General features: G+C 44.9%; 50 protein-coding genes and 3 pseudogenes (1 of these 53 running past the window's edge). 30 read left to right on the top strand and 23 right to left on the bottom strand.

Annotated elements, in window-relative coordinates:
• From ABV001_RS11600 to ABV001_RS11585, 4 genes are all read left to right on the top strand, one after another.
• A protein-coding gene (locus tag ABV001_RS11600) for a glycosyltransferase (protein ID WP_352422955.1) crosses the window boundary here: on the top strand, positions 1-423 show its 3' end. Its footprint begins 738 nt before the window's first position; the window shows 423 of its 1,161 coding nt (coding positions 739-1,161); the start codon falls outside the window, past its left edge; its stop codon occupies positions 421-423.
• Positions 424-738: 315 nt separating this feature from the next.
• Positions 739-2,271: a Do family serine endopeptidase gene (locus ABV001_RS11595; protein ID WP_352422954.1), complete on the top strand. Its 1,533-nt coding sequence runs from the start codon at positions 739-741 to the stop codon at positions 2,269-2,271.
• A 204-nt stretch (positions 2,272-2,475) separates the two neighbouring features.
• Positions 2,476-3,336, top strand: a complete 861-nt coding sequence (locus ABV001_RS11590; RefSeq protein ID WP_019538504.1) for a sigma-70 family RNA polymerase sigma factor — start codon at positions 2,476-2,478, stop codon at positions 3,334-3,336.
• A gap of 432 nt (positions 3,337-3,768) precedes the next feature.
• Positions 3,769-4,764 carry an OmpA family protein gene (locus ABV001_RS11585; RefSeq protein ID WP_352422953.1) on the top strand — a complete coding sequence of 332 codons (996 nt, stop codon included), beginning with the start codon at positions 3,769-3,771 and terminating at the stop codon, positions 4,762-4,764.
• A gap of 284 nt (positions 4,765-5,048) precedes the next feature.
• Here the strand turns inward: ABV001_RS11585 and ABV001_RS11580 are convergent, their stop codons facing one another.
• The 5 genes from ABV001_RS11580 to ABV001_RS11560 form a co-directional block, all read right to left on the bottom strand.
• Positions 5,049-7,517, bottom strand: coding sequence for a bifunctional UDP-N-acetylmuramoyl-tripeptide:D-alanyl-D-alanine ligase/alanine racemase (locus ABV001_RS11580; RefSeq protein WP_352422952.1), 2,469 nt, complete (start codon positions 7,515-7,517; stop codon positions 5,049-5,051).
• A 72-nt stretch (positions 7,518-7,589) separates the two neighbouring features.
• A complete protein-coding gene (locus tag ABV001_RS11575; RefSeq protein ID WP_352422951.1) occupies positions 7,590-8,552 on the bottom strand; it encodes a GSCFA domain-containing protein in 963 nt (320 codons plus the stop codon).
• A 586-nt stretch (positions 8,553-9,138) separates the two neighbouring features.
• Positions 9,139-10,332 carry a class I SAM-dependent rRNA methyltransferase gene (locus ABV001_RS11570; protein WP_352422950.1) on the bottom strand — a complete coding sequence of 398 codons (1,194 nt, stop codon included), beginning with the start codon at positions 10,330-10,332 and terminating at the stop codon, positions 9,139-9,141.
• An 81-nt stretch (positions 10,333-10,413) separates the two neighbouring features.
• Positions 10,414-10,953, bottom strand: a complete 540-nt coding sequence (locus ABV001_RS11565; protein ID WP_352422960.1) for a 3'-5' exonuclease — start codon at positions 10,951-10,953, stop codon at positions 10,414-10,416.
• Positions 10,954-10,979: 26 nt separating this feature from the next.
• On the bottom strand, positions 10,980-11,546 hold the full coding sequence (locus tag ABV001_RS11560; protein WP_352422949.1) for a DUF5063 domain-containing protein: 567 nt from the start codon (positions 11,544-11,546) through the stop codon (positions 10,980-10,982).
• Between the two features lie 400 nt (positions 11,547-11,946).
• Here ABV001_RS11560 and rimP point away from each other — a divergent pair, with 400 nt between their 5' ends.
• The 18 genes from rimP (at position 11,947) to porN (ending at position 31,681) form a co-directional block, all read left to right on the top strand.
• Positions 11,947-12,414 carry a ribosome assembly cofactor RimP gene (gene rimP, locus ABV001_RS11555; protein ID WP_352422948.1) on the top strand — a complete coding sequence of 156 codons (468 nt, stop codon included), beginning with the start codon at positions 11,947-11,949 and terminating at the stop codon, positions 12,412-12,414.
• 3 nt (positions 12,415-12,417) lie between these two features.
• The gene (gene nusA / locus ABV001_RS11550; protein WP_352422947.1) at positions 12,418-13,791 is read left to right on the top strand and encodes a transcription termination factor NusA; all 1,374 of its coding nucleotides are present in this window, start codon (positions 12,418-12,420) and stop codon (positions 13,789-13,791) included.
• Between the two features lie 75 nt (positions 13,792-13,866).
• Positions 13,867-16,959 (top strand): translation initiation factor IF-2, encoded by a 3,093-nt coding sequence (infB, locus tag ABV001_RS11545; RefSeq protein ID WP_352422946.1) that lies wholly within the window; start codon positions 13,867-13,869, stop codon positions 16,957-16,959.
• A 214-nt stretch (positions 16,960-17,173) separates the two neighbouring features.
• A complete protein-coding gene (locus tag ABV001_RS11540; RefSeq protein WP_352422945.1) occupies positions 17,174-17,698 on the top strand; it encodes an OmpH/Skp family outer membrane protein in 525 nt (174 codons plus the stop codon).
• 18 nt (positions 17,699-17,716) lie between these two features.
• Positions 17,717-18,577, top strand: coding sequence for a glutamate racemase (murI, locus tag ABV001_RS11535; protein WP_352422944.1), 861 nt, complete (start codon positions 17,717-17,719; stop codon positions 18,575-18,577).
• Entirely contained in the window at positions 18,574-19,158 is a 585-nt protein-coding gene (locus tag ABV001_RS11530; RefSeq protein ID WP_352422943.1) for a CvpA family protein, read from the top strand. Before murI ends, ABV001_RS11530 begins: the two co-directional genes overlap by 4 nt.
• Positions 19,155-19,844 (top strand): phosphatidylserine decarboxylase family protein, encoded by a 690-nt coding sequence (locus ABV001_RS11525; protein ID WP_352422942.1) that lies wholly within the window; start codon positions 19,155-19,157, stop codon positions 19,842-19,844. The genes ABV001_RS11530 and ABV001_RS11525 overlap by 4 nt, the downstream gene beginning before the upstream one ends.
• Positions 19,845-19,850: 6 nt before the next feature.
• Positions 19,851-20,555: a CDP-diacylglycerol--serine O-phosphatidyltransferase gene (gene pssA / locus ABV001_RS11520; RefSeq protein ID WP_352422941.1), complete on the top strand. Its 705-nt coding sequence runs from the start codon at positions 19,851-19,853 to the stop codon at positions 20,553-20,555.
• A gap of 71 nt (positions 20,556-20,626) precedes the next feature.
• Positions 20,627-20,878, top strand: coding sequence for a hypothetical protein (locus ABV001_RS11515; protein ID WP_352422940.1), 252 nt, complete (start codon positions 20,627-20,629; stop codon positions 20,876-20,878).
• Positions 20,879-20,972: 94 nt separating this feature from the next.
• Positions 20,973-22,235, top strand: a complete 1,263-nt coding sequence (locus tag ABV001_RS11510) for an aminotransferase class I/II-fold pyridoxal phosphate-dependent enzyme (protein WP_352422939.1) — start codon at positions 20,973-20,975, stop codon at positions 22,233-22,235.
• Positions 22,236-22,265: 30 nt separating this feature from the next.
• Positions 22,266-23,594 carry a threonine synthase gene (locus ABV001_RS11505; RefSeq protein WP_352422938.1) on the top strand — a complete coding sequence of 443 codons (1,329 nt, stop codon included), beginning with the start codon at positions 22,266-22,268 and terminating at the stop codon, positions 23,592-23,594.
• Positions 23,594-24,388, top strand: coding sequence for an SDR family oxidoreductase (locus tag ABV001_RS11500; protein ID WP_352422937.1), 795 nt, complete (start codon positions 23,594-23,596; stop codon positions 24,386-24,388). The genes ABV001_RS11505 and ABV001_RS11500 overlap by 1 nt, the downstream gene beginning before the upstream one ends.
• Before the next feature lie 71 nt (positions 24,389-24,459).
• Positions 24,460-25,554 (top strand): VOC family protein, encoded by a 1,095-nt coding sequence (locus tag ABV001_RS11495; RefSeq protein WP_352422936.1) that lies wholly within the window; start codon positions 24,460-24,462, stop codon positions 25,552-25,554.
• A 53-nt stretch (positions 25,555-25,607) separates the two neighbouring features.
• Positions 25,608-26,579: a PorP/SprF family type IX secretion system membrane protein gene (locus tag ABV001_RS11490; RefSeq protein ID WP_352422935.1), complete on the top strand. Its 972-nt coding sequence runs from the start codon at positions 25,608-25,610 to the stop codon at positions 26,577-26,579.
• A gap of 138 nt (positions 26,580-26,717) precedes the next feature.
• Positions 26,718-28,136 carry a T9SS ring complex lipoprotein PorK/GldK gene (gene porK, locus ABV001_RS11485; RefSeq protein ID WP_352422934.1) on the top strand — a complete coding sequence of 473 codons (1,419 nt, stop codon included), beginning with the start codon at positions 26,718-26,720 and terminating at the stop codon, positions 28,134-28,136.
• Positions 28,137-28,263: 127 nt separating this feature from the next.
• On the top strand, positions 28,264-28,953 hold the full coding sequence (gene porL / locus ABV001_RS11480) for a type IX secretion system motor protein PorL/GldL (RefSeq protein WP_352422933.1): 690 nt from the start codon (positions 28,264-28,266) through the stop codon (positions 28,951-28,953).
• Between the two features lie 9 nt (positions 28,954-28,962).
• The gene (gene porM / locus ABV001_RS11475) at positions 28,963-30,513 is read left to right on the top strand and encodes a type IX secretion system motor protein PorM/GldM (RefSeq protein ID WP_352422932.1); all 1,551 of its coding nucleotides are present in this window, start codon (positions 28,963-28,965) and stop codon (positions 30,511-30,513) included.
• Positions 30,514-30,700: 187 nt separating this feature from the next.
• Entirely contained in the window at positions 30,701-31,681 is a 981-nt protein-coding gene (gene porN, locus ABV001_RS11470; protein WP_352422931.1) for a type IX secretion system ring subunit PorN/GldN, read from the top strand.
• 9 nt (positions 31,682-31,690) lie between these two features.
• Here the strand turns inward: porN and ABV001_RS11465 are convergent, their stop codons facing one another.
• The 7 genes from ABV001_RS11465 to nifJ form a co-directional block, all read right to left on the bottom strand.
• Positions 31,691-33,007 carry a UDP-glucose dehydrogenase family protein gene (locus tag ABV001_RS11465; protein WP_352422930.1) on the bottom strand — a complete coding sequence of 439 codons (1,317 nt, stop codon included), beginning with the start codon at positions 33,005-33,007 and terminating at the stop codon, positions 31,691-31,693.
• A 159-nt stretch (positions 33,008-33,166) separates the two neighbouring features.
• A complete protein-coding gene (locus tag ABV001_RS11460) occupies positions 33,167-34,390 on the bottom strand; it encodes an FtsX-like permease family protein (RefSeq protein WP_352422929.1) in 1,224 nt (407 codons plus the stop codon).
• Positions 34,391-34,421: 31 nt separating this feature from the next.
• Positions 34,422-34,760, bottom strand: a complete 339-nt coding sequence (gene rbfA / locus ABV001_RS11455; protein ID WP_352422928.1) for a 30S ribosome-binding factor RbfA — start codon at positions 34,758-34,760, stop codon at positions 34,422-34,424.
• Positions 34,761-34,767: 7 nt separating this feature from the next.
• Positions 34,768-35,400, bottom strand: a complete 633-nt coding sequence (locus tag ABV001_RS11450; protein ID WP_352422927.1) for an O-methyltransferase — start codon at positions 35,398-35,400, stop codon at positions 34,768-34,770.
• Positions 35,401-35,505: 105 nt separating this feature from the next.
• Positions 35,506-36,978 (bottom strand): pyruvate kinase, encoded by a 1,473-nt coding sequence (gene pyk, locus ABV001_RS11445; protein WP_352422926.1) that lies wholly within the window; start codon positions 36,976-36,978, stop codon positions 35,506-35,508.
• A gap of 80 nt (positions 36,979-37,058) precedes the next feature.
• Positions 37,059-37,508 carry a type II 3-dehydroquinate dehydratase gene (aroQ, locus tag ABV001_RS11440; RefSeq protein WP_352422925.1) on the bottom strand — a complete coding sequence of 150 codons (450 nt, stop codon included), beginning with the start codon at positions 37,506-37,508 and terminating at the stop codon, positions 37,059-37,061.
• Between the two features lie 187 nt (positions 37,509-37,695).
• Positions 37,696-41,277: a pyruvate:ferredoxin (flavodoxin) oxidoreductase gene (gene nifJ, locus ABV001_RS11435; RefSeq protein ID WP_352422924.1), complete on the bottom strand. Its 3,582-nt coding sequence runs from the start codon at positions 41,275-41,277 to the stop codon at positions 37,696-37,698.
• Between the two features lie 370 nt (positions 41,278-41,647).
• On the opposite strand from nifJ, the gene ABV001_RS11430 reads away from it, so the two are divergent.
• Positions 41,648-43,816 (top strand): bifunctional alpha,alpha-trehalose-phosphate synthase (UDP-forming)/trehalose-phosphatase, encoded by a 2,169-nt coding sequence (locus ABV001_RS11430; RefSeq protein WP_352422923.1) that lies wholly within the window; start codon positions 41,648-41,650, stop codon positions 43,814-43,816.
• A gap of 10 nt (positions 43,817-43,826) precedes the next feature.
• Positions 43,827-44,915, top strand: coding sequence for a mechanosensitive ion channel family protein (locus ABV001_RS11425; RefSeq protein ID WP_352422922.1), 1,089 nt, complete (start codon positions 43,827-43,829; stop codon positions 44,913-44,915).
• On the opposite strand, the gene ABV001_RS11420 is transcribed toward ABV001_RS11425, so the two are convergent.
• From ABV001_RS11420 to ABV001_RS11380, 9 genes and pseudogenes are all read right to left on the bottom strand, one after another.
• Complete coding sequence (locus ABV001_RS11420) at positions 44,902-46,698, bottom strand: glycoside hydrolase family 15 protein (RefSeq protein WP_352422921.1); 1,797 nt, start codon at positions 46,696-46,698, stop codon at positions 44,902-44,904. The two genes, ABV001_RS11425 and ABV001_RS11420, sit on opposite strands and share 14 nt — an antisense overlap.
• 134 nt (positions 46,699-46,832) lie before the next feature.
• A pseudogene (locus tag ABV001_RS11415) lies at positions 46,833-47,120 on the bottom strand (YdeI/OmpD-associated family protein); the annotation flags it as partial.
• 31 nt (positions 47,121-47,151) lie between these two features.
• Positions 47,152-47,315: pseudogene (locus tag ABV001_RS11410) on the bottom strand (xylanase); the annotation flags it as partial.
• 47 nt (positions 47,316-47,362) lie between these two features.
• The gene (locus ABV001_RS11405; protein WP_352422920.1) at positions 47,363-47,857 is read right to left on the bottom strand and encodes a GNAT family N-acetyltransferase; all 495 of its coding nucleotides are present in this window, start codon (positions 47,855-47,857) and stop codon (positions 47,363-47,365) included.
• Between the two features lie 3 nt (positions 47,858-47,860).
• Positions 47,861-48,151 carry a type II toxin-antitoxin system TacA family antitoxin gene (locus ABV001_RS11400; protein ID WP_352422919.1) on the bottom strand — a complete coding sequence of 97 codons (291 nt, stop codon included), beginning with the start codon at positions 48,149-48,151 and terminating at the stop codon, positions 47,861-47,863.
• Between the two features lie 255 nt (positions 48,152-48,406).
• Positions 48,407-48,532, bottom strand: a complete 126-nt coding sequence (locus ABV001_RS11395) for a DUF2200 family protein (RefSeq protein WP_352422918.1) — start codon at positions 48,530-48,532, stop codon at positions 48,407-48,409.
• Positions 48,533-48,546: 14 nt separating this feature from the next.
• Positions 48,547-48,681: a DUF2200 family protein gene (locus ABV001_RS11390; protein ID WP_352422917.1), complete on the bottom strand. Its 135-nt coding sequence runs from the start codon at positions 48,679-48,681 to the stop codon at positions 48,547-48,549.
• Between the two features lie 38 nt (positions 48,682-48,719).
• Entirely contained in the window at positions 48,720-49,763 is a 1,044-nt protein-coding gene (locus ABV001_RS11385) for an asparaginase (protein ID WP_352422916.1), read from the bottom strand.
• A 165-nt stretch (positions 49,764-49,928) separates the two neighbouring features.
• Positions 49,929-50,054 (bottom strand): hypothetical protein, encoded by a 126-nt coding sequence (locus ABV001_RS11380; RefSeq protein ID WP_294080350.1) that lies wholly within the window; start codon positions 50,052-50,054, stop codon positions 49,929-49,931.
• A gap of 186 nt (positions 50,055-50,240) precedes the next feature.
• On the opposite strand from ABV001_RS11380, the gene ABV001_RS11375 reads away from it, so the two are divergent.
• A complete protein-coding gene (locus ABV001_RS11375; protein ID WP_352422915.1) occupies positions 50,241-50,663 on the top strand; it encodes an OsmC family protein in 423 nt (140 codons plus the stop codon).
• Between the two features lie 325 nt (positions 50,664-50,988).
• The gene (locus ABV001_RS11370) at positions 50,989-52,248 is read left to right on the top strand and encodes a phosphoglycerate kinase (protein ID WP_352422914.1); all 1,260 of its coding nucleotides are present in this window, start codon (positions 50,989-50,991) and stop codon (positions 52,246-52,248) included.
• A 338-nt stretch (positions 52,249-52,586) separates the two neighbouring features.
• Here the strand turns inward: ABV001_RS11370 and ABV001_RS11365 are convergent, their stop codons facing one another.
• A complete protein-coding gene (locus tag ABV001_RS11365) occupies positions 52,587-55,031 on the bottom strand; it encodes an HRDC domain-containing protein (protein WP_352422913.1) in 2,445 nt (814 codons plus the stop codon).
• Between the two features lie 483 nt (positions 55,032-55,514).
• Between ABV001_RS11365 and ABV001_RS11360 the strand changes: the two genes are divergently transcribed.
• From ABV001_RS11360 to ABV001_RS11345, 4 genes are all read left to right on the top strand, one after another.
• Complete coding sequence (locus ABV001_RS11360; RefSeq protein ID WP_352422912.1) at positions 55,515-55,763, top strand: hypothetical protein; 249 nt, start codon at positions 55,515-55,517, stop codon at positions 55,761-55,763.
• Positions 55,760-56,176: a type II toxin-antitoxin system VapC family toxin gene (locus tag ABV001_RS11355; RefSeq protein ID WP_352422911.1), complete on the top strand. Its 417-nt coding sequence runs from the start codon at positions 55,760-55,762 to the stop codon at positions 56,174-56,176. Before ABV001_RS11360 ends, ABV001_RS11355 begins: the two co-directional genes overlap by 4 nt.
• A 292-nt stretch (positions 56,177-56,468) precedes the next feature.
• Complete coding sequence (locus ABV001_RS11350) at positions 56,469-56,645, top strand: hypothetical protein (protein WP_352422910.1); 177 nt, start codon at positions 56,469-56,471, stop codon at positions 56,643-56,645.
• Positions 56,646-56,725: 80 nt separating this feature from the next.
• Positions 56,726-57,343 (top strand): class I SAM-dependent methyltransferase, encoded by a 618-nt coding sequence (locus ABV001_RS11345; RefSeq protein ID WP_352422909.1) that lies wholly within the window; start codon positions 56,726-56,728, stop codon positions 57,341-57,343.
• A 20-nt stretch (positions 57,344-57,363) separates the two neighbouring features.
• Here ABV001_RS11345 and ABV001_RS11340 read toward each other — a convergent pair.
• A pseudogene (locus ABV001_RS11340) lies at positions 57,364-57,671 on the bottom strand (hypothetical protein); the annotation flags it as partial.

Below are 57,671 nucleotides of genomic sequence, written 5' to 3'. Positions count from 1 at the left end.
ATCGCTCCTAAAAAAAAGACAGGAGTAGTGCTTTCAAGAGAAAGCATTACCGAAACAGACAGTGTGAAAAATTTCTCTACATGGCGCACATTGAAATCGGGATATCTCTATTCAAAACAATATTACAAAGGATTTTCTTTTCGTATATTCGGGCTGGAAACATTCTCAAAATATCTTTTTTACCTGTCATTGATCGGTTCGATTGTGCTGGGAGTGCTAACCAACAACCATATACTGACAGTGCTTGCCTTATTCCTTTTTGTGGTGAGATATGCGGTGCAATGGAGAGCAATCACACTCAACAGCCGCCATTTCAATGCAGGAAGATACCATATCAATCTCCTCTTTTACGATATTTTCCAACCTCTTAATAATATCCGCTTCAGGAAATATGCTGCCAAACGGAACAGGGCGTGGAGGTAATTCCCAAAGCGGACCTGACAGAAATGACAGGCAGCAGTCATGAAGATATCCAAAGAGGTGTCTCCGTCATTCTGTCAGGCTAAAAATGGCTCTGAATGAAACGGATAGGGTTAAATCGGGTTAATCGCTCTTTGATTGCGTTAAAAGTGTTAAAAAGCAGGTCTGAAGCTAAAAAACCTGCATGTTATTTGTCATATATTTGCAACACATAAGATGTACTAAGAATGAGCTCAAACAAGTTTGGTTGCCTCTCGGTTTTCATCTTATTTGTTGTGTATATATAGAGATAATGACAAACATCAACACAAAAGAAGTATGAATACAGGAAATAGTAAAAACGTATTTGTTATCGTATTAGTCGCAATTGTAAGCTCCGTTGTCACTTTATTGGGTTACAACGTAATAACTAAAGATAACGGGAATAATACATTGTCAGGATTATCCGGCGACAGTATTTCTGAAGAAGTAAGGGCTTATGCCAATTCATTTGAACAGGACAAGAATGTAGTGCTTACAAACCTCACCACCTCGGAAGGTTATCCCGATTTTACGGAAGCAGCCGCCAAGTCGGTCGACGGTGTAGTGCACGTAAAAACAACTACGATAAGCCAGCAACAGTATATTAACCCGTTCGATTTTTTCTTCGGATTTGGTGACCGCACGCCTTCCCAACCACGAGAACAGGTAGGCTATGGCTCCGGAGTGATCATTTCCAAAGATGGATATATTATCACCAACAACCACGTAGTGGCGAATGCACGGGAAGTCTCCGTCACACTGAATGACAACAGGGAGTTCAAAGCCAAGGTGGTGGGTACGGATTCCCAGAGTGACGTGGCTCTCCTGAAAATTGATGGAGATGATTTTCCTTATCTCACTTTCGGTAATTCCGACGCTTTAAAGGTAGGAGAATGGGTGTTGGCCGTGGGTAATCCGTTCAACCTGACATCTACGGTTACTGCCGGCATCGTGAGTGCCAAAAACAGGGGAAATGTAATGGGAGGTGAATTAGGTATCCAGTCCTTCATTCAGATAGATGCAGCTGTCAACCCGGGAAATAGTGGCGGGGCATTGGTCAATACGCGGGGTGAACTGGTCGGGATCAATACGTTAATCTATTCCCGTACAGGTGATTTTGCCGGTTATGCTTTTGCTGTACCAATTTCTATCGCAGGAAAAATTGCCGCCGACCTGAAAGAGTACGGAACAGTACAACGCGCCCTTCTGGGAATTCAGGCGCCTAATATAGAAAATATCCGACGTCAGGATCCGGATAAAGCGCGCGAACTCTCCCTGATCAAGGGTGTAGTGGTAGAAGATTTCAGTGACCGAAGTGCCGCCAAGGCTGCCGGTGTACAAAAGGGAGACGTCATCACCGCCATCAACAATGTACCTATCCGCAATTTTGCCGAATTACAAAGCCAACTGAACAGGTACCGTCCGGGAGACAAAGTCAGCGTCACGGTTGACCGCAACGGCAATAGCCGCTCATTCAACGTTGAACTGACGAACGATGCAGGAAGTACCGAAATCACGCACCCCACCAATGCTTTGAGTGCTTTGGGCGCCACATTCAAAGAAATATCCGATGAAAGGAAAAAATCTTTCGGTATTTCGAGCGGAATTGAAGTGGAAAGTATAAAAAATAACGGGCTTTTCAGGAAAGAGGGTATCAACAAAGGATTCATCATCATGAGAATCAATAATACACCCGTCAACAGCGAAAGTGATGTAGCTAACATTGTAACAGCCACCAACAATAGTCAGGATAAAGTACTCCTTGTAGCGGGTTTTTATCCAAACGGTAGAACGCAGTATATCGCTATCGATTTGACAAACAACCGATGAATAACCCTTAAGGAAAGTTAATTACAACTTTTTCAGTAACAAAAAAGTAGTTATTCGTGTTTTATAACAAAGGAATAAGGTGCATCACCAGATTCCTTTGTTATAGTTTTGTCAAAGGGGAATTTTATTAAGTATCAGAAATATTTTGTACTTTTGCACCCCCAAATAATGCATTAAAGATAATTAAGTAAGGATTAAGTATAAATGAGACAATTAAAGATTACAAAATCAATCACAAACCGGGAAAGTGCTTCTTTGGACAAGTACCTCCAGGAGATCGGGCGTGAAGACCTGATCACCGTAGAGGAAGAGGTCGAGTTGGCGCAAGCCATTAAAAGAGGTGATCGCCAGGCGTTGGAAAAACTCACCAGGGCCAATCTCCGATTTGTGGTATCGGTAGCCAAGCAGTACCAAAACCAGGGATTGAGTTTGCCTGACCTGATCAATGAGGGCAATCTCGGACTGATAAAGGCTGCCGAGAAGTTCGATGAAACCAGGGGCTTTAAATTTATCAGCTATGCCGTTTGGTGGATTCGTCAATCAATCCTGCAGGCTCTGGCCGAGCAGTCCAGAATTGTCAGATTACCACTGAATCAGGTAGGATCACTGAACAAAATAAGCAAGGCATTTCAAAAATTTGAACAAGAGAATGAACGGAGGCCTTCCGCGGAAGAACTGGCCCAGGAACTGGACCTGTCGGTAGAAAAAGTGACGGATTCACTAAAAGTATCCGGCCGCCATATCTCTATGGACGCTCCTTTTGTAGAAGGGGAAGACAACAGCCTTTTGGACGTGTTGGTGAACGATGATGCACCTGTTGCTGACCGTACACTGATTAACGAATCGCTCCAGAAAGAAATCGACAGGGCGCTTTCTACACTAACCGAAAGAGAAAGCGATATAATTAAAATGTTTTTCGGCATTGGATGTCAGGAAATGACCCTTGAAGAGATCGGCGATAAATTCCAGTTGACACGTGAACGTGTACGACAAATCAAAGAGAAAGCCATACGGAGACTAAGACAGGATTCCAGGAGTAAGTTATTGAAAACTTACCTCGGCTAACGTCGATTTTTTGTTAGAAAAAAAGGAAGAAAATGTCCTAAAATACCCTTATCATCATGTTTTTTGGTGATTTTTTACACAAAATAGAGTATATGTGAAATTTAAGTTTTATATTTGTGATCCGAAGTGAGAATAAACTCGATTCGGTGAACATTATTTTAATGGAGATGTTATACATGAAAGCAATGAAAATTGCGCTCAGTGTATAATACACATATCGGCGGACGAAAAAATAATATCGAGTTATTGTAATAAAATGTTTAATTAGAATTTAAATTTATGAAAAAGTTTGGTTTACTTTTATTTTCTGCTCTTGTTGCTTTTAGCATAAGTGCACAAGAAGTACAAAACGTTTCTCATGGTACAGTGTATCTGAAGAACAAAGCAAGTGATAATTGGTATATTGGTCTCGGCGGTGGAACCAACCTTTATATGACTAAAGGCGAAAATGACGCCGATGGAAGCTTCGGCGACCGTCTTGGATGGATGGGACAAATCGAGGTAGGACGCTGGAATTCTCCTAACTGGGGTTTCCGCGCAGTGATCGACGGTGGTAGCATCAAACACATCGCAGACGTGAAGTATAAGGACGACCATACATGGTTAGGCGGTCACATCGATTTGATGTATGATGTTACCAATGCATGGGGCAGCTACAATCCTGACAGGGTTTACAGCTTGATTCCTTATCTTGGTATCGGTTATATGTACGGACTGGACGATTGGGATAAGCCCAATTCCGGTGCTGTGTTCAAAGGTCAAAACCAGTCATTGACTTACAATGTAGGTTTGATCAACAACTTCAAACTGTCTAATAGCGTTGCCCTCTTCCTTGAACTGGGATGGAGAGTACTGCAGGATAGCTTTGACGGTACTAGCGGTGGCGACTATGAATATGACAGTATGTTCACCGGTACTGCAGGTATCAAATTCGGTCTTGGTGGAAAACAAAGTTTCACTCCTGCCGAACTGATGGATTACAACCTGATCAACGACCTGAACAGCCAGATCAACAGACTGCGTGCTGAAAACGAAGAACTGAGACTCAGACCGGAATCTTGCCCGGAATGTCCTGAAGTTCAACCGACCGTTGTTTCTGAAGGTGTATATGTACCTAACGTAGTATTCTTCCGCATCAACTCTGCGAAGATCGACAGAGGTCAGCAAGTAAGCGTTTACAACACTGCTGAATATCTGAAAGCTAACCCGAATGCGAAAGTAAACATCGTAGCTTATGCCGACAAACAAACCGGTACACCGGAATACAACTTCGCACTTTCTGAAAAACGTGCAAGAGCGGTAGCCGATGCGTTGACCAACGACCACGGAATCAGCAGCGATCGTATTTCTATCGACTGGAAGGGTGATACCGAACAGCCTTATGCAGAAAACGACTGGAACCGTGTTGCTATCTTCTTCGTTGAGTAAGATGTAAGATACAGCAAAGAGTAAAAAAAATCCCGGCCACAGTGGTCGGGATTTTTTTTGTTGTACGAAGCACTTTTTCAGCGATAATGAGAAGTTGAGAAGTTAAGAAGTTGAGAAGTGATCTTGATTGAAGATTGAAGAAGATTGATTCTGAAATCACGAATCTCCGGCCTAAAAACCTAAATCCTCTATCTAAAATCTAAAATTCTCAAAGTCTGGATTCTTGGTTTTTGGTTCTTGATTCTAAAAATCTTCATTTTTCATTGTCAATTAATAAGACATCTTCACTCCTTAATATAAACACGTTTTACCCGTTGAGAAATGGAGGTCAGTATTTCATAAGGGATCGTACCGATACTATCCGCCAACTCTATCACGGACAGGTTCTCTCCAAACAAGATAACCGTATCACCTTCCCTGGCCTCAATATCGGTTACATCCACCATGCAAAGATCCATGCAGACATTTCCTACGATAGGAGCATATTGTCCGTTGATAAGCACTTTTCCTTTCCGGTTCCCGAATTGCCGGTCCAATCCATCCGCATAACCAAATCGAATGGTAGCGATACGGGCATCACGGTCGAGTTTTTCCTTTCTTCCGTATCCAATCGTTTCGTTGCTTAATACATTTTTTATTTGCAGGATAGTTGTCTTTAATGTACAGACATTCTTAAGTCCGGGCAGACCACTTGCACTAATCCCATACAAGCCAATTCCCAGACGGGCCATATCCCACTTGGTATCCTGAAACCGCTCCATACCGGCAGAATTGAGTATATGTTTATAGACAGGATAATTAAATGCCTTTCCAATTTCGTCTGCACCCTTCCTGAATATTTCCATCTGGCGATGGGTAAAATCGTCAAAATGCCAACTCTCACTTGCCGATAGGTGAGAGAATACAGAACGCACTTTCAATCCTTTTTGCTTCTTCAGCATCGTTATCATCTCCGGTATCTGTTCGGGAAGAAAACCCAATCGATGCATACCGGTATCAATCTTCAGATGGATCGGGTAATCAGTAATTCCTCTTCGCTCCGACTCCTTAATAAAAGCTTCCAGAATACGAAAATTATACACCTCCGGTTCCAGGTCTGCCGTGAAAAGTTCTTCAAAACCGTTCACTTCAGGGTTCAATACGATCAGAGGCAACGAAATTCCCTCTTTCCTGAGCTGAATTCCTTCTTCGGCGACAGCCACTGCCAGATAATCACAACGATGGTATTGAAGTGTCTTGGCAATCTCCACGGCACCGGCACCATACCCGTTGGCTTTCACCATGCAAACCAGTTTTACATTGGATTGCAAACGGGATTTATAAAAATTGAAATTATGTACTACGGCATCAAGGTCAACCTCCAGCATTGTCTCGTGTATACGTTCCTCAATGAGTGCGCCAATCTGTTCAAAATGAAACCTCCGGGCTCCCTTCAGGAGAATCAACTCATGATCGAATTGTTTCCATTCACCCGAAGAGATGAACTGATCTGTGGTTTGATAAAATGATTTCTCCGGCATGGAGAATAAATCCTGATAAACCGGAATATCCCGTCCTATTCCGATAATCCTTTCCACCCCACTCTGCTCAACCATCTCCGCTACCTTTTTATAGAGTAACTTGGGTGGTATCCCCGCCTGAAGAATATCAGAAAGGATTAATGTCTTCTTCAAATGACGGTCCACCTTGCGCTGTTGTTGAAAATCAAGTGCAATTTTAATGGAATTGATATCAGAATTATAGGTATCGTTGATAATAATGCAACTCTCTTTTCCTTTCCTCACATCTAATCGCATAGCCACCGGTTCAAGCATAGCCATCCTCAAGGAAATATTCGCCGGTAAAATATGCAGATAAAGTGCCACAGCAAGACAACTGATGGCATTTTCGATAGAGGCTTCATCGGTAAAAGGGATTGTGAAAGAGTCATTAAAATCCAACAATGAATAGTCAATTACCGTTTTCTCTCCCTCTCTTTTTACAGCAGAGATATACAAATGAGCATCCCTGTTCTTTCTGGACCAGGTAAAAGTCTTTTGGGAAAGCACCATTTGATCGACACATTCGGAAACCAAATGGTTATCTTCATCAAAAATAAATACATCACAATTGACAAAAAGCGCCAGTTTTTCCATGATCTTCTGCTGCAAGGAGGCAAAATTCTCCTGATGTGCTTCTCCTATTTTTGTCAATACTCCGATAGTCGGGCGGATAATAGGTTCCAGTTTTTCCATCTCATCCGGCATTGATATACCCGCCTCAAAAATACCCAGTTCGGTTTCACCATCCAATTGCCAGACCGAAAGGGGTACGCCAACCTGGGAGTTATAACTTCTGGGAGAACGGACAATATTATAATTTCCCTCAAGTAGCTGGTAGAGCCATTCCTTTACAATGGTTTTTCCATTACTTCCCGTAATCCCGATGACAGGTATATCGAATTGTTTTCTATGATAAGCCGCCATTTTTTGCAATGCCGATAAGCTGTTTTTCACCTTCAGGAAATTGGCATCATCAAAATTTCCCCATTCTGGTAAAACCTTAGATACGACAAAATTGCGTACACCCTTTTCATAAAGTTCACCTATAAAAAGATGGGCATCATTATTCTTTGTTTCCAGTGCGAAAAAAAGTGTCTCCGCCGGCAATGTCAGTTTACGGCTGTCGGTCAGCAAGATTGTTATCTTATCCGCTTTCCGCTTGCTTAACGGAAGGCCCAATATAGCCTCTATCTCTTGAATAGTATATTGCATCTGGTTGATTTGTTGATTTACTGATTTGTTGATTAGAAACCTATCCACTTAGGCACTTAGGCACTTAGGCACTTAACCATCCACCTCTACAGATATCTCAGGATATTTTCGTCTAAAAACTTCCAATTTCCGCCGTGTATTCTTCACAAACGCATCATGAGCCTCCGTCCCCGGATAAAGCGGGCGATGCTCCATTGTTTTCCTGATCTGCTCCCATTCTCTCATAATCTTACTTGTCTCTGCGGAAAAGAATGTATTGCCGAAAAGATGCCAGATATAATCTATCGCGAATGGGGAAGGATGCATCATATCATCCTCATAAAACCTGTAATCGCGTAACTCATCCATCATCACCTCATAGGCAGGAAAATAACGTACGTTCTCAGGAAAAAGTTGCAGTAAATTGTCTATTGCCAGATGGAGCACCGACTTGCTGACCTGGTTCTCATGGGCACCTTCTTTCCAGTGACGGACAGGACTGACCGTAAATAATAATTGAACATCGGAATGAATCTCCCTGAGCGATGTGATCAGCTTACCCCATTCCTCTGTAATCTCCTCAACCGATAAGCGAAAACGATGAAACAACCGGGCAGGCAATTTATGACAGTTTCCCGCAATTTCTCCGCTCTCTTTCCATTGATACACGTAGGCTGAACCGAAAGTAATCAGAAAAAGATCCGTCTGCCTGATCCGGGAAGCAGCACTTTCGAAACGAGCAGAAATATTCTGCAGACAGATCGCCCTGTCTGGATCCGAAAAATGTCCATGATGCATCAAACTATGATATATTCCATTGTGACATATAAGATCAGCTTCCGAGAAGGGGATTGCAGACAGCAACCTTTGCATGGCTGCAGAAACTGAAAAGGGGTTATAAAGAATACCAAAAGGATTCACATCCACCTGAAATTTGGATTGCAGAAGTTTCCTGCCTATATTTTCTGAAAAACAGGAACCAAACAGCATCATCCGGGTAGAATGATCAATCCGTATATCCGATACGGGAATATCTATGATTGTCCTAAAATCCATATATAATCATTTTCATTACAAAAATAACAATAATGGCGCCATTTCGCTCATTCAACAAGTTTATATTTTGTGAAAGCCCGAAATTGATTGGATGATATGATGATTTGCCAATGTGATAATGTGACTAACCCCGATGAATCGGAACAGGTAGTGCCAATGTAAATAATGGAAATAATGGGTCAATAAGATTAATGAGATTGAGAATTGAGGAACAAAATGTCCTGGCTTTAAAAGTCTTGGTTCTTGATTCTAAAAGTCTTGGTTCTAATTCCACATAGGGGGGGGGTATAAAAAAGGAAAGGTTGTCTCACGACAACCAATCTTCATTGTTAACCTTAAATCTAATACCATGAAAAACACGTTGCAAATGTAAGCGTTTTTCTGTTATAAAACATACTTTTGGTGGATAAAAATCATATTTTTCATATTATTTAACCAAGAAAAGGAAAAATACATCCATTAGTCACATATCTAAACAAATCCACCACCACTGCATCACCTTTCATCCAGCCTCCACGTCTCCACGTCCCTCTTCCCACCTAACCACTTAGGCACCCAACCACTTTTCCTCCTTTTCCACCTTTTCTCACTCCACCTGAAGTACCAATCCTTTCAGGTACTCCCCTTCAGGATGATATATATTGACAGGATGATCAGCCGGCTGGGTAAGTTGATGCAAAATACGCACTTTTTTACCCGATATAGCGGCTGCACTGAAAACAGCCAGTCGAAACTGCTCTGCTGAGATCACCTGCGAACAAGAGAATGTAAACAAAAAACCGCCCGTGGCAATTTTCTCGAGCGCCTGAAGATTCAACTTCTTATAGCCCTGCAAAGCGTTATTGACAGCACCCCGATGTTTTGCAAAAGCCGGTGGATCTAAAATAATAAGATCCTTTTCTCCTTCAGGGAGTTGTTTCAGAAATTTAAAGGCATCTTCAGGGTAAGAACTGTGCCGGGGATCTTCACCAAAATTGAGTGCCACATTCTGGTCGGCTACCGAAACCGCTTTAGAAGAGCTGTCTACCGATACAACCGAAGCAGCGCCTCCTCTAAGTGCGTATACTGAAAAACCACCGGTATAACAAAACATATTCAGTACGTGGTGGTCTCTCGCATAATACTCCAACAAGGCACGATTTTCCCGCTGATCGACGAAAAAACCGGTCTTTTGCCCCTTCAACCAATCGATACGGAAACGTAAACCGTTCTCCACAGCTATTTCATCCACATCCTCCCCTCCGGACAGATAGCTGTTTTCAGGAAAGATGCCGGCTTTATAGGGAAGTGTTCCCTCCGATTTATAAAAAATATGTTTTACTACATCAACAGGAAGGATATGCTTTAATGCATTGGTTATAAGTTCCAGATCCCGGTGAATTCCCACAGAATGAGCTTGTATTACCGCTGTATTTCCGTATATATCGACAATTAAACCCGGCAGATAGTCCCCCTCGCCATGCACCAGCCTGAAGATCGTATTATCGGGTCTGACAAGATTCAGTGTTACACGCATTTTGTAGGCATTTGTCAGGCTCCTTTCATAAAAAGCAGCATCTATAGGCTCATCCACAAAGGACATGATACGCACCGCAATGCTGCCGACCTGGAAATGACCTACTCCTAAAAAAGTACCATCGGCCGACAGTACCCGCACGGTCTCTCCTTCCATCAAATCTTCGGGCTTACGGCCAATAGCACCGGAAAAGACCCATGGATGAAAACGTTGTAGCGACGCCTCCTTTCCGGGGCGCAACCGTATCTCTTTATAAGATCTCATACGATTTTTTATTTTGACTCATGGTCATTATATTTTCTTCATCTTTTCACCTTTCCACCCAGGCACCTAATCCCCAGGCACCTAACTACTTTTCCCGGTTAAATAGTTATAAATGCGAAGGCAGGCCCAGGCATCGATTGCCGCATAAGACTGCTGGGCAGGCGTCAGCATTTCCGCTTCCCAGTTAGAAACCCGTTGGTTCTTGGATATCTTCCTGCCAAAAAGAACAGCATAGATTTTTTGGAGGCTCTTATCCTCTATACCAAATTGATCCACGAAATCTTGTAAGTCGATGAAATTCTCCAGCTTCCGGACGGAACGTTTTCTGATAGCAGCAAAATCGTCACGCAGCGAAAGACCTATCTTCTTGATCCCGGGATCACACATGATCGCTTCAAGCTCCCTGGGATAACCGATCTTATTCAAACGAAAAAGAAAACATTCCTTTTCCGTCGAGAGTTGGATAAGGGCTACTTTATGCACCTGTCCCCGTTTAAAGGCAGGTTTGGTTTCCGTATCGAAACCGAGCGCATTGCGTGAAGAAAGATAATCGCATGCCTCCCCTACTTCCTTAACATGGTCAATAACCACTATGTCACCTTCAAAGGTCTCTAAAGGCATCTCTGCCACCTGTTCTTTTGAAATCGTTAATCCCACAATTCATCCTCCGATAAGTCTGCTCCATCGTTTTCAGGGGAGAGACATTTCAATGCATGCAACGGACGCAGCACGTTCACCAATTTTTGACCCCAGTAGAGACCAAAATTCTCTCTACACTGATATAGTGCATTGTTCATCTGTTCAGTAAGACCAAACTGATACACCGACACAAAATCCCTGATATCCTGATAAATATCTGCAACATTTTCCGAAATACGGGTAGATACGGGCGTCTCACTATACTTCATATCTTCGACAAACACATCGAGATAAACATCCTCCTCTCCCATCACTTCCAACACCCTGTTCGCTACACGATAGTAATCCTCCTCACGCACAAAGGTGGCAGGGAACTCTTCTTCTGTAGAGACGCTTTCAGGCAACAAAAGTGCTTTCACATACAAAAGGGGAAGCATTTTCAACAATCTGTCTATCCATTCCTCACGCGAAAGAGGTTCATCCTTTTCCAAAAAAACACAAACCTCCACAGCAATCGTTACGAAATCGATTACACTTTTATCGTATATAATCTTATCTATATCCGCTTTCTCCATACTTTCATTCCATTCAATGGCATACACTATCTCAATCGTTCAGGGCATCCATTATTTTCGGAAGGCAAATTTACACATTATTTTTGTAGAATATAGGATGCGGTTCGGCAATCTTCGTATGCAAGCATCCAAGATTGCCCTCACCTTTCACTATATTTCGATAATATTCATATACGGTGATACCAAACAGGAGCCTGGAAAACACAAAAAAAGTGGCAAAGATTTTGTGAATCCGTTTGAAAATAATATCTTTGTACTCGTAAAGGAGGAGGGAAGCAGGACACACCGCTTCCTTTTTTATTCATTAGACTCAAGAGCCAAGGATCAAGACACAAGACATTGAATCATAGTCTTGTCTATCGGCCTGTACCTCTAAAGGGTTTCTTTGGGATAAATAAATATGATCGACAAAAAACTGATTATCGATTTCACAGAACAATATCTGAAAGATTCGCCAAACTATTTGACGGACGTTTCAGTCAGTGCGGATAATACAATCACCGTTGAAATAGATAATGATCATGGGGTAGATATTGACGATTGTGTTGGGTTGAGCCGTTATCTGGAGTCGAAACTCGACCGGGACATCGAAGATTTCGAATTGACCGTTACTTCAGCCGGACTCTCTTCGCCTTTCAAAATATTGCGTCAATACAAAAAATACGAAGGCAAGGAAGTGGAAGTGCTTTGCAAGAATGGCCAGAAAATTACAGGAACATTGAAATCATCTGATGACAATGGTTTTACCGTCTCGGTCACAAAAAAAGTAAAGCCCGACGGAGCCAAACGTAAGATTGAAGTGGACGAAGATATCCGCTTCGCATTTGATGAAATAAAACATACAAAATATCTTATACGATTTAAATAATATATGGGTAAGAAAAAAGAAACCATCAGTCTCATCGATACATTTTCTGAATTCAACGAGCTGAAGAATATCGATAAAGCCACACTCATCAGCGTGCTTGAAGAATCGTTCCGCAATGTCATTTCCAAAAACAACGGGACGGATGAAAACTATGATATCATTATCAACCCCGACAAAGGTGACCTGGAAATATGGCGCAACAGGGTGGTTGTGGAAGATGATGAACTGGAGGACCCCAATTTAGAAATTACCCTCTCCGAAGCAAAAAAGATCGATGAGGATTTTGAGGTTGGAGAAGAGGTCACGGACGAGGTATCGCTCGATCATTTTGGTCGTCGTACCATACTGAACCTCCGACAAACATTGGCTTCCAAGATACTGGAACTGGAAAAAGACAACCTCTACAACAAGTATAAGGAAAAAGTAGGCGAGATTGTCTCCGGGGAAGTCTATCAGGTATGGAAAAAGGAATTGTTGCTGCTGGACGATGAGCATAACGAATTAATCCTGCCCAAGACAGAACAGATTCCCAGCGATTTTTTCCGGAAAGGTGAACATGCCCGCGCCGTAGTTGCAAGGGTTGAAAACAAGAATAACAATCCCAGGATTATCCTTTCACGCACATCTCCCGTATTTCTTGAGAGGCTGTTTGAACAGGAGATTCCTGAAATTGCAGACGGGCTGATCACCATCAAAGGTATTGCCCGGATTCCGGGTGAACGTGCCAAAGTGGCTGTAGAAGCTTATGACGACCGTATCGATCCGGTAGGAGCCTGTGTGGGGATGAAAGGATTCCGTATTCATGGCATAGTACGTGAGTTGCGAAATGAGAACATCGACGTCATCAATTACACCAACAATACTACTTTATATATTCAGCGGGCATTGAGTCCTGCAAGGATCAACTCCATCACCGTGAGGGAAGAAGAGCGTCGTGCCGAAGTATTCCTCAATCCTGAGGAAGTCTCACTTGCCATTGGAAAGGGAGGAGCCAATATCAAACTGGCTTCTATGCTCACCGGTTATAACATCGAAGTATTCCGTGACATAGATGAGGTAGACGAAGAAGATATCTACCTCGATGAATTCCGCGATGAAATAGATGGATGGGTAATCGACCAATTGAAGAAGATAGGCTGCTCTACCGCCAAGAACGTACTCGCGATGGGACGTGAAAGGATTATCAGGGAAGCAGACCTGGAGGAAAGCACGGTAGATGAAGTATTGGACATCTTACGCTACGAGTTTGAAGAAGATGATGACACCGATATGGATGGGAATATGGATGAAAATGTAGACGCAGATATGGATGAGAATGTAGACGCTGACACAAATACTGACATAGAAATGGATTCTCAGGAAGAGAATAACCAATGACATCAATCCGGTCCTGGTCAAATAGTACACGTGCTGTTCACAACATTAAAAGAGAGTAAAGGTTAGGAGAGATATATGCCTGTAAGACTAATAAAAGTATCAAAAAATTTAAATGTGGGAATCAACACCCTTGTTGAATTTCTGCATAAGAAAGGTATTGAAATAGAAGCAAATCCCAACGCAAAGATTGAGGATGAACAGTATGATATGCTGATTGCCGAATTCGGTAAAGATAAAAATATACGGAACGAAGCGACTATCACCCGCGAAAAACTGCATCGACGCGACGAAAAACGGGAGACTGTTGCCATAGAAGGGTATGAACTTCCGGAACAACAACTTCCCAAGAAAAAAACAGAAAAGGAAGCCATCGAGACAGAGATACCGGACGAATTGAAACCTCATTTCAATGTCGTAGGTAGTATTGATCTTGACAATCTTCATAAGAAGAAAAGCGAGCCGAAGAGCCCGGAACCGGAGAAAGAAGATAAGGAAGAGATCATTACCCCGGATTTCCAGGAAATGGAATCACAGCCTGAACCAGAAATAGAAGAACCGACTCCTGTTGAACCGTCTCCTGTAGAAAACGTCCCAGTGGAGCCACTGCCCGTTGAAGAGGTGATTCCTCCCCAGGCAGAAAAAGAATCCGAAGAAGAAACGGACACAGGAGTAACGGAGAAAGCAGAGGAACAAGTTGACGAAAAAGAGGAAGAGATCATACATCAGCCAGAACCGGAGGAAACGAAGCCTGAAGAAGTAAAAATGACAGAACAGGAAACGATTGTAACGAAACCTGAACCCGAAACCGTACCGGAAGTCGTTGCAGTGGAGTCTGACAAAGATGAGCCAGACGTGGAAGAAAAAACCGGTGAAGCTAAACCCGACTCGGTATTCCGGTTACATAATAATAAACTGGAATCCAATATTGTGGTAAAAGGATCTATTGACTTGGATTCTATCAATGATCGTACCCGACCACCCAGAAAATCAAGGGCACAGCGGAAGAAAGAACGCCTCGAACGTGAACAAAAAGCGCTTGATAACAAAAAGCTGAAAGAAGAAAAAGTAAAACAACTGAAGAAGGAGGCTATTGACGAAAAGAGAAAACAGCCGGACATTTCAGAGGCAGATAACGACAGCGGAAAGAAAAAGAGAAAACGGATACGTTCCGCACAGGTGAACATCGACAAACCGGCTACCTATAGCCAGGGAGCAAAGAGCAATAATAAAAAATTGTCACTTAGGAAACCGCTCAAGGCCGAAGTCAGTGAAGAAGATGTACAAAAACAGATAAAAGAGACACTGGCACGCCTCACAGAAAAGAGAGGGAAAAAAGCCGGGGCGAAGTATCGTCGTGAAAAACGGGAAGCCAGTGCCCAGAGACAACAGGAGGAACTCAAACAGCAGGAAAGGGCAAGCCACGTATTGCAGTTGACGGAATTTGTTACGGCAAACGACCTGGCCAATATGATGAATGTCCCTGTGACCAACGTAATCTCCACCTGTATGAGCTTGGGGGTAATGGTGGCTATCAATCAGCGTCTCGACGCCGAGACCATCAATATTGTTGCCGAGGAGTATGGCTTCAAAACCCAGTATGTGAGTGCCGATGTAATCGAAGCAATTGCTGATCAGGAGGATGCACCCGAAGACCTGATACCGCGCCCCCCCATTGTTACGGTGATGGGACACGTAGACCACGGGAAAACTTCATTGCTCGACAGGATCCGCAGCACCAATGTGATTGCCGGTGAAGCCGGTGGTATTACCCAACATATCGGTGCCTATAACGTACAATTGTCAGACGGACGTAAGATCACCTTCCTCGATACACCGGGACACGAAGCCTTTACCGCCATGCGCGCACGTGGGGCAAAGGTGACCGACGTGGCGATCATTATTGTGGCGGCAGACGACAATGTGATGCCCCAGACGGTAGAAGCCATTAACCACGCGGGTGCGGCTGGCGTACCTATCGTATTCGCCATCAACAAGATTGACAAACCGGGAGCAAATCCGGAAAAAATAAAAGAGAGACTGGCCGAGATGAATTATCTTGTAGAAGACTGGGGAGGAAAATACCAATCGCAGGATATATCGGCAAAAAGCGGTATCGGTGTCCTTGAATTGCTCGAAAAAGTATTGCTCGAGGCTGATTTGTTGGAACTGAAAGCCAACCCCGACCGGAGAGCCACCGGATCCATCATTGAATCCTCTCTCGATAAAGGAAGAGGGTATATGGCCACCGTTCTGGTAGAGAATGGCACACTCAGGCAGGGTGATATCGTACTGGCAGGCTCCTATTTCGGTCGCGTGAAGGCGATGTTCAATGAGCGCAATCAGCGTATAGAAGAAGCCGGCCCCTCAGAACCGGCCCTGATCCTCGGTCTGAACGGAGCACCCCAAGCCGGTGACACGTTCAATGTGATGGAGACCGAACAGGAAGCACGGTCGATTGCCAACCGCCGTGAACAGTTACAGCGCGAACAGTCATTGCGCACGCAGAAAATGCTTACTCTCGACGATATCGGACGCCGCATCGCTATCGGCAGCTTCCAGCAACTCAATATCATCGTGAAAGGGGATGTGGACGGATCGGTAGAAGCACTCTCCGACTCATTAATACGTCTCTCCACGGAAGAAATCCAAGTGAATGTGATTCACAAGGCCGCAGGGCAAATCTCGGAATCGGATGTCAGCCTGGCTGCTGTTTCCGACGCGATCATCATCGGATTCCAGGTACGTCCCTCACTTGGCGCACGCAAAGAAGCAGAGAAAGAGGGGGTAGATATCCGTCTTTACTCTATTATCTACGATGCTATAGAGGAAGTGAAAGCGGCTATGGAAGGTATGTTATCTCCCGATATCAAGGAAGAAATTACCGGTAACGTAGAAGTGCTCGAAGTATTTAAAATATCGAAAGTGGGAACCGTAGCCGGATGTATGGTCCGTGACGGTAAAATAAAACGTTCAAGCCGTATCCGTCTTATCCGCGACGGGATTGTGATCTTCACCGGCGAATTAGAATCGTTGAAACGATTCAAAGAGGATGTGAAGGAAGTTACTTCAGGTTATGAGTGCGGTGTCACCATACGTAATTTCAATGATATCAAAGTGGGCGATGTCGTCGAAGCTTACGAAGAGACTGAAGTAAAAAAGAAATTATAAAAAATCCCCATTCATGGATTCCCCGTCAAACGAAGGGAATTCCGGGGCTTATTTATGGTAACCAGTTGACATTGTAATTTTAATTCCTACCCTGAGAGCGGCCGCATCTGCTCTTTACAGACGGGTGCGGCCACAACACACAGGAGAGGGATAAAAAATTACAATTGCAACGCTGGTTTATTCATTGATTATTCACTTTATAAAATAGTTGACAATGACAAAAAAAGTTTTTTTCACACTTACCCTGCTTATTTCATTGGTTGGTGGAACTGCTTTTTCACAGGTGCTGCCACAAGTGTCCGTTGCCTATGTAAATACGACCGAACTGCTGGAACAGATGCCTGAAAAGGCAAAGGCCACACAGCAACTGCTTACATTAAGTGAGAACTACGAACAAGAGTTAGGATTGATGCAGAACGAATACAACAAAAAATATTCGGATTATATCACTTACCAAGCCTCTCTCTCTGAAAATATCAAGTTGCGCAGGATGCAGGAACTTACCGAACTGGAAAGCAGAATAAACCAATTCATGGAATTGGCCCAGAAGGATATCGAAAATAAGGAAAAAGAATTACTGGAACCCCTGAAACAAAAAATAAAGAACGCCATCCATGCTGTCGGTACTGAACAAAGATATACTGTGATCTACGATTTGGCCAATCCGGGAATCGCTTTTGTATCTACTGATGCTATAAATGCCAATCCTTACGTAAAATCAAAATTGGGTATCCGTTAAGCGAAATCCTCAACAAACGTGGAGGAACAGAATAACAATAAAAGTCGGGAAGTGACACCCATCGGGGTCTTCGACTCCGGATACGGTGGACTGACGGTACTCTCTGAGATAAGGACACTGATGCCGGAATACGACTATATCTATCTGGGTGATAATGCCCGGACACCCTATGGAAGCCGTTCATTTGAACGGGTGTACCAGTTCACACTCGAAGCGGTAAAATGGTTTTTCAGACAGGGGTGCCATCTGGTAATCCTGGCATGTAATACAGCCTCCGCAAAAGCTTTGCGAACCATCCAACAGGTCGATCTACCAGGGATAGATCCCCGGAAAAGGGTCCTGGGAGTGATACGCCCCACCGCAGAATCGGTGGCAACTCTTTCTGAAAGCGGACATATAGGTATTATGGGTACAGAGGGAACCATCCGGTCAGGATCGTACAATCTGGAAATCAGAAAATTATACCCCGACATAACCGTAACCGGAGAAGCATGCCCCATGTGGGTTCCTCTTGTAGAAAACAGAGAGTATGACAAGCCAGGAGCCGATTATTTTGTACAACAACATCTGGAAAGGCTCTTTGAAAAAGATCCTCTCATCGATACGATTATCCTGGGATGTACACATTATCCACTACTGATGGGTAAGATAACCCAATACCTCCCGGAAAACGTAAAAGTAATCTCCCAGGGAAAATATGTAGCCGAAAGTCTCAAAGTGTATCTTCAAAGACATCCTGAGATGGACAAAAACTGTACAAAGAACGGAGGTATATACTATTTTACAACCGATTCACCGGAAAAATTCGGAGAACAGGCATCCATTTTTTTGAACAAACAAATAAAAGCTTTACAAACCAATCTCGAATACAAATTATGAACTGGTTTGATCTGACCGTAGGCATATTGCTGCTTATTGCCTTTATCAACGGATACCGTAAAGGGTTGATTATGCAGCTTGTGGGGCTGGCAACCATCATATTGGCAGCTGTCTTCGGAGGAAGACTGGCCCAAATTATCCTGCCCGAAATAAACAGGTTGATAAGCCTTTCGCCCGAAGTCGCGAGAGTATTGTCTTTCATTCTCGCATTCGTAGCCATTGCTATTGTGCTATCACTGGTAGGACGGTTACTTCAACAATTTATCGATGTAGTATTTCTTGGTTTTGTCAACCGTCTGCTGGGTGCGGTGATTGCAGCCGGCACCATGATGGTCTTCCTGAGCATCCTCCTCAATCTGGTATTGATGCTTGACAATAACGACCGGGTGATCAACAGAAAAATAAAAGAAGAATCATTTTTCTTCAAACGGGTGGAAGCGGTAGTTCCAGCCATCGTCCCCTATCTGCAACCTCAGTTATGGGAGGAAATCATACCTGAAAAATACCGCGAAGAAATGGAAAAGAAGGGGGAACCCATCGATTCAACATACCAACAGCAGCATTTCAATGTGATGATATGATGATGAAGCTATTACGTATACATAAAGAGGGGAAATCGGCTGTGATCAAGGTCGGCATTGGGCTGATAGTGATCAACGCTATATTTCTGGTCTTGCTATCCTCCTATCCTATTTTCATCGCAATGATGTTAATATTGTCAATCATTCTGTATGGCATGACGCTCAATTTCTACCGGCACCCCAATCGCGCCTACAAAGGTGATCTGCACGGTCTGGTAAACAGCCCTACCGACGGCAGGGTAGTGGCCATTGAAAAAGTATTCGAAAAAGAGTTTTTTCATGACGAACGCATTCAGGTCTCCATCTTCATGTCGTTTTTTAATGCCCATTCCAACTGGATCCCGGTCACCGGTAAGATCATCCATCTCTCCCACGTGGATGGAAATTTTCATGCGGCATATCTGCCTAAATCGAGCCACGAGAACGAGCATACCAATATCCTGATCGAAACACCCGATCATGGAACAATACTTACCAAACAAATCGCCGGGGCAGTAGCAAGGAGAGTGGTCACTTATGTGAAAGAAGGAGACGAAGTGCATATAGGAGCTCCGCTCGGCTTTATTAAACTGGGTTCCAGAATGGATGTCTTTCTGCCGCCGGACAGTGAGATATTGGTCGAATTGGGAGAAGAGGTACATGCCAATGTCACATTTTTGGCAAGACTTGCCAAACAATCAAAATAACCGATTATGCGAAAACAGATACCCAATATCGTCACATTGTTAAATCTCTTTTCAGGATGTGTAGCCATTGTCATGGCTTTTCAGGGAAACTTTAAAGCCGTGGTGTTATGGGTAGCCGCTGCCGCCCTGTTCGATTTTCTGGACGGATTGGCAGCGCGATTGCTAAAATCTTATTCTCCCATAGGAAAAGAGTTGGATTCCTTAGCAGATGTGGTTAGTTTCGGGGTAGCTCCTGCTGCTGCAGTTTTCATTCTACTCCGGGATTACTCCCTCATCCCCGGTTATCTGGAACCCTTACATCCGCTGCTTCCCTACCTGGCATTTCTCATACCCGTCTTCGGCGCTTACCGGCTGGCAAAATTCAATATCGACGAGCGGCAAACCACATCATTCCTGGGATTGCCTATCCCTTCAAACGGACTTTTCTGGATCAGCTACTGCTACGGGATGACAGGAGTAGCGGCAGGCAACGAATACATATTTTATCTCACCGCGGGGTTGATCATCCTGATGTCACTGTTGATGATCTCCGAAATACCGATGTTCTCGTTAAAGATCAAAGAACTGGCATTCAAAGGGAATGAAAAACAGATCCTTCTGGTGGTCCTGATGATCCTGTTTGTCGCGTTTCTGGGGATCGCCGGTGCCGCCTGGGGGATAGTTGCCTATATCCTCCTTTCCATCTCAACCTACCATAAAGACGTTAAATAATACAAAGATATTCATTGTCTTTGCATGAATCATTGTATCTTTATTCATTCATCAATTTATCATAGTAAGATATGGGATTCCTAATTAAATTTTTTCTGGGTTTTATGGTTGTCTATTTTTTGCTGAAGGCATTTACAGCTTTCCTTATGGGAAAACGTGGAAGACAAGCATCAACCTTTCGCCAACGACAACGCCAACAACCCCAACAGCCTAAACAACCAGAGAACCAACAGGACCGGATTATAGAATATCAGAAAAAGAAGTTCGAGTCAAGCGAAATCGAAGATGCCGATTTTGTGGAAGTAAAGAACAGTAAACATTAACAAGGACAAACGATATCTTACAGATGGAATAATCCTTATAATTGTTTATCTTTGCAAAAAGGAAAATCAAACCAATCATACATATTCAAAAATCATGACAGATATTTTTGACCGGCTGAAAAGTGCCGAAGGACCGCTTGAGCAATATCGCAAAAAAGCGGAAGGATATTTTATGTTTCCCGAACTGGAAGGGGAGATAGGCCCCCGGATGAGGTTTCGCGGTAAAGAGATGATTACCTGGAGCCTGAACAACTACCTGGGATTGGCCAACCATCCCGAAGTACGTGAAGCAGATGCGAAAGCTGCAGCCGACTGGGGTATGGCATATCCCATGGGGGCGCGCATGATGTCGGGACAGACAAAATACCATAAGGAATTAGAAGACAAACTCGCCGCCTTTGAAAAAAAGGAGGCAGCTTACCTGCTCAACTACGGCTATCAGGGAATGGTGTCGATCATCGACACGCTGGTTTCAAGAAACGATGTCATCGTCTACGACTCCGAAGCTCACGCCTGTATCATGGACGGTATCTTCCTGCACAAAGCCAAAGGCGGAAAAAGTTTTGTATATCCCCACAACGATATGGAGAGATGCGACAAGATGCTTGGTTTTGCTACCAAAAAGGCAGAAGAGACAGGTGGTGGCATTTTAGTGATCACTGAAGGGGTATTCGGCATGTCGGGTGATCTGGGGAACCTTCCCGGGATTGTTAAACTCAGGGAAAGATACAATTTCCGACTGATGATAGACGACGCACACGGATTTGGCACTATGGGAGAGACCGGAGCGGGTGCAAGTGAGCATTTCGGGCTGATGGACGAAGTGGATATCTATTTCGGCACCTTCGCCAAATCAATGGCCGGCATCGGTGCGTTTGTCGCTTCCGAGAGAGCCATCGTCAACTCGTTGAAATACAATCTGAGATCCCAGATATTTGCCAAATCACTCCCCATGCCCATGGTGATTGGCGCACTGAAACGTCTCGAAATAATACAAACGCAACCCCAACACAAAGAAAACCTCTGGAAAATCGCCAAATCACTGCAGGATGGATTGTTGGCGGACGGATTCAATATCGGTAATACCCAGTCACCGGTGACCCCCGTCTATTTCAGCGGATCTGTTCCCGAGGGAACCAATATCGTGATCGACCTGCGTGAAAATAATAATATCTTCTGCTCTATGGTTCTATATCCCGTAGTACCCAAGGGAGTACTGATGCTCCGGCTGATCCCTACCGCTTCGCATACGCAGAAGGATGTGGATGAAACCATCGAAGTATTCAAAAAGATAAAAACAAACCTCGAAGCAGGAAAATATGTCGGTGATGAGATAAAATCGATGTCTACTACATAAACATCCATGTCGATCACATAAAAAAAGAAAATGCTCCGTATAAAAATTCAACATAAGTACTATTTGGAATGTACCCAATGTGGATATGTAACTCCCAACTTCTGGACCTGGTTCGATCAGAATCAACAATGTCCGAAGTGCGGAAGTAAGCATTCCGAAGTATGGTACAACCGGCGTTATCAGCGGCTACCACGCCTTATCGGCCGTAGCCCGAACAGCTTCTGGCACTATTTTCCCTTTCTTCCGCTATTGCGCAGGAGGCATATCATCTCAAAAGGTGAAGGCGCTATTCCGGTAGAACGGTGGCCATTCCTGGAGGAGTTCGCCAAAAAGAAGTACGGGCTCGACCTCAATGTGCATGTCTACAGGAATGACCTGAACGGAGGAACCGGCACTTTCAAGGATATTGCAGCCTCATTGGCAGCCAGTTTGTTCAATGAGATTGGAATCGACCAATATTGTATCGCTTCCACAGGAAACTCTGCAACAGCATACGCCAAATATCTTTCTTTGGCAAAAGTAAACTGCTCCGTATTTATGCCGGAAGATGCGATCAAGTCGTCGGAAGCCACTATCAGCTCCTACGGCCAACAGGTATTCCGGGTGATGGGCGACTACGCCAAAGCCAAGGAGATCGCGGCAGGATATGCCCAATTGCATAATATCCCGATGTCGACCGGTAATATAGATCCCATCCGGGTAGAGGCAAAAAAAACCATGGTGTTCGAATGGCTCCGGCAGATGGATAAGTTTCCCGATGTATATATCCAGGCTGTCAGCGGCGGTACAGGCCCCATTGCCATTGACAAAGGAATCAGGGAGATTAAACAGGTCTATCCTGCACTGGAAAATCCCCGTTTCCTGCTGGTGCAACCAGATGGCTGCGACCCGATGGTGCAAGCATGGGAAGATGCCGAGAGTGCAGGATTTCCTGAAGGATTCGAGAAGAAATATCCTGTTATCGACAACCCCCAGACAGAAGTGCCTACCCTGGCGACCGGCAATCCGGCTACCTACCCCATCGTGGCAAAACTGGTAAAAGAGTCCGGAGGCAGTTTCCTGCGAATGCATGAAAAGAAATTAGTCCCCGTAGGTAAACTGACTGCCTATGAACAGAAAGTGATTCCCGGGCCCGCCTCTGCTGTCTCCATAGCCGGTTTTTTTGTCGCACTCAGGAAAAACCTCATCAAAAACGGAGAAACAGTGCTACTCAACATCGGAGAAGGACCCAACCGGGCTCCCTATTTCCTCGAACAGATGATCTATACATCACATAACGTATACAACGTGGATGAATGTGCTCCCCACTCTATTGGCGATTACCGTTCACAATTGTGGAATGAGGTGATGAGAGACTGATGGTAATTAAAAAAAAGACTATATGGATTACGGGCGCCTCGTCGGGTATTGGTGAAGCATGCGCCTATCTCTATGCACAACAGGGAGTCAATCTGATCCTTACGGCTACACGGGCGGAACGGTTGGCAGAAGTGCAGGAAGAGTGCATCCGGTTGGGTGCACAGTGCATCATATTGCCTTATGACCTATCTGCCCTGGAGCATATCGACGAGTTGACCGACAAGGCCATCGCTGCCTTTGGGAAAATCGATATCGTGTTCCTGAATGCCGGTATCAGCCAGCGTTCTAAGATACTGGATACAGCCTACAGGGTAGATGAAAAGATTATGGCAGTGAACTTTTTTGCACCGGTCAGGATCGCTAAACGGCTGTTACCTGCGATGATTGATCAAGGTGCAGGCACTATTGCCGTCACTTCCAGCATCTCCGGAAAATTCGGCTTTCCCTTGCGTTCGGCGTACGCTTCATCCAAATTCGCTCTCTACGGTTTTTTTGAGACCCTTCATGCGGAATACTACGACCGGAATATCCGGGTAGTGATGGTCTGCCCCGGGCGGGTAAAAACAAACATTTCTTTCAACGCATTAGAGGCTGACGGCAAAAAACATGCCCGGATGGATGAAGGACAAGACAATGGTATTTCTGCGAAGAAAGCGGCAAAAAAGATCGTAAAAGCCATTGATAAACAAAAACCGGAGGTGCTCGTCGGAGGTAAAGAGTTGCTGATGGTGTATATCAAGCTGTTCTTTCCCGGACTGGCAAGGAAAATGGTCAGGAAAATCAAAGCGACGTAATTGCATCAAATATCTTATGTCTTGAATCTTGGTTCTTGGCTCTTAAGTCTTGGTTCTAAATTTCAATTTATATGGAAGACAATTATATTATTGCAGGTATTCAACAGGTAGGCATCGGAGTGGAAAACCTCTACGAAGCATGGAAATACTACATCGAGTTGTTCAATATGGATATCCGTATCCTGGAAGACGACAAAGTAGCGGAACTGATGCTCCCCTACACGGGAGGGAAACCGCAACGGCGCCATGCGCTGATCGCCATAAATATGCAAGGTGGAGGAGGTTTTGAAGTCTGGCAGTACGCGGAACGAAAGCCAAAACCACTTGATTTCGAACTGAATATGGGCGATTTGGGAGTGTTGGCCTGCAAAATAAAAAGCAGGGATGTTGCCCGAACATTCAAAGAATTTTCTAAAAATCCAAAGGCCCGTATTCTCGGCGGACTCCAGAAAAATATCGACGGGTATCAGACTTTTTATGTAAAAGACCCGTACGAAAACCTGTTTCAAATCATACAAGACGATTATATCTTTAAAGACGAAAGACGGTCGACCGGCGGTGCAGTCGGTGTAACTATCGGCGTAACAGATATCGATAAAGCGATGACGGTATATGGTGATATCCTGGGTTATGACAAGATCATTGCCGATGAAACCGGCCTCTTCCCCGATTTCGAAGGATTACCTTCAGGCTCACAACAATTCCGGCGCCGTTTGCTTACGCACACACAACCAAGGAAAGGAAGCCTTAGCGAGCTGTTCGGTTTCTCATATATAGAACTGGTGCAGGCACTGGAACGTACTCCGAAAAGACTCTATGAAGGGCGCTTCTGGGGTGATCCCGGATTTATCCAGGTCTGCTTCGACATCCGAAATATGGACGCTCTACGCAAAAAATGTGCAGAACTGGGACATCCCTTCACGGTAGACACCACTCAAAATATAAAGAAAGGTAACTCGTTCGATATGGGGGATGCCGCGGGTCAGTTCGCTTATATCGAAGATCCGGACGGCACCCTGATCGAATTTGTAGAAACGCACAAAATACCGGTGGTTAAAAAACTGGGATTAAGCCTCAACCTGAAAAAAAGGGATCCCGAAAAACCCCTCCCCCGCTGGATGCTCGGCATGCTCCGCTTTATGCGGGTAAAATCGTCCCAAATATAGAAGGAAGTTCCTCCTGAATACAATTTTTTCGCCGTTTTTCAGTTATACACATAATGGAAAAACGGCGTTTCTCGTTCATTATACTTCTGCTGCTATGGAGCCTGGCACACCTGCAGGCACAGTGGGACGATCCGCCCGGCCAATACTGGGCGGTGAAGGGTTATTTCAACCCCTCCTTTGCCGGGGAAACAGAGGCGATCTCTGCCACCGCTCTCTACCGCTATGGATGGACCGGCATAGAAAATGCCCCTCGCCAATTTTATCTCACCACCAATATGCCTTTTGAATTCTTCGGCAGACGTCACGGTGCGGGATTGGTGGTATACAACGAAACTGTGGGTAAACTTCGCAACTCTTTACTGGCTGCACAATACAGCTTCAAAAAAGAGATCGGTGAGGGATTTTTGCATATCGGACTGCAAGCGGGTCTGTATGACCTCCATTTCGATGCGGGATCTAAACATATTTTCGAGGATTCGATTCAATACAGGAAGGGCACACTCCGTGTAAATCCAACCGAAAAACAGCCAATCGACCTAAGCGCAGGCATCTCATGGACCGGAAAAGCTTTTTTTGCCGGAGTGTCGGCTACACATCTCAACCAACCCCGATTTTACACCCAGGCCGACTCTCTTTCGGCAGATATCCAAAGTGATTCCGCCCGCTCCTCCATTCCTCGCTCCTACAATTTCATGGCCGGATACAATATTCATCTGTTCCATCCGTTAGAAATACAACCGACGGTGTGGGTGCAGGCCAATCGCGACAAGACATTGGTAATGGCTACCCTTCGCATGGAATACAACAAGAAACTCTCGGGAGGTGCATCATGGAGCAACGACGGATACGCGTTTTTTGCCGGAGCCGTCATCCGCGACATAGAGCTGGGATATGCCTACGGGAGTCACACTTCGGGACTTGGGAAAAATAGTAACGGGAGTCATGAGTTTTATCTCCGGTATAATTTTCCGCTCGACTATTTCAAGCCGAAACGGCAATCGCACAAGAGCATCCGGCTGTTGTAAGGTGGAAAGGTGAAAAGGTAAAGGTAAAAAGGTGATGCCAATGAGACTAATGAAAAAGGAGTTAAGAAATTAAGAAGTCATTGTCAATTCTCCATTGTCTATTTTCAATTTAAAAACTCTTGGTTATAAGTAAAAAATATGAGAAAATACATCTTGTTCGGACTACTATTGATCTTGGTCGCTTCCTGCGGGAGACCCGGGATCGGGAGCAGTATCGGCGGGGAACTGACCGGCGTACCTGTAGGCAAAGTGTGGGGGGAACCTACACCTTATAATATGGTATTAGTGTCGCGGGGAGCCTATACCATGGGACCGGGAGAAATCGACTCGCTGTGGGGGTTTTCCATCCCTACCCGTGGGGTATCGGTGGATAATTTCTGGATGGACGAAACGGAGATTACCAACTCCCAATACAAGCAGTTCGTTTTCTGGGTACGGGATTCCATCATCCGTGAACGACTGGCAGATCCTGCCTATGCCGGCGACGACTTTTACAAGATCACTGAGGATGAATACGGTGATCCTGTTACCCCTCGACTCAACTGGAGAATTCCCATTCCCTGGACAAGAAATACCGAAGAAGAGGAGGCAGCCATCAACAGCATCTATACCACCCATCCCATCACAGGAGAAAAGATGTTGGATCCCCGACAGATGAATTTCCGCTACGAGTGGTTCGATGCGGCGGAAGCAGCCAGGCGGCAGCACCGGTTAAATCCCACGGAGAGGATATTGAACAGCGATATCACCATCGATCCGAATGAAGTGGTTATGATATCGAAAGATACAGCTTATATCGCCCAGGACGGCCGGATCATCAACGAGACCATCACCCGTCCCTTGAGCAGCCTTTACGATTTTGTACACACTCGTATCGTCAATATATACCCCGATACCACCTGCTGGGTAAATGATTTTCCGAATGCGGATAATGAGCGCTACTTGCGCAATTATTTCTCTCATCCTGCCTACGCACACCATCCGGTAGTGGGAGTTTCATGGGAACAGGCAACTGCTTTTTGCGAGTGGAGAACCCTTTTCCTGCGGAGGAGCATTAACAAACAAGGTGTGACAATAGAAAAATACCGCCTACCTACCGAAGCGGAATGGGAAATGGCGGCTCGCAACGCTAATTCCGACAACCGGTACCCGTGGGACTCCGATGCCACGACAAGTGAAAGCGGTTGTTTCCAGGCTAACTTCAAGCCCGGCGACGGGGCCTATGGCGCCGACAATCATCTTATTCCCGCAAAAGTGAGGAGTTTCAAGCCCAATAACACCGGGTTATATGATATGGCCGGAAATGTGGCGGAATGGACTTCTACCGCCTACACCGAGTCGGGTAATGAACTGATGGGCGACCTGAATCCTGAATATAGCTACAACGCTGCTACGGAAGATCCTTATGCATTGAAACGAAAAGTGGTGAAAGGAGGTTCCTGGAAAGACATCTCCACCTTTATCCGGTCGGATATGCGCGACAGTGAATACCAGAACCGGGGACGGTCTTACATCGGATTCCGTTGCGTAAGGACACAAGTCAGTTCGGGAAAATAAATTTTAGACTCAAGATACAAGAACCAAGACTCAAGATTTGAGATTTGTATAATTCCTATTCATTGGTAATTGGTAATTGGTAATTAGTAATTGGTAATTGGTAATTGGTAATTAGTAATTAAAAAAAATGAACGCTTACAAAAGATACAAAAACAGGCTTGAACGGTTCCTGCAAACCGAACGGGGAAAACGGGCCATCAACTTCGCTTATAGTTTCGGAGCTGCTATCGTGATATTGGGTGCGATGTTTAAACTACTCCACTTTCCTTTTGGCAATGAGATGCTATTTATCGGAATGGTCACCGAATGTATCGTATTTATCCTTTCCGCATTCGATACGCCAATACGCGATTACAGGTGGGAACAGGTATTTCCGGCACTCTCCACGGTAAATTCGGGTGAAAACCAGGGTTTATCGGAAGTATCACACCCGACCGGTCTCGACCCTGCCACCTCCAATATGTATGCGGGCACCTCCTACGGTGGATCTGGGATAGAAACGCATACTTTGTCAGCACACACCGAAGAGTATGCCAAACAAATGGAGAACTTGAACCGTACATTGTCCGGCCTCAATTCCATCTACGAGATACAGTTAAAAGGTGTCAGCAGCCAGATCGGTGCCATTGAGCAGATCAACCAGGGATTGGCACGCCTCAGAAATATGTACGGTGATACCCTGCCCGATGGATCGGTCATCAAAACCGAGGTCGAAAAAATGGCAGATCAACTCAGGGAACTGAACGATGTCTATGCCCGTATGTTGAATGCCATGACAGTCAACCGGTACAATAATCCCGCCAACCCCAACCTATAACCCCGTCCTATGGCAGTTAACAGTCCCAATTCCCCCCGTCAGAAGATGATCAACCTGATGTACCTGGTGTTCATCGCGATGCTGGCACTCAACGTCTCGGTAGAGGTGCTCGACGGGTTTAAACTGGTGGATAATAGCCTGGGAGATTCATCCGGTACAATGCTGGAACGCAACAAGTTGATCATGGATGAGCTATCTTCTTACCATACACAAAATCCGGAGAAAGCCGGAGAGTGGTACCGGAAAGGGATGCAGGTGCGTTCCATGAGCGATTCGCTGGCATATTATATCGCCGGACTAAAACTACGGATGGTGCGTGAAGCCGACGGGAGAAAAGCGGATATCAACAACATCAAAAACAAAGATGATTTGGAAGCCGCCTCAGTAGTTATGCTTTCTCCTGTAAATGGCGAAGGGAAGAAGTTCAGGGATGCCATTGATGCTTACCGTGATTCAGTGACACAACTTGTAACAGATCCCGCCCGCAAGTCAATTATCGAAAAAAACCTCAGTACCCGGTCGCGGTCGGGTAATAAGAGCTGGGAAGCATCACTCTTTGAACAGATGCCGCTGGCCGCGGCTATCACCATGCTCACGAAGATAGAAAATGATATCCGTTCATCAGAGGGAGAAGCGCTGGCCAATATCCTGCACAACGTGGATGTGGGCGATTTCCGCGTAAACCGGTTGAATGCCTATATTATTCCCGAGTCGGATATCGTCATTCAGGGTGGTTCCTACAATGCCCGTATCATACTCTCTGCAGAAGATTCTACCCGGCAACCCCGGATCATGATGAACGGACTGCCCCTCGACACAAAGGAAAATGGTTATTTTTCTGTCCGGGCCGACCGCACAGGGACATTCCCCGTGGAAGGATACTTGGAGTTGACCGGCAACGACGGCGCCGTGACCCGCCGTCAGTTCAAGAGCAGCTACACCGTGATCGAACCGGTAGCCACCATTGCCCCTACCCTTATGAATGTATTGTATGCCGGTATCGACAATGAAGTAAGTATTTCCGTACCGGGTATCGCCCCTCAGGATGTAAATGCCACTATAACCGGCGGTACACTCGCACGCCGTGGAAATATGTGGATCGCCCGCCCCACAACTGTAGGACAGAATGTCGCCATATCAGTATCGGTTCATACGGCAGGCGGAGACATACGTCGCGTGGTCACCAAAGAGTTCAGGGTACGCGCACTCCCCGATCCCACTCCATATATTGAACACCGTGATGCCAATGGAAATCCGGTGATGTTCAAGGGAGGAGGATTACAGAAAGCCATCCTGATGAATGCGGGGGAGATCAAGGCCGCCATCGATGACGGAATCCTTTCCATTCCATTCAGGGTGACCAGTTTCCGCACCGTCTTCTTCGACTCGATGGGCAATGCCATTCCCGAAATTTCCGAAGGAAACCGTTTCTCAGAAAGGCAGAAAGAACAGATCAGGCGTCTTGCGCGAGGAAGTTATTTCTATATTTCGGGTGTACGGGCTACCGGTCCCGACGGGACAGAGCGGGAGATTGCCGTTATGGAAGTGAGAATAATGTGATGATGTATAGATGATGTGACAATATGGATAATGTGACTAATTGAAAGGAAGTTGAGAAGTTAAGAAGTTAAGAAGTCTGAAGTGTATAATTCATTGTCAATCATCCATTGTCAATTAATAAAGTCCTGGTTCTTGAATCTTGGTTCTAAAAGTCTTTATTCTTTACTCTTTATTCTATTATAAAAATATGCAAACAAAACGATTATTGATATTCATTTCACTGATAGCAGGAGCGGTTACTACTCTCTTCTCCCAGGAAACGGCGAGGGAAAGAATAGAACAGCGGCGGCAGAGCACGGTGCAACATCAGGCTGCCGGCACAAATATCCGTATGGAGCAACGGAACCGACACAGCGATGAAAGTATAGAAAATGCCAAATGGTCGCGTATCATCTACCGTTATCTCGACCTCACCAAAGAAGCCAATGCCCCGCTCTATTATCCGGTTACGCCGGCAGATGGAAAGACGAGTCTGTTTACACTGATGTTCAATTTATTGCAGGAAAATACTGTTCCGGCTTATGAATATCTGGACGGGAAGGAAGAATTCACCGACGAATACCGGATCAATTTTCAGGAATTTCTGGACCGATTTGGAATCTACCATGAGACTAAGGGCGGGAAAATTGTAGTCAATGATATGGATATTCCGGGGAATGAGGTAGAAGGCTATTTCGTGAAAGAAGCCTACTATTTCGATACGGGCAATTCCTCTTTCAGAGTGAAACCCCTCGCTATTTGCCCCGTCTTGCACCGCAGGGAAGATTACGGGACTATCACCCGTTATCCACTTTTCTGGATCCAATACGAAGAAATAGCTCCATATGCGCGCCGGTTGCCGGTCATGGGTTCTTCCCTCAATAACAGCATGAGTGGAAGTATGGATGATTTTTTCCGTATGAGAAAATATGACGGTGAGATATACAAGGCGCAGAATCCCCGCAACCTTGCCATCTCGCAATATACCTCCACCCCCGAAGAGATGAAAGCCGAACAGGAAAGAATTGAACAGGAACTGATTGATTTTGAAAAGAATCTCTGGAAGCAGGAAAATCACTCCGTTATACCCCAACAACAGAAAGTAAATCGTCGGGGAAAAAGAAAATCCCCGACAAGTTCGTCCGGCACCGGCACTGCTTCAGTCTCCATGAGAGACCGAAGATATTGATGGAAATGATTACTGTCCAATGCCACTGTAAGCAAAACCGTAGGAGGCAAGTTCCTCCATATTGTAGATATTTCTACCGTCGACCACCACATGGTGATTCATGATTTTCTTGAGGATACTCCAGTTGGGTAACCGGAACTCTTTCCACTCGGTAGGCACGATCAGCGCATCGGCACCATTGGCGGCATCATAGATATCCGTGGCATAATAGATAGAATCGTTCAGATAATGACGTGCTTCCTGCATAGCCGCCGGATCATAGGCGCGCACAGCTACACCGGCTTCACGCAGGCTCCTGATCAGAGTGAGCGAAGGTGCTTCACGCATGTCGTCGGTCTCCGGTTTAAATGACAATCCCCATACAGCTACCGTTTTTCCGTGTAACTCTCCGTTGAAATGTCGCCTGAGTTTCTGAAACAGGATATCTTTCTGCCGGTTATTTACCTCTTCCACCGCTTTCAGCACTGTCATCTCATATCCTGCATCTTCGGCCACCTTGATCAATGCGCGGATATCCTTGGGAAAGCAACTTCCTCCATAACCGCAACCGGGATAAAGGAAGCTTCTGCCGATACGGGAATCACTACCCATACCACGGCGTACCATATTCACATCGGCACCTACCTTTTCACACAAATTGGCAATATCGTTCATAAAACTGATACGGGTAGCCAGCATGGCATTAGACGCATATTTGGTCATCTCCGACGAAAGGATATCCATAAAGATCACCCGGAAATTATTTAACAGGAACGGACGGTATAGTTTGGTCATCAACTCTTTAGCCCCTTCGCTTTCCACCCCCACAATCACCCGGTCGGGACTCATAAAGTCATTTACGGCCGCACCTTCTTTCAGAAATTCAGGATTGGAGGCCACATCAAACTGCAGGTTGGTCAATCCGCGTTCATCGAGCTGTTTTCTCACCAAGTCCCTGATACGATAGGATGTTCCCACAGGAACCGTACTTTTGGTGACGATCAGCAAAGGTCTGGTCATGTGCTCGGCAATGGTGCTTGCCACAGTCATCACAAAAGAAAGGTCGGCTGTACCGTCTTCGTCGGAAGGAGTTCCCACTGCAATGAACACAATCTCCATATCGTCCAGGACGGTCGGCAGATCAGTCGAAAAATGAAGACGGCCCGCTTTATGATTGCGCAGGACTATATTCTTCAATTCCGGTTCGTAAATGGGTATAATTCCTTCTTTGAGTCGCTCTATCTTCTCACGGTCTATATCCACACAAGTCACATCCACGCCCATTTCAGAAAAACAGGCCCCTGAAACCAATCCTACATATCCCGTTCCTACAATTGCAATTTTCATTTTCTCTATAGATTAAAGAGTAAAGAACAAAGAATAAAGACTTTATAATTTCTTCACTTCTTAATTAGTAATTCCCTTTCTAATCAATCACATTGGCACGACCTGTTCCGATTCATCGGGATTAGTCTCATTGCCACTACTCGTCCCGATTCATCGGGATTAGCTCCTGAGTTTCTTCCTTAAATTATTGACCGGATAAAGCACCGTCAACAACCCGATCAGGCTTACCACCGCAAAAACGATCACGATATCCGCTATTTCGACGATCACCGGATAGGCATCGATAATATATGCGCCCGGAGTATCACTCAACCGGAGCAAACCAAAATGTTGCTGCAACAGGCACAATGCCAATCCCATAACAATTCCGGCAATAATGCCTATAAAAGTGATCAGCCATCCTTCATACAGAAAGATGCGTGATATCAATTGATCGGAGGCACCCATATGCTGCAGGCTCTTGATATCATCCTGTTTCTCTACGATCAGCATCGAAAGCGATCCTACCACATTAAAAACAGCTATCAACAAGATAAAAGCCAGGATAAGAAAGGTAACCCATTTTTCGATCTGCATCATCCGATAAGACTCACGTTGCTGCTCATACCGGTCTTCCACAAGAAAATCATCTCCCAGTATGCGTTCTATTTCACGCTTCACTTTTCCCGGAGAGACGCCGGGTCCCAGTTTGATATCGAGTGAGGTTACTTCGTTATCGTAACCAAAAAGATCACGTGCCAATTGGATAGGAACAATGGCCATCTGCTCGTCATACTCGGGCGAGTTGAGGCTGAAAACACCGCCGATATAAACGTACCCCTTAGTGAATGCCGTAGCAGGGTTGGCTAAATTCACCCTTACATTACGCTTGGGAGCATATATTTCAATCGGATCAATAAAACCGGGACGGGCACCAAGTACCATTGCCAACCCGGACCCCAACGTAGTGTAATCCACTACATCTTCCCGCAACCTGAAAGATCCGTGCAATAACAGCTTTTCCATATCGGCCATCAACCTGAATTCTTCAGAAACCCCTTTCATCAGCACCGGGACCTGGCTCTCATCAAACATAAAAAGAGCGTTCTCTTCCAATGATTCGGAAATCATTTGTATCCCTTGAAGCTGCAATGCCTTCTGGAATTCCGGTGTATCGTAATCGAATACTTTACCCTCTTTCACGGTGATCTTCAGATCGGGGTCGAATGCGCTGAACATACCCTCCACAATACCACCGAAACCATTAAAGATGGATAGCACACTTACCATCGCCATGGTAGCAATGGCGATACCACATACTGAAATAGTAGAAATCACATTGATGGCATTATGCGACTTCTTCGAAAAGAGGTATCTACGCGCTATAAAAAAGGAAACATTCATATTACTTCATGAAAATATTCACCGTGGGAAGTTACTGGTCTTTCAACAGTCTGTCGATATTTTCAATGTAATCGAGCGAGTCATCCACGTGGAACGTCAGTTCGGGAATTACCCGCAGTTGGTTCCTCAACCGTTTACCCAGATCGTAACGGACAGTCTTCACATTTTCATTGATATTACTGACCAGTTCTTCCGCTTTTTCCGACGGGAAAACACTCAGATAGGCATGCGCGATACCCAGGTCCGGCGATACCCGCACGTTGGTTACCGAGATCAGCACTCCCTGCATCTTTTTGGCATCCAGCAAAAAGATCTCACTGAGTTCTTTCTGTATCAACCGGTTTACTTTTTGTTGTCTGTTTGTATCCATGCTTTTGCTACTTCTTTCTTATCAATGTGAGTCCGTCACGAAGGGGCAGAATCACCTTTTCTACCCTTTCATCGTCGGCCAGTTTCCTGTTAAAATCCAATATTCCCCAAGTTGACCAATCATTACTTTTTACCTCTTCTACAACTTTACCATACCACAGGGTATTGTCTACCAGTATAAAGCCGCCTTGTATGATCTTGGGAAGTGTAACCTCAAAATAATCCCAATAAGCCTCTTTGCCTGCATCAATGAACGCCAGATCAAAACTCTCAGCCGGAAACCGGGAGAGGATATCCAAGGCGTCACCTATATGGAGAATGATCTTGTTTCCATACTCAGACCGGGCAAAATTGGCGCGTATCCGGTCTTCCAGTTCATCATCAATTTCGATGGTATGAAGTTCAGCTCCCTCTTCGAGGCCTTCCGCAAAACAAAGAGTCGAGTATCCGACAAAAGTACCGATTTCGAGTACCCGCTTTGGACGAATCATTTGCGTGATCATCTTCAGGAAGCGTCCCTGTAGATGACCCGAAGTCATGTTTCCCCGCAATAGGTTCACATGTGCGTCACGGTCGATTTTTTTCAAAACCTCCGGCTCCGGGTCTATATGGGATAGTATGTACTCTTCTATTTTATTCAATCGCCTCTCCTTGTAAATAATTAAGAATTAAGAATGAAGAATGAAGAATTAAAAATTAAGGATGAACATCACTCTTCATTATTCACTCTTAACTTTTAACTTAAACTACATCGTATAATCGGGCAGATTGTATTTCTCTTTCGCCTCGAGAATCCTCCATACATCTATGATCTCCAAGTAGGTAGTTCCCCCTGTCTCGCCGAAACTGCCTCCCAGATAAGCTACCCTATCCTGAGACTCAATCATTTTCTTACCGATCAACTGTTTGATAGCTTCCGTGAAATAGGCTCTCCGGCTCTCCTTGGTATTGCCATCCCCTTTACCCTCTTGGTATTCCGCCCAGATACCGTACGACATGGCCAATTCACGTGCCAGTCTTTTGGTGGTGGTGATAGCGTAAACAGGGCTTTTACCTCGAAATGCCGCCAGCACCCTGGCTGTGCGACCGGTGTGGCTATCGGTCACAATTGCTTTTACATTCAGGATAGCACACGATTTCACTGCCTGCTTGGCCAGAAATTCGGTTACCTCACGGTTATCGGCAGGATCATAAGGAACACGAATATCATTCTCCGACAGTTTCGTCAGTTCAGCCTCATAAGCAGTCTTTGCCATGGTACGTACCGCTTCTACCGGATATTTACCATAAGCTGTTTCGCCACTCAACATAACTGCATCGGTACGGTAATAAATTGCATTGGCGATATCGGTAATCTCGGCACGGGTAGGACGCGGGTTGTTGATCATGGAGTGCAACATCTGAGTAGCCACTATAACCGGTTTCTTATGATGAATAGCTTTTCTGATCAGCACACGCTGTATCCCCGGAATTTTTTCCTGCGCCACTTCTATTCCCAGGTCACCACGGGCAATCATCATACCGTAAGCCGCTTCCAGAATCTCATCGGCATTATCCACACCTTCCTGATTCTCTATCTTGGCAATAATTTTGATGGGGCTCCCCAACTCATCCAGGATCTCCTGTACAGCCTCTACATCTTCCCTACTCCTTACGAACGAATGGGCTACAAAATCCACGTCATGTTTTGCCGCCAGCTCGAGAAAGCTCTTATCACGCTCGGTAATCGCGGGCAGGTTGATTCGTACGCCGGGGATATTTACACTCTTACGGCTGCCGATCACACCGTCGTTTTTTGCCCGGCAGGAGAGGTAATCTGTCCCCACCTCCATCACCTCAAGTTCCACTTCACCGTCATCGATCAGGATAGCGTCACCTGCATGCATCTCGTCTGTGATATTCCGGTAGGTGATATAGACCGTCTTCCTCGAAGAGAGTCCTTCGGGATTTCCCACAATCCTTATATTGTCCCCTATCTTCAGTTCGATGGGAGTTTCCAGCATCGTGGTACGGACCTCCGGTCCTTTGGTATCTACCAAGATGCCTATCTGGTCCGAAACGGCTCGTACGTTATTGATAATATTGAGGAATCCCTCTTCGTTGAGATGGGCGGAATTAAGTCTTACCACATTCATTCCTGCCTCATAGAGTTGCTCCAAGAAAGGCACATCACAACGTTTATCGGAAATAGTGGCTATAATTTTCGTATGTTTATGCATATATTTTTGTTTAGCGTAAAATTGAATAACTAATGAAAAAAATTGAGTAACTACTAAATCACAATTGAGTGGCTACTAAATCACAATTGAGTGGCTACTGAACGGCCATCATTCTTCCGGCTCAGCGCATCAAGTGCCAGTCGGTAAGAATCAGTGCCAAAACCGGCAATCACGCCGAGGCATACGGCGGATATCATCGAATGATGGCGGAACTCTTCCCGCGCATGCACATTGGAGATATGCACCTCCACTACCGGAGCAGGAACCGATTTGATGGCATCGCGGATAGCCACGGAGGTATGGGTATATCCACCGGCGTTGAGGATGATACCGTCAACGGCAAATCCGGACTCCTGTATCTTGTTGATGATCTCACCCTCCACATTCGATTGGAAGTAACCAATCTCAATACCGGGATTATCTGCCCGCAACCGGTCTAAGAAATCGCCGAATGTTTGACCGCCATATACTTCCGGCTCTCGTACACCCAGCAAGTTGAGATTGGGTCCGTTGATAATTTGAATGTTCATACGATTTTTCTTTCTTGTCGGTGTATGAAACTCGCGATAATCACTATCTTGGGTGTAATAGTGTTCACGCTCGTTTCATAATCGTTATTTTAAAGCGCAAAGATACATATTATTCTCTTATGCTTTTAACAATCGGGGGTATCACAATATGCAATACCCCCGACAATATAACAGTTATGACTACTTGTTAGTTCGCTTCGTCGGCCTCCCCCGGGAGAGATTCCCCCGCCTCAGGTGCAGCAAATGATGCGGCAGCCATCCGCTGATAGGAACGGTAGCGCCATTGCGCGTTCTCTTTCGCGGCGGCAAAGAGTTCATCGGCTTCACGCGGGAACGACTTCATCAACTGGGTATAACGCACTTCGCCGAGAAGGAAGTCTTTGAACCTGCTCCAGTCCGGCTCCTTGCTGTCGAACTGGAAAGGATTTTTCCCCTCATCCTCCAAGCGCGGGTCGTACCGCCACAGATGCCAATAACCGCATTCCACGGCCGATTTCTGTTCGGACTGGGCATGTCCCATCCCTTTTCTCAACCCGTGGCTGATACAGGGTGAATAGGCGATCACAATGGAAGGCCCGTTATAAGACTCCGCCTCTTTGAGTGCCTTCAGCGTCTGCGCCTGGTTGGCGCCCATGGCCACTTGTGCCACATATACATACCCGTAGGTAGCGGCAATCATTCCAAGGTCTTTTTTACGGACACGCTTTCCGGCAGCGGCAAATTTAGCTACCGCGGCGGTAGGCGTTGACTTGGATGATTGTCCTCCCGTATTGGAATAGACTTCGGTATCTAACACCAACACATTGATATTCTGGCCGCTTGCCAGCACATGGTCGAGACCTCCAAAGCCGATGTCATACGCCCAGCCGTCTCCGCCGAATACCCAAATCGACTTCTTGGAAAGATATTTCTCAAGAGAAAGGATTTCTGTCGCAATCCGGCTATCTACCCCGGTAAGGGAAGCCACAATCCTGGGTGCCAGCTCTTTCGAGCGTTCGGCATCCTCCCCATTTTCGATCCATTCCATAAACAGTTCTCGCTGTTCTTCAGTGAACTCGGCCGAGTGAATTCCTTTTTGCATCAGGTCACGCAGGCGATTACGCATACTGGCATGGGCAATGGCAAAACCATATCCATACTCGGCATTATCCTCGAAGAGCGAATTGGCCCAAGCCGGTCCTTTTCCCTCTTCATTTTTCCGATAAGGCGTGGCAGGAGCAGAAGCGCCATAGATGGAAGAACAACCGGTAGCGTTGGCAATCATCATGCGGTCTCCATAGAGCTGGGTAATCAGCTTCACGTAAGGTGTCTCACCGCAACCTGAACAAGCGCCCGAGAATTCAAACAACGGCGTGGCAAACTGGGTGTTCTTCACATTCAGCTTCACGTCCACCAGATGCGCTTTGCTGCTCACATTTTTCACCATGTAATCCCAGTTCTTCTGGTTTTCGTACTGCGTATCGATGGCCACCATCTCAAGCGCTTTTTGTCCTTTTTTGCCGGGACATACGTCCACACAATTTTCACAACCGAGACAATCGAGAACATCCACCTGGATGCGATAAGCCATATCGGGGAATTGCTTGCCCTGTGCTTTCAGTAATTCCACATCCGCACCCACACCCTTTTGTTCTTCCTCAGTGAGTACGAACGGACGGATAGTAGCATGGGGACAGATATAAGCACACTGGTTACACTGGATACATGCTTCGGGGTTCCATACCGGTACTTTGGCCGCTACACCCCGTTTTTCATAAGCCGTTGTACCCATTTCCCAGGTACCATCCTCGCGACCACTAAAGGCAGATACCGGCAAGTCGTAACCACGCTGTGCGTTCACCGGACGCACCACTTTGCGGACAAATTCGGGCGCATCGTCAGAAGTGCCGGCTGTAGTCTGGACAGATGCCCATTCCATGGGTACTTCCACCTCTTCTATATCGCCTCCGCGATCCACCGCGGCGTAATTCATCTTCACCACTTCTTCCCCTTTTCTGCCGTAGGATTTCACGATGAATTTCTTCATCTGTTCCACTGCCAGTTCATAGGGAATTACGTTGGATATCTTGAAGAAGGCCGATTGCAGGATGGTATTGGTACGGTTGCCCAATCCGATCTCATTGGCAATTTTCGTAGCATTGATGATATAAAACCGGATATTGTTTTCGGCAAAATACTTTTTGATATGATCCGGGAGATGATTATGCACCTCCTCTTTAGTCCACACCGAATTAAGCAGGAACGTCCCGTTCTTTTTCAACCCTTTGGTCACATCATACAGGTGCAGGTAGGCCGGCACGTGGCATGCCACAAAATTAGGTGTATTCACCAGATAGGTCGAACGAATGGGATTGTCGCCAAAACGAAGGTGCGAACAGGTAAATCCACCCGATTTCTTGGAGTCGTAGGCAAAATAAGCCTGTACATATTTATCGGTATTATCCCCGATGATCTTGATGGAGTTTTTATTGGCTCCTACCGTACCATCCGATCCCAATCCATAGAATTTGGCTTCGTAGGTCGTGTCATCGATGGTGATCTCCTCTTTCAAGGGAAGCGATTTGAAGGTCACATCATCCACAATACCGACCGTGAAATCGTTTTTCGGCCTATTCATCGAGAGGTTTTCAAATACCGACACCATCTGCGCGGGAGTGGTATCTTTGGATGAAAGGCCATAAATTCCGCCTACAATCTCCGGAGCGTCTTCTTTTCCATAGAAACAATCCTTCACATCGAGATAGAGCGGTTGTCCGGTTGCACCCGGCTCCTTGGTACGGTCGAGCACGGCAATACGTTTCGCTGTTTCAGGAACCACCGACAAGAATGCTTCAGCTTTAAAAGGACGATAGAGATGAACAGCAACCATTCCCACTTTTTCCCCTTTTTGATTAAGCCAGTCTACTGCTTCGCGGATGGTTTCTGTTACTGATCCCATGGCAATTACGACTCGTTCAGCCTGGGGATCTCCATAGTAATCGAACAAACCGTATTTGCGGCCGGTCACTGCTGCCAGCTTTTCGAGGTATTTTTCTACTATTCCGGGCACCGCATTATAGAACGGATTGGATGCTTCGCGCGCCTGGAAATATATATCGTCGTTCTGGGCTGTCCCTCTTGTAACAGGATTATCGGGATTCAATGCGCGGTTGCGAAAAGCCCTCAAAGCTTCCTGATTGATGAGCGGAGCCAGGTCGTCGTTCGTCAAGGCCTCTATCTTCTGGATCTCGTGGGATGTACGGAATCCATCGAAGAAATGAAGGAAAGGAACACGGCTTTCTATCGCAGCCAGATGGGCTACTGCCGCCAGATCCATCACCTCCTGTACCGATCCGGTAGCAAAAAGTGCGAAACCGGTGGGTCTTGCAGCCATTACATCCTGGTGATCACCAAAAATGGAAAGGGCGTGTGAAGCCAACGCACGTGCCGACACGTGAAAAACGCCGGGCAGCAACTCCCCCGCTATTTTATACATATTGGGGAGCATCAATAACAAGCCTTGTGAAGCAGTGAAAGTGGAAGTAAGTGCTCCCGCCTGCAAAGAGCCGTGTACAGCACCGGCAGCTCCGGCTTCCGATTGCATCTCCTGTACCAGCACCGGCTGTCCGAAAATATTTTTTCTTCCGGATGCGGCCCATTCATCCACATATTCGGCCATCGTGGAAGAAGGGGTTATCGGATAGATCGCAGCCACCTCGCTGAACATGTAGGCGATGTGAGCGGCGGCCTGATTACCGTCGCAGGTTAAATAAATCTTTTGTTTTGCCATAATTATATGATGATGTTACTATAAATTGCAATCCTTCGTTTAGAGACTTTTCAATAATAATCCTAATCTGAGCGACGAAATTACTACAAAAATGTGGAAGCAACAAACCATAGTTATTTTTTGTTCACGCCCCATTGATATAAAAACAGCTAAAAACATAAAAATACGTTAAATAATAATCTTTCCTCGGATTATGATGTTCTAATTAAGGAGAGAAGGTGGTTAGGCGCCTGAGCGATTAGGAGATTGAGAGGTTGAGAGGTTGAGTGGAAAAGGGTTAGGTGCCTAGGCGGTTAGTTTTTAGTTCTCAGTTCTCAGTCTTTAGTTTTTAGTTTTTAGTTTTTAGTTCTTAGTTCTTAGTTTTTAGTTTATGAAAATAATTATAATTGCCAACAGGTTACCTATCAAAATTGAAAGGGAAGAGGAAGGGTTTTGCATCGTCCGAAGTGAGGGCGGTCTTGCCACCGGCCTCGGATCATTAGAGACCGACACCGAAATATTTTGGGTGGGTTGGCCCGGTATCCACACAGAAGATGAAAATGAAAAACAAGAGATTATCCGGAAATTGCATGAGATGAACTTTCATCCCGTTTTTTTGTCTGCCGATCAGATAGAGAATTATTACGAAGGCTACAGTAACAGCACTATCTGGCCGCTGTGCCACTATTTTTTCTCCTACATGGAATACAGGGCAGAATATTGGGGGGCATACCAGGAGGTGAACAGGTTGTTCTGCCGGGAAGCAATCCCTTTTATCGAGAAGGAGGACATGGTATGGGTACAGGACTATCAACTGATGCTGTTGCCCAAAATGATCCGTATGGAAAAGCCGGACACCAATATCGGTTATTTCCATCATATTCCTTTCCCTTCTTACGAACTTTTCAGGGTGCTTCCTGAAAGGGAGGCTGTATTGGAAGGGCTGCTCGGAGCCGATCTCATCGGTTTCCATACGCATGATTATATGCGGCATTTCATCAGTGCCATCTACCGTGTCCTCGACCTGAACTGTACCCTCGATGAGATCAACCTGCAAGACCGGACTGTACATGTGGATGCTTTCCCGATGGGTATCAATTATGAACAATTCCATAACGCGCCCACACTCCCGGAAGTAAGGGAAAAGTCGGAGATGCTCCGTGAAGAGTTGGGAGATACAACCGTAATACTCTCAGTGGACCGTCTCGATTACAGCAAAGGCATCCTGCACCGTCTGCAAGGCTTCAAACAGTTTCTCGAACATAATCCTGAATATCACAAGAAAGTATCGTTGGCCATGATAGTGGTTCCCTCACGCGACAACGTAGATATTTATGCGGACCTGAAAACAAAAATCGACCAGACTATCAGCGAAATCAACGGGCAGTATTCCCGGCTGGGATGGACACCGATCTACTATTTTTACCGCAGTTTTTCGTTCGAGGAGCTGGTTGCTATGTATAATATTGCTGAAATTGCCCTGGTAACGCCCCTGCGCGACGGGATGAACTTAGTAGCCAAAGAGTATCTGGCCTGTAAAGGAGAAAATAACGGGGTACTTATCCTCAGCGAGATGGCGGGCGCAGCCATCGAATTGCAGGACGCCATCACCATCAACCCGAATGATGCGGTGGAGATTGAACAGGCTATTGTGGATGCGCTCACCATGCCCGAAGCAGAAAAAAAAGAACGGTTACATAAAATGCAGGAACGTATTTCCACGCAGGATGTAAAGAAATGGGCGAAAGATTTTGTGAAAGAACTACAATCAATCAAGGCCCAAAACAAGGAGATACTACAAAAGGTGGTAGGGAAAAGACAACTTAACCAGATCAAGGGCGCTTATGACGATGCTGCCTCCCGCCTGCTCCTGCTTGATTACGACGGGACCCTTGCCCCCTTTGTCAAAAGGCCGGAGGACGCTATACCCTCGTCCCAGTTGCTGGATCTTTTACAAAAGATGACTTCCGATAAAAAGAACAAAGTGGTCATCAACAGTGGACGAAATCGCCAAGTGCTCGACCAGTGGTTCCGGGACCTCGACCTTGATTTTGCCGCCGAACACGGGATGTTTTACAAAGAGAACGGACGCTGGCATGAAAACATGCAGAAAAAAATGGAATGGGACGATGAGATCATCGACATCCTTCAGCATACGATAGACAAGACGCCCCGTTCCCATCTCGAAAGAAAGGACACATCATTGGTATGGCACTATCGCAAAGTGGACGTATGGCTTGCCGAATTACGCACGCAACAACTGGTGAATGCCCTTATAGGCCCCTGTTCCAGATTAAATCTTCAGATTGTACCGGGTAACAAGATCGTGGAGATCAAATCACCCGATTTCAATAAGGGCAGCGAAGTATTGCGACGGTTGGCACAAAAGGATTACGACTTTGTCCTGGCCATAGGCGACGATACGACCGACGAAGACATGTTCAGGGTGCTGCCGCCGGGCGGTGTCAGCATCAAAGTAGGAAACTTCTCTCCTACTGCTAAATACCGCATCCCTTTACAGTCATCCGTCATCACATTCTTGTCTAATCTCATTAAATAATAAACTGTCTATGGATTTTATAGACCATCTTATACCCGACAGTTCATTACGATATCCATTTATCGCATTGCTGTTTATAGTAATATTCATTATACTGGTGCTTATTTTTAATTTTATCATCAAAAAATGGAGAATACGTGCACGGAAAAGCAAAAGCCATATTGATGATCTTATTATCCGTATGTTCAGGATTCCGGGTATATGGATTATTTTCTCGGCATTGTTAAACATTTTCAGTAGCCTGTTACAGGAGGACGCACGTACGTTTGACGTTTTACAGAAAATAAGCCGGATATTGCTCATCATCACTCTCGGATGGCTGGTTGTACAGGTTATCAGGGGCACATTCCGTTATTGGCAAAACAAACTCGACATCAACAACCCCAACAATCTTGAAGCCCGGAAAAGACTTACACAGATGAGCATGGTTGAGCGGATCACGGTCATTATCGTATCCTTTATCTTTCTGTCGATCGCGTTGATGACCATTGATTCCGTGAGGCAGTTGGGCGTCAGCCTGCTCGCTTCGGCCGGCGTGGCAGGGATCATTATCGGGTTTGCAGCCCAACGCAGCTTCGGACAGATATTCTCCGGCATCCAGATTGCGTTTACTCAGCCGGTCAGGTTGGATGATGTAGTAGTAATTGAAGGAGAATGGGGACGGATCGAAGAGATCAATATCACCTATGCGGTGGTGAAAATATGGGATGAACGACGGCTAATCGTGCCTATTGACTATTTCCTGAACAATCCCATACAAAACTGGACACGGGCGACTTCCAATATATTAGGGACAGTATTCCTCTATGTTTCTTACGACCTTGCCCTGGAACCATTGCGGGAAGAGTTGGCACGCATAGTGAAGGATGATCCCAATTGGGACGGGCGTGTACAGAATATCCAGGTCACCGAAAGCAAGCAGTGGTACAAGGAGATACGGGTGTTGGTCAGCAGCAGCGACTCATCCCGGAACTGGGACCTGCGTGTAGCTGTCCGCGAAAAGCTGATCGACTTCATCAACCTGCACTATCCCGGTTCATTTGCGAAAATCAATGCTTTCGGCACCGACCGGAAAGAGGCTTCCGCTACGGACGAATAAATTGCGAGAGCCTTTTCTCCTCGGAGAACAGCACTGCGGTGTTAATAAAAGCGAGGTGTGAATAAGCCTGCGGGAAGTTACCCAGCTGACGCTTGGTCTTAAAGTCGAGGTCTTCACTATAAAGCCCCAGATGATTGGAATAAGAGATCATTTTCTCAAATATCCCGCGGGCTTCTTCTGTTTCACCTATCTTAAAAAGTGCTTCGATCAGCCAGAAAGTACAAATGGTAAATGAAGAGGTGGGCACGCCAAAATCATCTTCCGCCTTGTACCGGTACATGAGTCCTTCATGATAGAGATGCTCTTTGATTGCCCTCACAGTTTTCACATACCGCTCATTGTCGGGTTCGATAAAGTCATAGAACTGCATGAGCAGCAGTGAAGAGTCGTAATCATTATTATCATAGGCCTGGGTGAAACATTGCAACTCCTCGTTCCAGCCCTTTTCATGCACCTCTGCCTTGATGATATCCGCCTCACGGCGCCATAACTCCGCGTAATATTCTCTCTGCAACAGCTCCGCAATCAGAGATGCCCTGTCCACGGCCACCCAGCTCATCACTTTCGAAAAGACAAAATGCATCTTTTTGGTCCGGTACTCCCAGATGCTCCTGTCCGGTTTGCGCCAGGAAGCCAACACCGAGCGTACCAGGTTTTTGATGATTTCCCATATCTCCTCTATTTCATCCTGTGTTCCCGGGAAATAAAGATAATATTTATAGATGACATCCAGCAGATAACCAATAGAGTCATTCTGCTCCTGGTAATAGGCGGCATTCCCGATCCTCACGGGGCGGGAGGTCTCGTAACCGCTCAAATGAGGCAGTTCTTCTTCCGTCAGGTCACGCTCGCCCCGGATGCCGTACATGATCTGGATCGTTTCGTTGCGTGACGACTTCAGGATACTTTTTACAAACTTGATAAAGCGTTCCGCGGAGGACCGCTGTTTCATGAACAGCAAAGTATCGATCGACATGGAGGCATCTCGCAGCCAACAGAAGCGGTAATCCCAGTTCCTGTTCTCTCCGAGGCTTTCAGGCAGGCTGGTAGTTATCGCTGCAAGCATGGCACCCGATTGCTGGTATGACAGCAGTTTCAGCACGAGCAAACTGCGCTTGATCATATCGTTATATTGATAGTAATCCCTGGAACGGTTCACAAAATTAAGCCAGTACACCTTCGTCCGTTCATATTCCAGCAAGATACGGTTGATATCCACCCTCATTAATTTCTGGTTATAGGACAAAAGGAAGAAATGATGACCGGTCAGTTCAATCTCTTCACGATTTATTACGACCTCCGGATCCAGACTGGTATAGAGGTATATCTTATCTTCGGGATCATTCGTGGAATGTGTCCTGATATAACCGTCCACTATTTCGTGGCGGGCCTCTCCGCGGGCATAGTTCATTTTAGGGTCATATATTACCCGGACAAGGGGACGGCCTTTGATGACGCGTATATAACGGTGGATTTCCGGCGGCATGTAATAAAGGGTATCCTCTGTCCTATAGCGGGGCATGTAATCGAATACGATAAATCCGCTCTCAGGCGACTCAAACTTTGTCAGCAGCAGATTGGTATGGCCGTGGTAATTTTGGGTGATGGTATAATCCTCCGACACCTCAAAATGAAAACTCCCTCCTTTTTCTCCATCCAGCAGTTTGGCAAAGATGGAAGGAGAGTCGAAATCAGGCAGACAAAACCAGTCGATACTCCCGGTCTTCGATACCAACGCTGCGGTGCGGCAATTCCCGATTATTCCGTAATCTAAATTCTTCATCCTAATCAATTTTTACGGGTTCCTAAAACTTCTCTGTAAAAACAAAGATAAGGATTCCAGTTTAGAAAAAGAAAAAATACCCTAACCCTTCTTCTTTTTCAAGTCATCCAGCAAGTTTAAAGATGTGGAGATATTTATAATAAATAATATTTTTCAATTCCGCCGAATCCGGTTATCACTTTATTTTCTTTCGTTTTTCTGATAAAATTGCCTAACCGTTTTTCAAATTCTCCAGATCGTTTTCTCGCAGCTTCAATGTATGCAATTCTGATCCGCTTATATGACTCGGAAAATTGCTGGTAGTTCTCCCAAACCATCTTGTCTTCTTTTAGTCTGGAAATTATCTCATCCGGGAATATGAAAGGTGCGGATAAAACATTTTGAATTTCGTCCTCAAATTTGGGATGTATCATCCGGTTTTCAAAATACTTGATATTATTTTGTTTCGACATAAAAATCACCCTTGCATTTCCAGTTCTGCGGTTTAGAGTCGTTGGTCCCCAGCTTAATCAACACGATATCGGGTTGAAGAGAGGGGATTGTTGGTAAGCGTCCGTTTCCATATAAGGATGACCACCTTTGGAAAGGACTGTACTGGCAGATACACCAAAATTTTTCTTTCCAATCAATTTTACGGATTATTATCTTTAAAACAGAGTAGTTATTATGTAAATAGTTCATTTAGCGTTTTCATGGCGATGAACATTTTTCCACTATCGGGTAACTTTATAAAATCATATTTTTCGTAAAATGTTTCCGCTTCTTTGTCAATCGGATCTACAACTACTGCAAAAGAAGCAATCTCATTCGATGTTTCCCAACTTCTTTTCAAGGCATCGATCAGGAGTATCTTTCCAATGCCCCTTCCCTGAAACTTTGTATCTATGGCCAGTCTTCCAAGCAGAGTCACCGGAATGGCAGCATAAGACTTTGGCAGTTTCCGTCTGATTGATTCCGGAAAACTATTTAACGGAATACTGCTATTTGACAGGGTATAATATCCCTGAACCTTATTTGTATCTTCCTCTTTCAACACAAAACATGCCAATAACTTCCTCTTCACATCCTGCCCTGCTTGCGTTTTCAAATAATTGTTCAGCAACTCTTTGCCACAATTAAAGTCTTCCCGGTTATGTGTTGAATGCAATAGTTCGACCATGCTTCATTTCGAATATGAAATAAAAGTATTATAATCATTCAGAGCGTCCTGTAATGTTTTCGACGGTTTACTCGATTGGGTAACCGCATCAAAAAAAATCCGACTGTCTTTTTCAGATGCAATAATCTGTTCCTTTGCTTTGATTATCTCCATTGCTTTTTCCTGAACCGTGAGCATGACAAAATCGGTCAGGCTTCTGTATCCGCCTAAATACGCGGCTTTTTCAAAAAGCTGTTTTTGCTCTTTTGAAAGCCTTGCATCAAATCTAGTCTGCTCTTTTGTCGTTATATCCATAATTTCAGTTCTTTCCGCAAATATACGGAGAAAACAAGTATCAATCTATTAAATGTACGTTAAATTTCAGTACAATGATTGTATTGAGTCAATTTAGGCGTATTGGGGTTACTATCATTTTTATATTCAATTTCATTAGGCGTTTTTAATTGCTGTGATATTTACTTCCCGGTCGATGGAATAGGTATTGTCTTTCAAATTACAGATTTGATAGAGTTGCAAAGCTTTCTCCAAATATCTTTTCAATCTCACGGATTATATAGTCTTCGTGTTGCATACTACTGCCTTAATCTTCCCCATCGCCTTTCCTTTAGCCAATTCATCAATCATCTTATCCAGATAACGGATCTTTTGCATCAGTTCATCTTCAATCTCTTCCACCCGGTAACCACAAATCAATCCGGTGATTTTAAATGCATAAAGATAATCTCATCCACTTCCGCTTTAGTACGTCCTTTCTTCTCCGCCTTTTGAATATAGAAAGGATAAACACCGGCAAAGGACATTTTGTAAATTCTTGTATTATCCATATTTTATCAGTAACAGGCAAAGATAGTAATTTTTCTCTTTACCCTCTCACTGTCAATTCTCCACGACGGGGAACAGGCATAAGACGGTTTACTTCTGCCGGTGTTTTTCCTTCACCGAAAAGAATCATCAGCTTGGTCAAAGCAGCTTCGGTAGTGATATCGTGTCCGCTCACCGCGCCCAGTTTCTCCAGACGCTGTCCATTCTCATAGCGGTGCATCTCTACTCCTCCATAGAGGCATTGAGTAACGTTGACAATCACTATTTCCCGCCTTATCGCTTCCTGCAACAAGTCCGTAAACCACGGGTAAATGGGAGAGTTTCCCGTGCCGTACGTTTCCAATACAACCCCTTTCAGGCCGGGTATTTCAAGATGTGCCCGCACCACTTCCCCGGAAATTCCGGGAAACAGTTTCAGGATCACCACGTGAGGATCCATCGCATAATTGAAGTATACGGGTTTTGTATAATCCGGCTTAAGGATAAACTGGCTACTATATCGAATATTAAGGCCTGCCTCGCCCAGATAAGGATAATTGGGACTGGTGAATGCGCTGAAGTTGTTGGCATTGATCTTCGCTGTACGGTTTCCGCGCATCAGCAGGTTTTGCATATACACACACAACTCCGGAACGATTGGCCGGCCGGCAGCATCTTTATCGGCCGCAATTTCAAGCGCCGTGATAAGATTTTCTTTCCCGTCCGTCCGGAGTTTGCCGATAGGCAGCTGCGATCCGGTCAGTATCACAGGTTTGGTAAGATTATCCAACATCAAACTTAGCGCCGAAGCAGTATAAGCCATCGTATCAGTACCATGGAGAATAACAAAACCGTCAAATTCATTGTAAAGGTCTTCAATTACATGTACTATATGCTGCCAGATAGAAGGCGACATATCAGAAGAATCGATGGGAGGATCAAACAGGTAAGTTTCCACATTGAATTTCAAACGCTTTATCTCCGGCATATTAGCATATAAATGGCTGAAATTAAACGGTTCCAAAGCTCCTGTCTCCGCATTTTCTACCATCCCAATGGTTCCTCCTGTGTATATCAGGAGCACCTTCGCATTTCTATCGATCATACCTGCATAAATTTTATGCAAATATAGCATTTTGAAAGGCATTACTTATCTTTTTGATAGAATTTAACCTCCAAACGGAAATAGTTGCGCTCAAAAACTTTACTTTTTCTTAATCCGATCCATTCCTATCATTCCGATTCCGGGACAAAAGCAACAGCATCTATTTCAATCAAAAAATCCGGGTGAGCCAATGTAGATAGTCTTTCCACTCCCCTGTGTAGTCACAATTTGTGTAAATACAGGATTTTTTGAAAGTCCATCAGGATTAATGTATTCTACTTTGTTACTCATTTTTTTTACTTGTTTAGTTGTTAGAGATCGGTTTACCATTCGATCAAAAGTCTATTCTATGGTAATCCGTATTTTACCTTTATCCTTTTTCATAACATATAAACAGGCACGATTGTTGTCGCTTGTGTTATCGAACTAAACCGGTATTGAATTGTTTAGTTTATTACATAATTATCAACTAAAGATATGGCAACACATTCTATTCAAACGGTTTGGATGGGAAATAATATTTTCGACACTGACATCGACGGGCATAAGATTACGATTGATCTGGCAGTAGAAGCAGGAGGAGACGATGAAGGCCCCAGACCCAAGAAGTTACTTTTGATTGCAGCCGCAGGATGTACCGGGTTAGATGTGGTGGAGATTGTCCGCAAGATGAGAATCGATCTCAAGGGTTTTGACATCCGCATGGAAGCCGAAATGAGCGAAGAACATCCCAAGCAATATACGTCCCTGAAAGTGATCTACGAATTTGAAGGTGATAACCTCCCGAAAGAGAAGCTGGAACGGGCATGCAAGCTCTCGTTCGACAACTATTGCGGTGTATTGGCCATGTACAAAAAAGCAGTGCCGGTGACCTATGAAATAGTCATAAAGAATGCCTGAATTTTTCTTCTGACTATTACGGAAAATTTTCCATATTTTTAGTAACTTTGCACCTTATTCGGCTCCGCCAATTCTATTGTTATTCGGCTGCGCCGTTATTCGCACTTCGTGCGTTATTCGCTTCGCGTTATTTCCCGCTTTGCGGGATAATGCTCAAATTACAACCGAATAACAATTGAATAACAATTGAATAACAATTGAATAACAATTGAATAACAATTGAATAACAACTGAATAACAATCGAATAACAACTGAATAACAATCGAATAACAACTGAATTACAACTGAATTACAATCGAACAACAAATTAATATATTCTGGATTATGCAAACAATGGACACTTTTAATTTTGCCGGTAAAAAGGCATTCGTGCGTGTGGACTTCAATGTACCTCTCGATGAAAAATTCAACATCACCGACGATACACGTATCCGCGCAGCTATTCCTACGCTGAAAAAAATCCTGAAAGATGGGGGCAGCGTCATTATAGGATCACATTTAGGCAGACCGAAAGGCCCGACCGATAAATTTTCACTCAAGCATATCCTCCCTCGCGTATCTGAATTGTTGGGAGTGGATGTGCAGTTCGCCAACGACTGCATAGGTGGAGAGGCAGAAGCCAAAGCGGCCGCATTGCGTCCCGGCGAAGCATTGCTGCTTGAAAACCTTCGTTTTTATGCGGAAGAGGAGGGCAAACCCCGTCTGGCTGCAGACGCCACCGAGGAAGAGACTGCCAAAGCAAAGAAAGAGGTGAAAGAATCACAGAAAGAATTCACAAAAAAACTGGCTTCATATGCCGATGTATATGTAAATGATGCTTTCGGGACAGCCCATCGTGCCCACGCTTCCACAGCGCTGATTGCAGACCATTTCGATACCGACCACAAACTGTTTGGATACCTGTTGCAAAACGAGATTACCGCCGTGGAGAAAGTGATGAACGAAACGCAACGTCCTTTCACAGCAATTATGGGTGGTTCAAAGGTATCTACCAAAATAGAAATCATCCAAAACCTGTTGGACAAAGTAGATAATCTGATCCTTGCAGGAGGCATGACCTACACCTTTGCCAAAGCATTCGGTGGAAAAATCGGAGATTCTATTGTAGAAGATGATAAACTCGATCTGGCGAAAGAACTGGTGGAACTGGCAAAACAGAAAGGTGTGAACTTAGTGCTGGCCACCGATGCAAAAATTGCAGACAGTTTCAGCAATGATGCCAAGACCGACTTTGCCTCTGTAAATGAAATTCCTGACGGATGGGAAGGACTCGATATAGGTCCGGATTCGGAAAAAGCTTTCGCTGATGTAATTAAAAATTCAAAGACCATTCTGTGGAACGGACCGGTCGGCGTATTTGAATTCGACAACTTCGATAAAGGATCCCGCGCTGTATCCGATGCGATTGTAGCTGCTACCAAAAAAGGTGCTTTCTCACTGGTAGGTGGTGGAGATTCAGTTGCTTGTGTCAATAAATTTGGCCAGGCCGATGAAGTATCGTATGTTTCTACCGGTGGCGGTGCCCTCCTTGAAATGATCGAAGGCAAAGTGCTTCCGGGAATCAAAGCAATCCGCGGATACTAATGAACAGATAAAACATAGCCTTCAGGTAAAGCAACCAGTCCTGGCTCTAAAAGTCTTGATTCCTGGTTCTAAAAGTCAATCTAACTCAAGGGTGGAACTTATCGGTATGAGTCTCCACCCTTTTTATGTGCACTAAAAGGTGGCAAGCCCGATTTCACTGATTTCCAACTGGAAAAGAGCTATAGCCCCAACCGCGCGTACGGTCTCCCCAAATTACACCTGATGTGGATTTCAAGACATAGGTTTCCATGCTAAAATCCGAAAACATACACAATATTCACGGTGAATGTATGCCATCCGGGTGCAGTAGCTGCCAATTTTGGACAGGATTCGAAAAATTAAAAAGCATTCCTTTTATGTGCCAGGATCATCATGATTTCGATATTTGAAAAATCAGAACTTAAGGTATAATATACCGGATCGTCGGGAGAAGCAGCCATGAGTTTCTCTTCGGCGAGGCGCAACCGCTCCCGCGACACAAAATCGACGACGTTCAGCTCACCCGTCTCCACATATTTTGCCAGATGCGTGCCGATAGTCGATACCGCCAATCCCCGCTCTTCGGCGATCTCTTCAATCGTCTTCCCGGCACGGAACATCTCTAAACTGAGACGCCGGCTCTCCCCTTTCTGTTTCTTTTCCTTTTTCTCTTTCTTCTCTTTCCGTTTTCTTTTGGACAGTTCTTTCCCCGAGAAATGGGACTCCATGCCGTGCCTTTCACAGTACTCTTGAATAATCGACAAAAATACTTCTCCGTATTTCTCTACCTTGGCCGGCCCGAATCCGCTAATCTGAAGCAATTCTTTTTTATTTTGCGGCAGATACTCAGCCATCTCATAGAGCGTTTTACTGCCGGCTACCATATAAATCGGCAAATCCCGCGGCCCGCAGATATTATTTCGTTCCTCCAACAGCAGGCGGTACAGTCCGGGATGCGACAAGTCGGATTTCTCCGAAGCCGATGTGGCATAAGCATTTACACTAAAAGAAGGAAGCCTGAAACGATTTTTCGCCTTAAAATAAGCTTCAATGGAGGTGTCGGTCTTTAATCCATCCAGCAAATATTTTTTCAGGGCCAGGTCAGAAAAAAGATCCTGTATCTCCTCATTATATTCCCCGGCGTTTGCACGGCTATCGGTCGATGCAGGCGATTGTTTCAGCTCTTTCATCAACAAATCCATCTTCTCCACAAAGAAACCGGCGGCAGCATTGAATCTTTCACTCAGATACTCCTCCCTGACAGGCTGTTCACCAAAAATCGACTTCAACTGTCGCTGGAATTTCACCGCCACCTGCTCCATCGTCTCTAATTGTTGCCGGATATTTTGCAGATACGGCTGTGTTTCATCATTAAATGAGGTGCCCCATTCAGTGATCTTCGCCGACAACCGTTTGATTCCAGAGAGGATACCTCCAAAATCGAAAATCGACAACAAGAGGTGTAAACGATACGCTTTACGCGACGCATCCAACTCTCCTTCAAGCACGTCAGCTTCCGGTCTGGTGCTTTCATAGTCGATAATCTGACGGTCATTGCGGATACTATCCAGCTGTATCTTGCTCAACAGCACAATACCCTCCAAGGAGCGGCACCGGCTTAATGCCACATACACCTGTCCCGGGGCAAAAGCCCGTCCGGCATCGATCACCACCTTGTCGAAGGTAAGCCCCTGGCTTTTGTGGATGGTGATAGCCCATGCCAGCCGCAAGGGGTACTGCGTAAAACGTCCCAGTATATTTTCTTCTATCTGCTTTGTGTCGGGATTGGACGAATAACCGATATTTTCCCATACCGCACGTTCCACCTCGATATACTCATCGCCGTCGCAGCGTACGATAATGCGGTCCCCGTCGATTTTATCAACCACGCCCGTTTTACCGTTGTAGTAGCGGGCTGCCTCGTTATCATTCCGCAGGAACATCACCTTTGCACCCGGTTTCAGTTCCAGCACCGGCTCTGTGGGATAATTCCTTTCGGGATAGTCGCCCTCGATCTTGGCCGCGAACATGTCCGCCTTGCCCTTCAACCGGTCCAACTCCCGGGAATTGATCTGGTCTGCCTTGTAGTTATGCGTGGTTAGAAGAATATAATCATCACCGTCCTTGGGTGTAAACAGCGGGTCATAGCGCTTTTCAAGCATCCGGAAACTTTCCCGTGAAAGGCAATCGTTACGGATTTCATTCAGCACCCGTATAAAATCGCTGTTCGTCTGGCGGTAAATTTTCTCAAATTCAATATAAACAAGGGAGTCCTTACTAATCGCCTGGCTGTGGAAGAAATAGGGGCTCTGGTAATATTCCGACAGCAAGCGCCACTCTTCTTCCTTTGCGACCGGCGAAAGTTGGAACATGTCGCCGATAAAAACCACCTGCACCCCGCCGAAAAGCTGGTCGCCCCGATACCGGAAATGACGAAGGGAAGTATCAATCGCATCCAACAGGTCGGCCCGCACCATGCTTATCTCATCAATCACTAATAGCTCCAGATCTTGTAACACACGCCGCCGGTGCCCCCGCATCCTTGTCTGGCTGATCAGTTGCTTCCGTCCCTCAGGAGTAGGGATGAATGGCGAAAGCGGCAGTTGAAAAAAAGAATGGATGGTAGTCCCTCCCGCGTTGATCGCCGCCACACCCGTGGGCGCCACCACCGCCACCTGCTTTCCGGAAATCTCTTTCAGACGGCGCAGGAAAGTGGTCTTCCCTGTTCCTGCCTTTCCGGTAATAAACAGGTTCCGATTGGTATGCAGTGCAAATTCAAACGCTAATTGATTGTTGTCCATCATATCACAATGTATGACACCCTCAAGGGCCAATTATTTGAGTGTAAGGCAAAATTAAGTAAAACAACGGAGACTCGGAAATATAAAGAAGCCCAATTTTTCATGCGGATGTATAAAGTCTGCAATTCATCCAATTATTCAGCAGTATCACTTCATTTTGTCGGCGGTATCTATATATTTTTACCCACTTACCAGGCTACTCCAACAACTGCTTCATTTCCTCTACGAGGAGTTGCGGCTTGCCGTTATATTCACCCGGCTCCAAATGATATTTTCTATCTGAAAAATCTATATATTTACTGTTCAAGGAATTAGATTTCACAATTTGGAAAAACACAAAAAAGAGGAGTTGAGACTGTTTTTTGAAGGGTTTTGCGTTAGGCGGCTCGAACGAGCTTCTGATTTTGCGTAGCAATATTTTAGCACAACGACAGTATGACAAAAGATTTTTTGTTATCTTTGTTGTGATTAAAAAAGGAGGAAAAGATGGAAACAGCAGATATAAATACAAGTTTAATTGACAGCTACTATACGTTGCTGAAAAGTCTTAGTCCAAATAACAAATTGGAGTTAATCGCCCGACTTTCAAATTCAATGAAAACGACAAAAAAGAAAGAGAAAGAAATTTCACTTGATACGTTATATGGCTCTTGGGAATCTGATCAAACTGCCGATGAATTAGTCGCAGAACTTAAAGCAGCAAGAAACTTCACCCGAAAAAGAGAGGAATTGTGAAAAAATACTTGCTTGACACCAACATTTGTATCTATTTCATCAAAGGGCAATTTGACCTACACAAAAAAATCAAAGCAATAGGTGAAGAAAACTGTCTATTGTCGGAAGTAACGATTGCCGAACTCAAATATGGCGTTGAAAATAGCGTACAGAAGGAAAAGAACCGAAAGAACACTGGAGCGTTTATTTCCAAGTTTAACATTCTTCCTATTTTTCCTGTTCTCGACATTTACGCAAAAGAAAAAGCCCGACTGAAAACCAAAGGTAGAATGTTGGACGATTTTGATTTGCTTATCGGAGCGACAGCCATTTTTAATAACCTGACTTTGGTAACAAAAAATGTAAGCGACTTTGACCGACTTGACAGAATTGTTATTGAAGATTGGACGACCGAATGGCAACAACACAGCTAACTTTAACTGAAAAAGGGTGACACAAAATAGCGTCTTCTATCGGTAAAATCTATTATATAGGTGCGTATTTTACATATGTCAAACATACACTTTTACTCCTCCCTTTGAACCAAAAGGCAGTATAATAATTTGAAATCCGCAATAACATATCTACTTTTAATTAATTTATTTACAGACATATAACTCTTACCTTATTTTTTATTGAGACAACTGATCGTTTTTTAATATTATTGCGTATATCTGTGCGTTAGCGGTCATTGTAAAACGATACTGCAACTAAACAACAAAAAAAATGACAGAAGTATTCATTACCAACATCCAAACCAAAATTCAAGCAAAAGACATTTTGGACTTTTTCAAAGCAAATAACCCTGATTTGAAAATCAACTACGACCTAAATGAAACAGACAACGCATACCATTGCGGGCATACAGTTTTGAGAGTTGAAGGCAATAAGATTGAAACGTAAAGTATTCTGACAGCTATGCAAAATTTAGGACATAAATGTGAAATTTTAGAAGACAAGGTTTGCATATAAACAAAACGACAATGACGGAATTTTGGGAACAAGCATTTAAGGATAAACAAGAAATGTGGGGTTTAGAACCTGCAAAATCTACCCTTTTGACAAAGGACTTTTTTGTTGAACATAAAGTTAAAGATGTGCTAATTCCGGGAGTTGGTTATGGACGAAACGCACATATTTTTATTGAGAACGGAATGACCGTAACAGGCATTGAAATTTCTCATACTGCTATTGAGTTGGCTCAAAAACATTTTGGAAACGAATTGAAAATTTATCACGGGTCGGTAACAGATATGCCTTTTGACAACAAATTGTATGACGGAATATTTTGCTACGGTTTAATTTACTTGTTAGACAAGGACGAAAGAGCAAAACTTATCCAAGACTGTTTTAGCCAATTGACCGAAGGCGGATATATGGTTTTTACAGCTATAACTAAGGACGCTCAAACATATGGACATGGAACACAACTAAGTAAAGACCGTTTTGAAATGTTTAGCGGAGTAAAAATCTTCTTTTATGACAAGCAAAGCATTGAAGAAGAATTTGGCGACACAGGACTTTTTGAAATAACCGAAGTGACTGAAAATTATCCATTTCACTTGATAAAATGCGGAAAAAGAAAAACAACGAACCGCTAAACCCCACATTTATGAAGAGTTTAAAAGTGAATCAGCAAAACCGCATTGCTGGATGTCAGTAAACCCCCGATAATCGCCCAACAGCTAACAAAATACTCTTCAGTCGTTTTGTAATATTTTCCATCCTTAGATTGCATTTTCAGTTGGTTACAGTTTGAGTTTGTAACCAACTGACGACCTTCTTGTCTTAACCCAACTTTGACCCCTTCAGGATGTATTTCTCTGTAAAACAGCATTCTTATTTTTTTGAAAGTCTTGCTGTGTACTACAAATTTTGATTTTTCTAAAAGGTCTGTCTTTGTAGTGGAGTGCTTTATAAATCGATGCC

This window comes from Proteiniphilum sp., from assembly GCF_040307845.1.
Lineage (GTDB): Bacteria > Bacteroidota > Bacteroidia > Bacteroidales > Dysgonomonadaceae > Proteiniphilum.
This window is presented reverse-complemented; position numbering and strand designations above follow the sequence as displayed.

What these genes read in the sequence shown, in the direction of transcription:
- aroQ (WP_352422925.1), bottom strand. Translation starts at nt 37,508, where the DNA reads ATGAACATTCAAATTATCAACGGACCCAATCTCAACTTGCTGGGTGTA.
- ABV001_RS11400 (WP_352422919.1), bottom strand. Translation starts at nt 48,151, where the DNA reads ATGGATATAACGACAAAAGAGCAGACTAGATTTGATGCAAGGCTTTCA.
- nusA (WP_352422947.1), top strand. Translation starts at nt 12,418, where the DNA reads ATGGGTAAGAAAAAAGAAACCATCAGTCTCATCGATACATTTTCTGAA.
- ABV001_RS11490 (WP_352422935.1), top strand. Translation starts at nt 25,608, where the DNA reads ATGGAAAAACGGCGTTTCTCGTTCATTATACTTCTGCTGCTATGGAGC.
- ABV001_RS11405 (WP_352422920.1), bottom strand. Translation starts at nt 47,857, where the DNA reads ATGGTCGAACTATTGCATTCAACACATAACCGGGAAGACTTTAATTGT.
- porN (WP_352422931.1), top strand. Translation starts at nt 30,701, where the DNA reads ATGCAAACAAAACGATTATTGATATTCATTTCACTGATAGCAGGAGCG.
- ABV001_RS11540 (WP_352422945.1), top strand. Translation starts at nt 17,174, where the DNA reads ATGACAAAAAAAGTTTTTTTCACACTTACCCTGCTTATTTCATTGGTT.
- ABV001_RS11565 (WP_352422960.1), bottom strand. Translation starts at nt 10,953, where the DNA reads ATGCCTTTAGAGACCTTTGAAGGTGACATAGTGGTTATTGACCATGTT.
- ABV001_RS11360 (WP_352422912.1), top strand. Translation starts at nt 55,515, where the DNA reads ATGGAAACAGCAGATATAAATACAAGTTTAATTGACAGCTACTATACG.
- pssA (WP_352422941.1), top strand. Translation starts at nt 19,851, where the DNA reads ATGCGAAAACAGATACCCAATATCGTCACATTGTTAAATCTCTTTTCA.
- ABV001_RS11560 (WP_352422949.1), bottom strand. Translation starts at nt 11,546, where the DNA reads ATGGAGAAAGCGGATATAGATAAGATTATATACGATAAAAGTGTAATC.
- ABV001_RS11375 (WP_352422915.1), top strand. Translation starts at nt 50,241, where the DNA reads ATGGCAACACATTCTATTCAAACGGTTTGGATGGGAAATAATATTTTC.
- porK (WP_352422934.1), top strand. Translation starts at nt 26,718, where the DNA reads ATGAGAAAATACATCTTGTTCGGACTACTATTGATCTTGGTCGCTTCC.
- ABV001_RS11460 (WP_352422929.1), bottom strand. Translation starts at nt 34,390, where the DNA reads ATGAATGTTTCCTTTTTTATAGCGCGTAGATACCTCTTTTCGAAGAAG.
- porM (WP_352422932.1), top strand. Translation starts at nt 28,963, where the DNA reads ATGGCAGTTAACAGTCCCAATTCCCCCCGTCAGAAGATGATCAACCTG.
- ABV001_RS11505 (WP_352422938.1), top strand. Translation starts at nt 22,266, where the DNA reads ATGCTCCGTATAAAAATTCAACATAAGTACTATTTGGAATGTACCCAA.
- ABV001_RS11495 (WP_352422936.1), top strand. Translation starts at nt 24,460, where the DNA reads ATGGAAGACAATTATATTATTGCAGGTATTCAACAGGTAGGCATCGGA.
- ABV001_RS11590 (WP_019538504.1), top strand. Translation starts at nt 2,476, where the DNA reads ATGAGACAATTAAAGATTACAAAATCAATCACAAACCGGGAAAGTGCT.
- nifJ (WP_352422924.1), bottom strand. Translation starts at nt 41,277, where the DNA reads ATGGCAAAACAAAAGATTTATTTAACCTGCGACGGTAATCAGGCCGCC.
- ABV001_RS11585 (WP_352422953.1), top strand. Translation starts at nt 3,769, where the DNA reads ATGACTAAAGGCGAAAATGACGCCGATGGAAGCTTCGGCGACCGTCTT.
- ABV001_RS11345 (WP_352422909.1), top strand. Translation starts at nt 56,726, where the DNA reads ATGACGGAATTTTGGGAACAAGCATTTAAGGATAAACAAGAAATGTGG.
- ABV001_RS11385 (WP_352422916.1), bottom strand. Translation starts at nt 49,763, where the DNA reads ATGATCGATAGAAATGCGAAGGTGCTCCTGATATACACAGGAGGAACC.
- rimP (WP_352422948.1), top strand. Translation starts at nt 11,947, where the DNA reads ATGATCGACAAAAAACTGATTATCGATTTCACAGAACAATATCTGAAA.
- ABV001_RS11500 (WP_352422937.1), top strand. Translation starts at nt 23,594, where the DNA reads ATGGTAATTAAAAAAAAGACTATATGGATTACGGGCGCCTCGTCGGGT.
- ABV001_RS11580 (WP_352422952.1), bottom strand. Translation starts at nt 7,517, where the DNA reads ATGCAATATACTATTCAAGAGATAGAGGCTATATTGGGCCTTCCGTTA.
- ABV001_RS11510 (WP_352422939.1), top strand. Translation starts at nt 20,973, where the DNA reads ATGACAGATATTTTTGACCGGCTGAAAAGTGCCGAAGGACCGCTTGAG.
- ABV001_RS11515 (WP_352422940.1), top strand. Translation starts at nt 20,627, where the DNA reads ATGGGATTCCTAATTAAATTTTTTCTGGGTTTTATGGTTGTCTATTTT.
- pyk (WP_352422926.1), bottom strand. Translation starts at nt 36,978, where the DNA reads ATGCATAAACATACGAAAATTATAGCCACTATTTCCGATAAACGTTGT.
- ABV001_RS11570 (WP_352422950.1), bottom strand. Translation starts at nt 10,332, where the DNA reads ATGAGATCTTATAAAGAGATACGGTTGCGCCCCGGAAAGGAGGCGTCG.
- ABV001_RS11525 (WP_352422942.1), top strand. Translation starts at nt 19,155, where the DNA reads ATGATGATGAAGCTATTACGTATACATAAAGAGGGGAAATCGGCTGTG.
- ABV001_RS11365 (WP_352422913.1), bottom strand. Translation starts at nt 55,031, where the DNA reads ATGATGGACAACAATCAATTAGCGTTTGAATTTGCACTGCATACCAAT.
- infB (WP_352422946.1), top strand. Translation starts at nt 13,867, where the DNA reads ATGCCTGTAAGACTAATAAAAGTATCAAAAAATTTAAATGTGGGAATC.
- ABV001_RS11595 (WP_352422954.1), top strand. Translation starts at nt 739, where the DNA reads ATGAATACAGGAAATAGTAAAAACGTATTTGTTATCGTATTAGTCGCA.
- ABV001_RS11575 (WP_352422951.1), bottom strand. Translation starts at nt 8,552, where the DNA reads ATGGATTTTAGGACAATCATAGATATTCCCGTATCGGATATACGGATT.
- ABV001_RS11420 (WP_352422921.1), bottom strand. Translation starts at nt 46,698, where the DNA reads ATGAAGAATTTAGATTACGGAATAATCGGGAATTGCCGCACCGCAGCG.
- ABV001_RS11430 (WP_352422923.1), top strand. Translation starts at nt 41,648, where the DNA reads ATGAAAATAATTATAATTGCCAACAGGTTACCTATCAAAATTGAAAGG.
- ABV001_RS11530 (WP_352422943.1), top strand. Translation starts at nt 18,574, where the DNA reads ATGAACTGGTTTGATCTGACCGTAGGCATATTGCTGCTTATTGCCTTT.
- porL (WP_352422933.1), top strand. Translation starts at nt 28,264, where the DNA reads ATGAACGCTTACAAAAGATACAAAAACAGGCTTGAACGGTTCCTGCAA.
- ABV001_RS11390 (WP_352422917.1), bottom strand. Translation starts at nt 48,681, where the DNA reads ATGGATAATACAAGAATTTACAAAATGTCCTTTGCCGGTGTTTATCCT.
- ABV001_RS11465 (WP_352422930.1), bottom strand. Translation starts at nt 33,007, where the DNA reads ATGAAAATTGCAATTGTAGGAACGGGATATGTAGGATTGGTTTCAGGG.
- ABV001_RS11350 (WP_352422910.1), top strand. Translation starts at nt 56,469, where the DNA reads ATGACAGAAGTATTCATTACCAACATCCAAACCAAAATTCAAGCAAAA.
- ABV001_RS11380 (WP_294080350.1), bottom strand. Translation starts at nt 50,054, where the DNA reads ATGAGTAACAAAGTAGAATACATTAATCCTGATGGACTTTCAAAAAAT.
- ABV001_RS11425 (WP_352422922.1), top strand. Translation starts at nt 43,827, where the DNA reads ATGGATTTTATAGACCATCTTATACCCGACAGTTCATTACGATATCCA.
- rbfA (WP_352422928.1), bottom strand. Translation starts at nt 34,760, where the DNA reads ATGGATACAAACAGACAACAAAAAGTAAACCGGTTGATACAGAAAGAA.
- ABV001_RS11370 (WP_352422914.1), top strand. Translation starts at nt 50,989, where the DNA reads ATGCAAACAATGGACACTTTTAATTTTGCCGGTAAAAAGGCATTCGTG.